Here is a 57,671-nt window from a genome sequence, read left to right as displayed (position 1 = left end):
GGCGGGCGCGTGGCGAGTCGGCAAGCCTAGGTCGCGCGGCGCGGCGGCGCCCCGTTCTCGGGTATCGGTTGCGGCGACCTTGCGGCTTGAGGCCCCCGCTGGCGCCCGCACGCGACGGCGCCCGACTCGACCAAGGCGGCCGGCCCGCCCCGCCCGCCCAAACCGCACTGTCGTCGTAATTGCTTCGGCGAACAGCGTCCGGAGCCTCGGGCGTCAGCCCGGGCGAGGCGCCTACCGAGCCCGATCCGGTTCGCACGCTACCCGCGGGCTGCCGGCCGCGGCTGACGCGGCCGCAGCAGGGGCGACCCTTCCGGGCGGGGTCAGAGCCCCGGCGGGAGCTCTGGCGGGCGGACGCGGCGGTTGCTCTCGGTCAGCGAGCCGAGGAAGGCCTCGATGTCCCGCAGGTCGCGGTCGTTGAGGCCCAGCGGCTTGATCAGCGCCGACTTGGTCGGCGGCGGCACGGAGCCGCCGGCTTCGCGCTTGTCCCGCTCGCTGGGCATGCCCGCGTTGTACAGGCGGAGCACCTCGTCGAGGTCGAACAGGCCGCTGTGCATGTACGGCCGGGTGCGCGCCACGTTGCGGAGCGAAGGCGTGCGGAACGCGCCGACGTCGGCGGCCTCTTCCGTGACGAGGTACCGGCCGAGGTCCTCGCCGGGCCGGCCGTATTGGCTGAGGCCGATCGCGTGGAACTTGTCGTCGGTGAAGAGCGGCCCGCTGTGGCAGTTCATGCAGCGGCCCGCGGTGCGGAACAGGTGCAGGCCGGAGATTTCTTCGTCGGTCATCGCCTTGTGGCGGCCGCCGACGAACGCGTCGAAGCGGGTGCGTGAGCCGACGACGGTCCGCTCGAACGCGGCGAGCGCCTCGGACACCTGCTCGACCCCCGGGCTGTGCGCGCCGAAGACCTCGCCGAAACGGCGCACGTAGTCGGGTATCGACTCGAGGTTCTCGACGAGCACCTCGTCGCCGGAGTGCATCTCGTCGGCGTTGCTGAGCACCGCGACCGCTTGGTCCTCGAGGCTGTCGGCGCGGCCGTCCCAGAAGAGCGTTTCGCGGAAGCGGCTGTTGAGGATCGACGGCGCGTTGCGCTCCAGGCGGCGGCGGTTGTGGCCGAACGACGTGGTCCGGCCGTCGGCCCAGCCGAGGTCCGGGTCGTGGCACGACGCGCACGCGATCTGCCGGCTGCCGGACAGCCGCGGGTCGAAGAACAGCTGCTCGCCGAGCTCCGCTTTCGCACGCTCCAGGTCGGACGGCTTTTCGACCTCGGGCAGCGGGCCCAACTCGTGGTGCTCGACCCCCGGGTCGAGCGTGGGCGCCGGCCACTCGGCGGGGGCGCGCTGGTAGAGCTCGCGGAGCTGGCGCAGTTGTCCGGCGCGCTCGGCCGGCGTGGGCTCGGGGCGCGGCGGGCCGCCGAGGCGCTGCGTCTGCGCCGCCGCGGGCAGGGCGGTCAGCCAGAGCAAGCAAGCGATCGGGAGGGACTTCAGCCGCATCGGTCCGGGCGCCTCGCGGGGGGGACGAGCAACCAAGCGGCCAGGGCGAGCGCCGCGGCCGTGGGTTCGGGCACGGCCAGGGAGGTTCCGGCCGCGGCGCCGTAGGTCTGGGCCCAGCGGTCGTAGTCGAGCGAGTCGACCGTGCGGCTGCCGTCGGCGTCGCCGACGGGGTCGGGGCCGGACTGCCCCTGGTTGTCGCGCCAGAGGGTGTAGTCGGCCGCGTCGACGCGGCCGTCGGAGTTGAAGTCGGCCGACAGCGGGTCGAGCAAGAGGTTGTCGCGCCACACCGTGTAGTCGGCCGCGTTCACGAGGCCGTCGCCTGTGCCGTCGGCCGCGAGGCCCGAGCCGGCCTGGCCGAAGAGCTCGACCCAGACCAGGTAGTCGCCGCGGTCGACGTCGCCGTCGCGGTCGTAGTCGCCCGGCAGGCCGCCGGAGACCGCGTCGAAGGCGGCGATCGCGTCGGCGAGGAACTGGCCCGAGTAGCGCGCCGAGAGGGCCTCCTCGGCCGGCGCGGCGAGGCCGAGGCCGTTGACCCACGCGTCGGCGATGACGGCCAGGTCCACCTCGTCAACGCGGTTCGCGTCGGGCGCGTCGAACAGGTAGCCGGGGTCGATGCTGGCGAAGTCGCCCTGGGCCCAGGTGGCGGGCCCCACGCCGGGGAGCGTGTGGTAGTTGGCGGCCATCGCGTCGAGGTCGGCCAGGTCGAGGGTGAAATCGAAGTTGGCGTCGCCGTCGGGGAACATGGCGAACTGCTGGAGGGTCTTCACGTCGCCCCAGTCGACGACCGCTTGGCCGTTGCTGGTGTGGCGCACGACCGGCAGGCCCTCGTTGTCGACGTCGCGGAAGGCGACCGTGTTGCCGTTCAGGTCGAAGCGCAGCAGCTCGTCGTCGGCCGCCGTGTTGCGCGGCCCCAGCGCGGCGGCGAACAGGCTGAGGTCGTCGGCGTCGAGGTCGTTGTCGCGGTCGAAGTCGCCGGGCTTGAAGTCGAGCAGGCCGATCGGCGCGTTGATCGACGAGTCGACGTAGACCAGCTCGGTCACCTCGAACCCCGGCGCGGTCGACGTGCGGACCGAGATGTTGCTCATGTCGTCGTTGCCGAAGTTCCCCGTGATCTGCTCCTGGAAGAGGTTGTGCTCCCGTTCGCTGGCGACCTTGGAGAACCGGCCTTGGGTGTCGTAGCGGAACAGCATGTCGGTCTGCTGCTCGTACATGTAGAGATTGCCGGCCGGGTCGTCGGCGATCGACACGTAACGCGGCGCGCTCTCGCCGAAGTAGTCGGCGAAGCCGCGGAAGTCGGCCTCGGTGAAGAGCGTCGTCGGCGCGGCGAGCGTGTCGCCGCCCTGGTCGACGTACACGTTCACGCCGCCGGCGTTTCCGGTGTTGTACGACCCCTCGACCACGATCTGGTCGCCCACCGCCGGGTTGCCCGGCGCGTAATCGAACACGCTGGTGGCGACCACCGCCGGCTCGCTGCGGACGGAGAACGCGCCCTCGGGGCCGCCGTCGAACGTGTTGTCGAGGATCCGGGTGATGCCCCCTTCTTGGTTCGCCCAGCGGGTCGGGTCGATGCGGTAGATGCCCCCTTGGGCGCGGTTGCTCGCGTCGACCGCGTAGATCCACTGCCCGTCGCTGGACCAAGCGAACTGCCGGCCGAAGTTGTCGCTGCCGGTGTTGCCGCTCAGGTCGCGGAGGTCTTGCTCGCTGACGACCGGCTGGAAGACGTCGTTCCAGTCGGCCACCTCGGGCGCGCCGATCACCGGGCCGCCGGCGAACGGTCGGGCCGTGGCGTAGTCCGGCAGGGCCGTGGTCGGGCTGGCGGTGGTGCGGAGGTCGTAGCGGTAGAGCTTCTTTGCCAGGTCGGGGCGCGACGTGCTGGTCGGGTCGACGGGGATGCCGACCGCGTCGGCGATGAAAGCGAGCGTGCCCGCCGGGTACTCGACCGTCTGGGCGCCGCCGCCGGCCGTCGGGACCTGGATCGTTAGCGGCGCCGGGTTGAGCAGCAACGCGTTGGCCGACCCGCCGATCTGGCCGCCCCAGTCGGTGTTGGCGTTGCCCGCGGGCAGGTCGTCGGCGCGGTGGAACAGCGCCAGCTCGGGCGTGACGACGCTGTCGGTCCCGAGCCACGCGTCGCCGCTGGGGACCAGGTGGCGGATCCGCTGCTCGCCGCCGAAGCCGATCAGCCAAAAGTCGCCGGACACGCCCAAGCCCGCGCCGCCGAGGAGGCCGGCGTCGGCCGTCGAGCCGTTGAAGTAGAGCTGGAACGCGTCCTGCGCGCGGAGCGGCGACACGCACCACGCGCAAACGATCGCCACGAGGGCCGCGCAGCAGCGGCTGGCGCAGCGGTTCAGGCGGGCGCGGGTCACCAGTCGAAGCACGCTTCGCTCACGTAGTCGACGTGCCCGTCGAAGAACAGCACGTTCCGGCCGCAGCCCTCGTCGCTCATGATGCTGTGCGGGCGCTCGAAGATCTGTTCGCAGTAGTCGCGCAAGCGGCCGGGCCCGATCCGCCGGATCGAGTTGTCCTGGGTGAAGCCCCTCCATCCGCTCAACGGCGGGATATCGACGGTGTTGCACCACATCCACCACGTCTTCTTCATGATGTCGGGTCGAGAGTCGGGCGGGTTGCGTAGCAGGCTCGCCGGCCGCGCCGAGAACGCGTACGAGTTGCCCCAGGCGTCGCCCATCGCCCTCAGGTCGGGGCACACAAAGATCCCCGAGTAAGGCTCAATATAACCATCGTTGACGTACGTGGCTTCTACTCCGAACTTTTCGGGGGCCGCGTAGACGAGGTCCCGCTCGGTCAGGCCTGGCGACCACTTCTTGCCTGGGGAGACCCGCATGTTGTTGCTGCCGTAGATGACGGTGCGTGTCTCCGGTGGGACGTACGGCTCGCCGTCCTCGCCGTCGTCGCTGTCGGGCTGGCCCGTGTCGGGGTTCTTAACCTCTTGCCAGCCGCCGAGGTCGTCGACCGGGTCGGGGAACCGTCGTTTGTGGTCGTCGCGGTACATGTGCGTCAGCAAGCCGAGCTGACGCAAGTGGTTGACGCACTCTGTGTATCGCGCACGGGCGCGGACCATCTGGACCGCCGGCAGGAGCAGGGCGACGAGGATGCCGATGATGGCGATCACCACCAGCAGCTCGACCAGCGTGAAGCCGGGGCGTCGGCCCGCTCGGGGGTAGGCCGACGACCGGATTCCCAGAGGAAGCGGGGGCATCCGGAGCAAAACGCCCTCCTGGAGGGGAAGGGTGGGGGCGAAACGTAGATCAACGGGGCGCCATCCTGTCCTAGCCATCGATATGCGCAGGAACAAGCCGTTTTTGCAATAAAACGCTGGAACCGGGAGAGGGAGTGTGGCTAAACTCGGTGCGACGTGTCCAAAAACAAGGCGGCGTGCGGGTGCGCACCGAGCACTCGTCGTTGGACGCTTCAAGCGGACGACTCACTAGTAAGAAGACATCTCGACTCGCGGAGCCGCTAATGATTCGCTCACTCTGTCTCGCCGCCATGATGGTGGCCCTTTCTGCGCCGGCTTCGCTGGGCGCGATGTACTTTGAGGTCTTTACCGAAGCCGAGGCGGCTGGCAGCCAGGCCAGCCCGTTCCTCGACACGGTCGCCGTGAAGGACGGCGTCGCTTACGCACTGGTGCGTGACATCACGGGCGCCTCGGGCGGCTCGGTCGTCGCTTACGACGGCTCGACCTTCACCGAGATCATGGACTCGGCGGCTTGGCTCGCCGCCGGCGCGACGAGCGACATCGGCGGCTTCCTCGGCGCGTCGGTCGTGGATCGCGGGCTCGGCGACAAGGTCCGCTTCTTGAACTTCTTCGACAACTCGATCTGGGAAGTCGACACGACGACCGGCACGCCGGTGCGGGTCGTGAGCGAGGCGATGATCAACGCGTTCACCGCCGGCGCGGTGAACCTGACCGCTTCGAACGCGATGCTGCCGGACGGGACCGCGATCGCTTACGACGGCACGAGCGACTCGGTGCTGCAGATCACGCCGGGCGGGTTCGTGTTCAACCAGATCTCGTCGGCCGAGCTGAGCTCGCTCACCGGCTCGTCGAACCTTTCCGGCACCGGCTTCACGCTGGTGGGCGCCGACCTGTACTTCGGCAGCAACTCGGGCGACTCGCTCTACAAGTGGAACGTGATCAGCGACACGGGGTCGGTGGTCTTCGACACCGCGGCGCTCGAGGCCTTGTCGGACGACATCGACGGCTCGGCGGGCATCGACGACGTGTTCTTCGCGCCCGACGGGCTCGTCTACTTCTACGAAGACGACGCCGACTACATCTACTCGTTCGACCCGGCCGACCCGACGGGCACGCTGGCGGTGGTGCTCACCGAGGACGAGCTGAACGCCGGCCCGGGATCCGACGGCGTCGCGCAGTTCGCTTGGTGGAACGGCGGCCTGGCGTGGACCGACCAGGGCGATGGCTTCTACAGCCTCGTGCCGGAGCCCACCTCGGCCTTGCTCTTGAGCCTGGCCGCCGCCGCGGGGCTGCGTCGCCGCCGCTGAGCGTCGGCCTGTCAACGGCTACGGGATGACCTCTTTCTAGCGGCTCCCGCCCGGTCCGGGCGGGAGCCGCTCGTTTTGTTTCGCCGCCTGTCCTGGGTTTGCTATGTCGGTTCGCGGGTTCGTTGCGATTGGCCTTGCACAAGTGGCGCTGCTCGGGTGGGCGAGCGCCCAGCCGCTGGTGGAAACGCTCTACCTCGAAGGGCAGCCGTTGCCCGGCGCCGACGCCCTGCCGGGCTACAGCTTCTTCGACCTTGTGCGTAGCAACGGCCAGCTCGACCTGATGGCCGCTCCCAACGGCTCTTTCGTCGGCGCGGTGCGGACGAACCCTTTCGAGGGCAGCGCGAATTCGGCCGCCGGCGTGTACTACCTGTTCGGCTCGACCGACCGCGGACGCAACCCGACGGCCCTGCGCCGCGAGGCGACGATCGCGTCGATCGAGCAGCAGTCCCTCACGCGGCCGACGATCGACAACGCGGGGGGCGTCGCTTACCGCGCGCTGACGGGCAACACCGGGTTGGCCGGCAGCGGCGAGAGCGGCCTGTGGGAGGGGGACACGGTGGTCGCTTACCCGGGCGACCCGATCCCGGCGGGGCCCCTGGCCGGTTCCTTCTTCACGAGCCTGACGTCGCCCCGCCGCACGCCGGAGGGAGTCACGCTCTTCTCGGCGAGCTACAGCGATACCCAAGGGGGCGCGTCGGTCGGCTCGGCCCTGTTGCGCGGGACCGACGCGTTCGACGTGCTGCTGGCCAGCGGCGACACGATCGACGGCCTCGGCGTCGTGCCGAGCGTCGGCGGCGCGATCTCCAACGCGCGGTGGTCGATCGCCGGCGGCAGCTACATCGCCGACGTGCTCCTGACAAGCGACGGCCTGGACGCCGCGCCGGTCGTGAACGGTCAGGCGCTGCTCACCACCAGCGGGCGGCTGATCGCCGACGGCGAGGATATCGCCGAGGAGGACGGCGGCTTGCTGCTGCCGACCGAGGAGGGGGGCACGCGTCCGGAGACCTGGTCCGGGTTCGGGGTGGCCGACGTCAACGAGGCGGGCGACTGGGTGTTCTCGGCGTTCACCGACGCGGTCGGCGGCCCGCGCAACGTGCTCGTTGCGAACGGCGTGCTGCTGCACCGCGAGGGAGACATCGTCGACGGCGTCCAGCTCGACGGCCAGGTGCAAGGCGTCGGCGTCAACGACCTGGGCGACCTGGCGTTCGCTTGGAACGACACGCTGTTCGTCAACGGCAAGAAGGTGGCGGGCGTGGGCACGCTGGTCGACACCGATGGCGATGGCGTAGCCGACGCGCCGATCGACGGCACGGGCCTGTCGCTCGACCGGCTCGAGATCACCAACCTGCCGGCCCTCGGCGGCGGAGCGCCGGTCGTGTACTTCGGCGGCGAGGCCTCCGGCGGGCTCGACACCTTCTTCCGCACCGTGCCGGCGGACACCTCCGGCGGCGACTACAACGGCGACGGCCTGGTGAACGCGGCGGACTACACGGTGTGGCGCGACACGCTTGCCTCGCAGCTGCTGCTGGCGGCCGACGGCGACGAGGACAACGCCGTCGACCCCGACGACTATGTTGTTTGGCAAACTGGCTACGGCGGCGCCGACGCGCAAAGCGCCGCGGCGCCCGAACCGGGCGCCGCGGCTCTTGTGTGGGTGGCTGCTGGTGGCGTCGCCGCGGGTCGCCGCGGCGTCAGACGACCGGCGCCTGGGCCTCGATCTCTTCGACGGCTTCCCAGAACCGGGCGAGGCTGATGTCGTCCTCGCCGCCGAAGTAGAGGTCGGCGCCGCGTCCGCCGAGCAGCCAGTCGGTCGACTCGTCGTCGAAGACCGTCTGGAGGTCGCCCTCGGCGATCAGGAAGGTGTCGCCGTTGAGGCCGTCTTGCGACAGGTCGTCGTCGCCGGTGAGGTTGTCGACCCGCTCGGCGTAGGAGCGGCCGCTGGTCCACTCGGCGAGCAACGCGTCGAGCGCCGCCCGCGAGCCGTCGTGCGAGGTCGTGCCGGAGATCAGCACGTCGTCGCCCGACGCGCCGACGATCATGTCGCCGCCGCTCCCGCCCAGCAGCAGGTCGCGGCCGCCGCGGCCGAGCAACAGGTCGTAGCCGGCGCCGCCCAGCAACACGTCGTCGCCGGAGCCGCCGGTGAGGAAGTCGTCGCCGGCGCCGCCGTCGATGTACGCGCCGACGCCGACCGACTGCGACACGAAGCCGACGTCGTCGCCCGGGCCGAGCAACAGGTCGATCGAGCCGATCGTCTGGTGGAAGGACTGCAGGTCGAAGTGGCCGCCGTTGAGCCGTGACAGCACGTGGTAACCACTGCCGACGCCGAACACCTTGAAGGCGTCGTCGCCGGCGGTGCCGATCCCCAACAGCCGGCCGTCTTGCACCGTGACGCCGGCGATCACCGTCTGCACCGTCTGGCTCGTTTCCCCCGAGTCCTTGTCGACGAGGGTCACCGTCACGTCGTAGAAGCCGGCGGACGGGTAGGCGTAAGTCGCCGTCAGCGTGCCCGCGGCCTGGTCGATCGAAGCGGGCGCGGTGGAGCCGTCGCCCCAGTCGACGGTCGCGGTGTGGGTGTCCAGGACGCCCGGGTCGGCGAAGGCGGCGGTCAGCGTGACCAGTTGGCCGGCTTCCTTTGACTCGGTGAAGATGACCGACGAATCGGTGGCGACGCTCAGCAGCGTCGGCGCGAGGTTGTTGACGGTGAGGTCGAAGGTGGTCTCGGTGAGTCCGCCGTCGCCGTCGTCGGCGGTGATGGTGACCGTGCCGGCAAAGTCGTCCAGCGCGTCGTAGGTCCAAATCCAGCCGCCGAGGCCGTCGTCGGTGATCGAACCGAGCGAAGCGGTGATCGTCAGGAGATCGGCGGGAACGTCGGCGAACGCGCCCGAGGCGGTCAGCAGCGAGCCCTCGTCGCCGACCACCGCGCCGGGCGTGGAGGTGACGGTCGGCGCGAGGTTGTTGACGGTGAGGTCGAAGGTGGTCTCGGCGAGTCCGCCGTCGCTGTCGTCGGCGGTGATGGTGACCGTGCCGGCAAAGTCGTCCGGCGCGTCGTAGGTCCAGGTCCAGCCGCCGAGGCCGTCGTCGGTGATCGAGCCGAGCGAGGCGGTGATCGTCAGGGGATCGGCGGGAACGTCGGCGAACGCGCCGGAGGCCGTCAGCAGCGAGCCCTCGTCGCCGGCGAGTGAGCTGGGCGCCGACACGACGGCCGGGGCGACGTTGTCGACCGTCACGGTGAATCCGCTGACGACGGAGTTCGGCGTGGGCTGGCTATCGGTCAGCCTGACACGCGCCGAGACCAGGCCGTCGTCACCGAAGAGCGAGTCGCTCAGGCCGGTGAGTTCGACCGAGCCGGTCAGACCCCCCATGCCGTCGGGCGTGACGGCGGTGACCGGCACGTCTTCCAGCCCGAGCCAGGTCACCCAGTTTCCGAGCCCGTCGAGCCGCTCGACCGTGAAGAAGTAGTCGTCGGCGGTCGTGGCGTCGGGCACACGCGCCCGCTCGAACACGCCGGCCTGGCCTGCTTGGCCGAACGACGGGGACGCGTTGTCGTTGCCGGCCAGGCCGCCCGAGACATCGACCCGGTCGTCGGCCGCGTCGAGCAGGCCGTCGGAGCCGGCGACGACCAGGACGCGTCCGCCGCCGCCGCCGCCGCTCCGGGAGAGGTCGTTCAGCGAGGTCGACGCGCCGCCCGTGGCGCTGAGTGTGCCGGCGACTTCGACGTCGGTCGCGTGCACCAGGATGCCGCCGCCCGCGCCGCCGCCGCCGGTGTAAGTGCGCAGCGTCCCGAGGAGCGACTCGCCGTCGGCGCCGTCGGCGCGGACGGCGCCGCCGGATTCGATCGTGACGGCGCCCAGGGCGCCCAGTTCGACGCCGCCGCCGCCGCCGCCGCCGTCGAAGGAGATGACGCTGCCCGAGGTCAATTCTTCCCACGCGCCGGCGCCGCCGCCGCCGCCCTGGATGCCCATGCGGAGGTCGCCGTTGGCCTCGCCGCCGAGTTCTGGCGTGGAGCCGTTGGAGCCGCCTGCGCCGCCGAAGCCGCCGCCGCCGGCGACGAAGCTGTCGACACCGGGGCCGGTGTTGAGGTCGAACGTCTGCCCGGCGCCACCGGTCTGGGTGTCGACGCCATCGGCGCCCGCCGCGACCAAGCCATCGCTGGGCAAGACGACATTGCCGGACACGCGCTGGCCGCCGAACCCGCCATCGCCGCCGCCGGGGCCGGCCTGGGCGCCTTGCGCGCTGGCGTCGATCACGCCGCCGACGGTGATGTCGCCGAGCGAGAGGATCGCGAAGGGCCGCTCGCCGGTGGCGGTGATCGTCTGGCCGGCGTCGAGGTCGAAGCTGTCAAACTTGAAGACAGCGATCTCGTAAGCGCCGTTGCCGACGTCGGCCCCGGCGATGTCGCCGGTGTAGGTTTGGCCGTCGAACGTGATCGTCGGCGCCGTGCCAGCGAGCGGATCGCCGGTGTCGATCGTGAACGAGAGCGCCAGTTCCGAAGCCGACGCCGACCCGTCGACGCCGAAGTCGCGGAGCTCCACGCCGCCGAGCGCCACGTAGGCGAAATCCGGATTGCCCGGGTCGAGCCCGATCGGGTCCCCGGGGGCGACCGAAAGCGAGTCGGTGAATTCGAAGGCCAGATCGATCGTGGCCGCCGGGTCCTCGTTGATGGCCTGGTCGAGCGGCGGGGCCGAGAACTGGAGGTCGGCCGCGAGCGGGAGCCGCGGTTCGAGGGCCTCGTGCCGCGGCGACAGGCGGCGGGTTCCGGGCGCGGTGCGACGAGAACGGTTGGCTTTCACAAACGGGGCTCCCATGCGGCGAGCCGGCCGAGGGGCGCGCGCCAGCGCGCCGGCCGGGTGGGGACGGCGACTAGAAGTGGAAAGCGTAGCCAGAGGAGCGCCCGGCTAGCTAGACCGGAATCCGCCGACGCGGAATCTTAACCGAGAGGCTCTAGTCGCCGACCGCGGCGAAGTACACCGGGCGGCCGAAGACCCGCTCGAACAGGTCGACCTTCCGCCGCGCGGCCCACAGGTCGACCTCGGCGTCGCCGTCGGTGCGGACCGCGATCTCCACGGTGGAGGGCGTGACGGTCGCGGCGATGTCGCGGACCTGCTGCTGGTGGGTGCGGTCTAGCGCCAGCGCGACCCGGAGGATCGCGGCCATCTTGGCGACCCGGTCTTGGTCGTGGTCGCTGAGCGTGGCGAAGGGCTTGTGCTTCTGCTTCGGCCGGGCGCCGCGGTGGTAGCGGGCCACGTTGGCCACGATGCGCAGCTCGTCGCGCTCGAAGCCGGGCAGGTCGCTGTTGATGATCAGGTGGTAGCTGTGCTTGTGGTGGCCGTCGAAGTTGATCAGGTAGCCGACGTTGGCTAGCAGCGCAGCGGCCTCCACCAGCGGCTTGTCGGCGGCGTCGAGCCCGAGCGAGCCCTCGGCCGCCTGGGCCATCTGCTCGAGCAGCCGCCCCGCGATCCACGCGACCTGCCGCGCGTGGGGGAGGTCGCAGCCGCAGCGGTCGGCGAACCGCTCGATGGCCACGCGGCGCTGGTCGTCGGTCACGACGCGCGGGCCCTCGAGCGAGTCGCGGACCATCGTCAGGAGCAGCCCGTCGCGCACGCCGCCGGTGTGGATCTGGACCTCGTTCACGTGCAGGTGACGCATCACGCGCTCGATCACCAACAGGCCGGCCACGATGATGTCCGCGCGGCGCGGGTTCAGCCCGGCCACCCTGGTGCGCGCGTCGAGCGACATCCGCGCGAGGTCCGCGACCAGGTGCCGCACGTCGGCGCGGTTCACCCGGTAGCCCCGGACCGAGGCGTCGCGGTCGCCGTCGCGGCCCTCCTTCGCGAGGCGCATCGCCGCCAACGCCGTGAACGTGCCCCCCGCCCCGTAGAGCATGGCGGGCGTGAGCGGGGGCTTCTTGGCGTGGCGGCGGAGCTCTTCGTCGATGTACTCGGCCGCCCTCTCCAGCCGGCTCCCGGAGCACTTGCCCGACAGGCGGCAAGCCTCGGCCACGCGGACCGCCCCCAGCCGCGTCGCGTAGACCTCCTCGACGATGCCGTTGGCGGCCAGCACGACCTCGGTGCTGCCGCCGCCGATGTCGGCCACGGCGATCGCTTTGTCGGCCACGTCGAACGCCCGCGCGACGCTCAGGAACGACAACCGGCCTTCTTCGCGGGCGGAGATGACCTCCACGTCGAGCCCCACCTCGTCGCGGACCCGCTGGCAGAAGGCGCGACCGTTCGACGCGTCGCGCACGGCGCTGGTCGCGATCGCCCGCACCTGCATCACCCCGTGCCCTTCGGCGAGGGTCACGAAGTGCCGCAGCGCCGCGAGCGTGGCCTCGACCGACTCGTCGGACAGCCGCCCCGTCTCGCCGATCGACGCGGCCAGCCGGGTGTTCTCGCGCTCCTCGTCGAGGATCTGGTAGCCGGCGTCCTGCGCGCGAGCGACCACGACCCGCACGCTGTTCGATCCGACGTCGATCGCCGCGAAGCGCGCCGGCGATTCGCCGGTCCGCTCGGTGGGGGCGTCGTGTGTCGGGTCGGCGGTGGTGAGCAAATCAGGGCCTTTGGCTGAGTCGGCGGAGCGGGGGACACCATGCTACCGCGCAGAGCGCATCGATTCTCGACGCCCGCCCCGCAATCGCGCGCCGGTTGTGACGGCTGCGGGGACACGGAGTGCGCCGCGACGGCGGTTGCACGCAGCCGCGGCCCGCCGCCGACCCTTGAGCGATAGGCGGAGAAGGGTCGCACCACATTGCGTCCGCGCACCGGCGGGCCGGCGACCCCCTCAAGGGAGGAGGCTCTAGGGATGGCGAAGACCGGGATCTCACTGGCGGCGCTGCTGTGCGTAGGGGCCTCGGCGGCCTCGGCCGACGACCGCGCCGGCGTGTACGCGCGGGTCGACGCGCTGCTGCTCGGCGCGAACCTCGGCGGCGGCAGCTTCGAACAGGTGTTCGTCGGCGTGCCGTCGGGCACGAACTTCGGCGGCGCCCTCGGCGACGAGCTCGCCGGCGGCGTGCGGTTCGTGCTCGGCGCGGAAGACTGCTCCGGCCTCGGCGTGCGGTTCCAGTACTTCGACTGGGAAAACGACGTCGATTACAACGGCCAGTGGGAAGGCGCGTCCGACTTCCTGTTCTCCGGCGACATGGAGATCGACGTGTACGCGTTCGACGCGGAGGTCACCCAGCGGGGCAGCTTCCACCGCTGGGACCTGCTGGTCGGCGGCGGCCTGCGGGCCGGCGGGCTGAGCATCTTCCAGCCGGGCAACCTGTTCGACGGCCCCGGCACGTTCTACGGCGTGCGCTCCGGCGGCGAATTCGACGGAGTCGGCCCCACGGTCTCGCTAGCGGCCGACCGGCGGCTCGGCGCGTCGGGCCTGTCGGTCGTCGGCCGCGCCCGCGCCTCGCTGCTGTTCGGCGAGCAGGAGCAGATCGAGACCTTCGGCGCGGACCTGGCCGCGGACCGGTTCACGATCGACGACCACGTGCAGGTGATCGAGATGCAGTTTGGCCTCAACTACCGGCAGTCGCTCGGCCCGGCCGACGGAACGTTCGGCGTGTTCTGGGAGGCCCAGCGTTGGGACACCAACACCGGCGACCTCGGCCTGCACGGCCTGTCGCTGCAGACGGGCCTGCTGTACTGACCCCGACGCGTGCGGCGCTACGACTGGAAGAAGTGCCGCGCCGCGACGAGCAGCACCTCGATCACCGCGCCGGCGACCTCCGCTCGCCCGCTGCCGTTCAAGCCGCGAGCGCGTAGCGCAAGGTCGTGCGCCGCCGAAGGGCTCTTCCCCTCGAGCCGCGCCCAAGCCGGCACGGCGCCGGGCGGCGAGGCCGAGCGGAGCTCGGCCAGAGCGAGCATAGCGTCCATCGCGGAGGTTCCCGGCAGGCGTTCGGTTGACGCCTTCGGGGACCCGATTTGGCAGCGCCGAGTTCGCGCCGATATCGGCGAGATTACAAGAGGTTCTGCTTTCAGCGAATTCTCGTGCGCGCTGGACCTATTCGCTGTCGCCGGCAGGCAAGAGCTCAACGTGCGGAGTCTCGGTGATGCTGTGAAGAACGCCGTTCCCGTAGGGCTCCTCGCAATGCACCTGCACGCGGATCTTGCCGTTCGCGTACTTGGGGTTGAGGCGAAGCGACCACTCGAGGAGTTCGGGCTGTCCACCTTTCTCGCGTGCTGCCAGACGCTCGCTCGGCGACTCGATTGCATCCGGAGGAAAAGTCTCAACCCAGCACGTCGTTCCGGGAGGCGCCGTCGCGGTGACAATCAGCGGTTGGGCGACGACCACCGTTGTCGTAACCGATTCGACGCTCGCTTCGGCGCCGGCAGTAGACGGCACACCCTCTACCAACCGAGTGGCCCAAGGGATGTGCCGATGGCCGGGCAGTTGGAATGACGGGGCGGGCAACTCGTCAGACTCCTCCGCCTTCGAGTACGAGAAACGATAGATTCCGCCGCCATCCGCTTCGTTGCACGTGTAGAGCCACCTGCCCCGGTGAGTCCGGCCGTTTAGTTCGAAGACCGCATCAATCACGTACTGTTCAACGCCGTCGGGCCAAGCGATGCCGATTCCCCGCTTCACTCTGTCGGCGATTTGTGGAGGCGCCACCAGGCGTCGCGCACCGCCATCGAACGAGGACTCGAACCGCTGCAAGAAGCGGGCACGCCGCCTGTCTTCACCGACGCTCAGCAGCCGGTAGCCGAAGAGCGCCGCGAGCAACACAACGACGGCGCCAACGAGGATCGGCCTGTCGAGTAGCTTCATCGGTCAATGTGCCGACACGGCGCGCTGAGGCCACGACCTGACGGGCGCATGCAGACCCACACTGGTTCCTGCCGCCTCGGGGCTCACATGTCGTAGTACATGCAGAACTCGTAAGGGTGGGGCCGGAGGTTGATCGGCTTGACCTCGTTCTCGCGCTTGTAGCTGATCCACGTGCTGATGACGTCCTCGGTGAACACGTCGCCGCGGAGGAGGAACTCGTTGTCGGCCTCGAGGGCGTCGAGCGCCTCGCCGAGGGAGCCGGGGGTCTTCGGCACCTGGGCGAGCTCCTCGGGCTCGAGGTCGTAGATGTTCTTGTCGAGCGGGTCGCCGGGGTGGATCTTGTTTTGGATCCCGTCGATGCAGGCCATCGTGAGCGCGCTGAAGGCCAGGTAGCCGTTGCTCGACGGGTCGGGGCAGCGGAACTCGATCCGCTTCGCCTTGGGGCTCGGCGAGTACATCGGGATGCGGCACGCGGCCGAGCGGTTCCGCTGGCTGTAGGCCAGGTTGACGGGGGCCTCGTAGCCGGGGACCAGCCGCTTGTAGCTGTTGGTCGTGGGGTTGGTGAACGCGAGCAGCGCGGGGGCGTGCTTGAGGATGCCGCCGATAGCGAACAGCGCCTCGTCGGACAGGCCCGCGTAGCCCGAGCCGGCGAAGAGCGGCTGGTCGCCCTTCCAGAACGAGATGTGCGTGTGCATGCCGGAGCCGTTGTCGCTGAACAGCGGCTTGGGCATGAACGTCACGGTCTTTCCGTGGCGGAACGCGACGTTCTTGATGATGTACTTGAACAGGCAGAGGTCGTCGCCCATCGACACGAGGTCGTCGAACTTCAGGTCGATCTCGCTCTGGCCCGCGGTGGCGACCTCGTGGTGCTGGCACTCCACGTCGAGGCCGCACTCGATCATCAACTGCATCATCTCGTTGCGGATGTCCATCATCTGGTCCGCGGGCGGGCAGGGGAAATAGCCCTCCTTGTGACGCAGCTTGTGGCCGAGGTTGGGGCCCTCGTCGGTCCCGCGGTTCCACTCGGCCTCGATCGAGTCGATCGCGTAGAACCCGTGCGACGGCGTGTGGTCGAAGCGCACGTCGTCGAAGATGAAGAACTCGGCCTCGGGGCCGATGTAGACCGTGTCCGCGATGCCCGTCGACTTCAGGTAGTTGACCGCCTTGCGCGCGACGTTGCGCGGGTCGCGGGTGTAGTCCTCGCGGGTGATCGGGTCCTGCACGTTGCAGATCATGCAGATCGTCGGCAGCTTGGTGAACGGGTCGACGAACGTCGTCTCGGGGACGGGCAGCAAGAGCATGTCGCTCTCGTTGATCGCTTGCCACCCGCGGATGCTCGAACCGTCGAAGCCGAGCCCGTCCTCGAACACGCCCTCGTCGAGCTTGCCGGCCGGGATCGTGAAGTGCTGCCACACGCCCGGGAAGTCCATGAAACGGAAGTCGACGGCCTTGATGTCCTTCTCGCGGATCATGGCGAGAACTTCTTGTGGGGTCATCTATGGAGTCCCTGGGCTGAGAGGAGGAAAGCTAGAGGACGCTCAACGCGGTCGGACCGCCTCGCCGCTTTGGCGACTCGGCCCCCGCCGGCAAGACGCCCTTTCGAGCCGTTCGTGCGGACGGGTTTCTCGGCCGGTCGGATTGCGGGGGGCGCCGAGCGAGCGTCGCACCCCCTAGGCGGGCCAGCGCAAGGTACCGCTGCGGGAGGAGAGGGGGAAGGGTTTGCTCGCGTCGAGGAGCGGGCAGGTGATTGGCGGCGGTCGGCGCAAGAACTAGGCGCCCGGCGCCCAAGGGGCGCGCGAGCGGGCCCCAATTAACGGCAGAATGGGCCGGTGGTATATTTTTTGCTAGCTGCTGCGGCCCGGTAAAAGTGCGCCGAGATCAGCCGACCTGCTCGGCCTGCGGCCACCGTCCTTCCCCTCTCCCTTGTTCGTGATCGGCGCCGCGGCGAGCGACGCCCGCCCTTCCAAACCGGCCAACAGTTTTCCCCTTCTGGAACCTTCTGGCTGTCGGCCCCGGCGGCGGCGCCCCCCCCCCGTTTCCGAGCCCGATCACGGACCCATCGATTAAGGCGAAGCACAGCGTGAGCATCGAATTCAACACCCCCGCCAACGGAACTTCTACCCGCAATGCGGCCATCGCCGGAGCGCTCGGCTACCGGTCGCCGGGCAACCTGGAGTTCAAGACCTCCACGCCCGAGACGGTGTTCGGCGAAAACGTGTTCAGCAAGTCGGTGATGAAGAAGCGGCTGCCCAAGGGCATCTACAAGTCGCTGATGCAGACGATCGACGCGGGCGAGCGGATCGACCCGACGGTGGCCGACGTGGTCGCGTCGGCGATGAAGGACTGGGCCGTCGAGAAGGGCGCCACGCACTACACGCACGTCTTCTACCCGCTGACGGGCGGCACGGCCGAGAAGCACGACAGCTTCATGGCCCCCACCGGCGACGGCGGCACCCTGGCCGAATTCAGCGGCAAGGAACTTTGCCAGGGCGAGCCCGACGGCTCGAGCTTCCCGACCGGCGGCATCCGCCAGACGCACGAGGCCCGCGGCTACACGATCTGGGACGTCACCAGCCCGGCCTACATCCTCGAGAACTCCAACGGCACCACGCTCTGCATCCCCACGGCCTTCGTGTCGTGGACCGGCGAGGCGCTCGACAAGAAGACCCCCGTGCTGCGCAGCATGCGGGCGCTGGACCAGCAGGCCCAGCGGCTGCTCAAGCTGTTCGGGCACGACGCGAAGGCGTTCGTCGCGTCGACGGCCGGCCCGGAGCAAGAGTACTTCCTGGTCGACAAGGGCTTCTTCTACGCGCGGCCCGACCTGCTGACCGCCGGCCGCACGCTGTTCGGCGCGCCGGCGCCCAAGGGGCAGGAGTTCGACGACCACTACTTCGGGGCCATCCCGGACCGCGTGCTGTCGTTCATGTTCGAGGTGGAGCGCGAGCTGTACCGCCTGGGCGTGCCGATCAAGACGCGGCACAACGAGGTGGCCCCCGGCCAGTACGAGGTCGCGCCGATCTTCGAGACCGCGAACGTGGCCACCGACCACCAGCAGCTCATCATGCTGGTGCTGAAGAAGGTCGCGAAGAAGTACGGCATGGAGTGCCTCACGCACGAGAAGCCGTTCGCCGGCCTCAACGGCAGCGGCAAGCACGTGAACTGGTCGCTGGGCTCCAGCGCGCACGGCAACCTGCTCGACCCGGGCGACACGCCGCACGAGAACGCGCAGTTCCTGGTGTTCTGCGCGGCGGTGATCCGCGCGGTGTACAAGCACCAGGGGTTGCTGCGGGCGGTGGTCGCGTCGGCGGGCAACGACCACCGGCTCGGCGCGAACGAGGCGCCCCCGGCGATCATCTCGATCTTCTTGGGGTCGCAGCTGGCCGACGTGTTCGAGCAGGTCAAGGTCGGCGGCGCCAAGACCTCCCTGCCGAAGGGCAAGCTCGAGGTGGGCGTCGACACGCTGCCGCCGCTCGACAAGGACGCCGGCGACCGCAACCGCACCAGCCCGTTCGCGTTCACCGGCAACCGGTTCGAGTTCCGCGCGGTGGGGTCGAACTTCTCGATCGCCGGGCCGCTGGTGGCGATGAACACGATCGTCGCCGAGTCGATCGACTACTGCGCGACGAAGCTCGAGGAGGCGACCAAGGGCGACTCGTCGAAGCTGCACGGCGCCGTGCAGCAGTTGCTCACGGAGATCATCAACGAGTGCGGCGCGATCATCTTCAACGGCGACGGCTACTCCGAGGAGTGGCACGCGGAGGCCGAGAAGCGTGGCCTGCTCAACCTGAAGACCACGCCGGACGCGCTGGGGCAGATCCTCGACCCGGCGGTCAAGGAGATGTTCGGCAAGTACAGCGTGCTCAGCGAGCGCGAGCTAGAGAGCCGCTACGAGACCTACGTCGAGCAGTACTGCATGACGGTGCGGGTCGAGGCCAACCTCACCAAGAAGATGGCCCGCACGATGATCTTCCCGGCCGCCATCCGCTACCAGAAGGAACTGGCGACCACGTGCGCCAACCTCAAGGCGGTCGGCTACGAGTTCGACACCGACACGCTCGACAAGGTCACCGGGCTGGTCAAGTCGTTGCAGGACTCGATCAACGAGCTGGCCGCGGCGTCGGCCGACGACTGCGACGACATGAAGGTCTGCGTCGAAAAGGTCTTGCCGGCGATGCTCAAGGTCCGCGGCTACGCCGACGAGCTCGAGGCGATCGTCGCCGACGACCTGTGGCCGCTGCCGACCTACCAAGAGATGCTGTTCATCAAGTGACCCCGGGGTCGCCAAGCATCGACTCACGCCCGCGGCCGAGCGACCTTGTCGCTCGGCCGCGTTTCTTGTTTGGTCAGTGGATCTCAGACGGAAAATCGGCAGCGATTGCCGACCGCTCGAGCTGCCCTTGCGCGGAAAAGAACTTCATCCGACCGTCTTTGTCGCAAACCCAGACCTCTTCCGCACCGGCTGCGAAGTAGAGCTGCTGCTTCTCCTCCATCTCCAACCACGAATTGGAAGGGGAGAGCACCTCCACACAAATCTCGGGTGCAGAGGGCAACGGAGTCTGCTCGCCGTGCTTTTCGTAGAACCCCTGAGAATGCCAAGCAACGTCGGGAACTTTAACCCCACGCGTTGTCTGCACAGAGCATTCAACGACAACACGGCCCATCGGGAGCAGGCCGACAAGACCGGCGGATACCTGGCCCTGGAAATAGCCGTGTCGGTAGTTCGCAGGGCTCATCACGATGTTCCCGTAGCGATCCTGTTCGATCTTGAACGGCAGGTCCCGCAGGTAGGGGTTGTCGACGATTTCGGACCAGTCCACGGAGGCGAACTCTCGGCGACGGAGGGAGTTAATCGATTTGCTTCGGAAAGGTCGGCGCAGCCAATGAGCTTGCCACCACGCCGTCGGGTGTGCGGAACTCCATAGCGCCCGTGTCGTCGCAGATCCAAACCTCTTCGGCGCCGGCGTCGAAGTAGAGTTGCGACTTTAGAGTGATCTCGGCCCTCGAGTTCGAAGGCGAGAGCACCTCGACACAGATCGCCGGCGCCGACGCGAACGGGGTGCTCATCCGGTTGGCGGCGATGAACGCGTTGTCGGCCCAAGCCACGTCGGGCGATTTGACCCCTTCGGGCGTGGCGACCGAGCACTCGGTCAACGACTTCCCTTCGGGCTTCAGCTTCCGGAGCAAGTAGGCGATCTCGGCCTGGAGTTCGGCATGGCGGTTTGAAGCGGGGCTCATGACGATATTCCCGTAGCGGTCCTGCTCGATCTTGAACGGCAGGTCCGCGAGGTACGGGTTATCGACGATCTCCGACCAGTCCATCGGCTGGCTCCCGCGGGTTGGGGTTCTTCCCGAGTATACCCTCGCCGCGGGGCCCCGACCCAAGTTGCCCCGCCGGGCGGGGGGCGTCACACTAGAGGGCCGCCGCCCCTCTTGCCCCCCGTATCGCCCGGCCGCTCGTATGAGCCAACGCCAGCTCAGCTTCATGCCGACCAAGGCGACCTTCCAGTTGGGAGAACGCCTGGGGGCGGGCACGGTCGGCGTGGTCTACCGGGCCACCAGCCCCGACCTGCCGCACCCCGTGGCCGTCAAGGTGCTCAACCCGGCGGTCTCCGGCGACCGCGCGATCGTCGACCGCTTCGAGCGCGAGATCGTCGTGATGGAGCGGCTCAGCCACCCGCACATCGTCCGCAACTACGGCGGCGGGCAGATCGACGGGCAGCTCTTCTACGCGATGCAACTGCTCACCCACGGCTCGCTCAAGGAGCGGCTGCAACGCGGCCCGCTCGACTGGCCGCAGGCGTGTGCGTACGCGGTGCAGGTCGCGTCGGCGCTGCAGCACGCTCACAACCACGGGATCGTGCACCGCGACCTGAAGCCGAGCAACCTGTTCTTCGACGGCAAGGGCAACGTGATCCTCGGCGACTTCGGCATCGCCCGCGACATGCACGCCAAGGCGGACATCACCCACCAGGGGATCACCGTCGGCACGTTCAGCTACATGTCGCCGGAGCAGATCACGGCCGACTCCCGCATCGACGGCAAGGCGGACCTCTACTCGCTCGGCTGCGTGATGTTCGAGATGCTCACCGGCCGCCCCCCCTACCAGGGCGCCACGTTCGCGCAGGTCTGGGACCAACACCTCAACGCCGACCCGCCCAGCGTGCGCGCTTTCCAGACCGAGTCGGGCGTGTCGGTCACGTGCCCCGAGTGGCTCGACGAGCTGATCCGCAAGCTGCTCGCCAAACGGGCCGGCGACCGCCCGTTCAACGCCCGCGCGGTCGAGGGCGTGCTGCTGCAGCACCTGCTCGACGAGTTCGGCGAGGAGCAGGCCCGGAAGCTCACGCAGGCCGACCCGCTCATGCGCGTCCCGGTCGGCGAGCCCCCGTCGCGTGGCTGGGTGCTGTGGGTTGTGCTAGCGGCGATCGTTGGCGGGTTGGCGTTTGTCGCTGCGCAGGGCGGCTGACGCGTTCGCCGGCCAAGGGTGCGTCGATCGCCGGCCTTGGGAGGAGCTGAGTGATGCAACCGCAGACAGCAGACACCGACGCGGCCGGCCGGATTTGGCTCGACGAGACCATCACCACCTGGCGGCGGAACAAGGAGCACGCCGACGCGGCGATCGCGCAGCTCGACGAGGCGCAGCTCCGCCGGTCGCTCGACCCGGAGGTGAACTCGGTCGCGGTCGTGATGAAGCACGTGGCCGGCAACCTGCGTTCGCGTTGGGTCGACTTCCTCACCAGCGACGGCGAAAAGCCCGACCGCCGGCGCGATAGCGAGTTCGTCGACGATTACCCCGACCGCGATGCGATGATCGCCGACTGGGAGGACGGCTGGCGGGTGCTCTTCGACGAGCTGGCGAAGCTCCGGCCCGACGACGCGCTCCGCCAGGTCGAGATCCGCGGCGCGAAGCTCCCGGTCCCCGCGGCGATCCTGCGCTCGATCTGCCACTGCTCCTACCACATCGGCCAGGTCGTCCAGACGGCGCGGGTTGTCGCCGGCGACCGGTGGAGCACGCTGACGATCCCGAGGGGGCAGTCGGAGGAATACAACCGGGCACGGTGGGGGCGGGGTTAAGGCGTCCGCCAGTCCTCGACACGCAGGCCGCCGACTCGATGGAAGTGTGAATCGGTTGTCACGAGCGTCAAGTCACGGGCCAATGCGATCGAGGCAATCATGAGGTCGTTCGGACCGATGCGCTCGCCCCTGAGTTCTAACGAATGCCGGATCGCGGCGTAGACCTCAGCGGCGGCGTCATCGAACGGGAACGATTCGCACGCCGAAAGCGCCTTTTCGACGACCTCCACACGCCGGTCTCGCCGCTTGTATTTTCGCGCACCGTGAAGCAGTTCGGCTCGAACGACGGAACAAACAGCGATCTGCTCACGCTTTGAGCCACGCAAGCGGTCCGCGATCGCGATGTCCTGCCCTTTGAAGACGAGTATCCAGGTGCAGGTATCGACCAAGTAACGCATCACCACACCGCCGGCGGGTCCAGCGGCAGTTCTTCAGATGGGTCGAATGGGTCGTCTGACAAGGCGCCGACGATCGAATCGAAGTAACCTGTCGGCCATCCATTGGCGTCTTCTCCGGCAGTCGCCCCGTTCGGCTGGGCGTGCTCGGCGGCCTCAGCGACCGCGTCGCGAACGGTCTGTTCCAGGCGCGCGGCCGCGGCGGCGTCCAGGCGGCTCAGGGCTTCATCGAGTTGTTTGGCGACTGCATGCATGCTGGCGACCGTGTCGTCGGGTGGTGCGAACACCAGGATTATAGCCTGAGCCGTGCGGCCCGCCTAAGCTTCGCTTCACGGGGCAGCACAACTGTCCTAGAATGCTCGGTTCGCCTGAGCCCGCCCCCCCTCCGACGCGCCGCGGCTGCCCCAGCCGCCCCGCCTGTCTATGCCCGCCTCTGACATCGAGATCCGCGGCGCCCGCGAGCACAACTTGCGTGGCGTCGATGTGACGCTGCCGCGCAACCAGCTGATCTGTCTGACCGGCGTGTCCGGCAGCGGCAAGAGCTCGCTCGCGTTCGACACCCTCTTCGCCGAGGGCCAGCGGCGCTACGTCGAGAGCCTGTCGACGTTCGCGCGACAGTTCCTCGGGCAGATGCCCAAGCCGGACGTGGACCATATCTCGGGCCTCAGCCCGTCGATCTCGATTGCGCAAAAGCAGTCCGGCACGAACCCGCGATCGACCGTCGGCACGATCACCGAGATCTACGATTTCTTGCGCGTGCTCTATGCGCGGGTCGGTCAGGGACACTGCCCCAATTGCGGCGAGCCGATCGCCGCGCAGAGCCGCGAGCAGATCCTCGGCCGCATCTTGCTGCTGGAGCCGAAAACCAAGTTCATGGTGCTCGCCCCCGTGGCGCGGCAGCAAAAAGGCGAGCACCGCGACTTGTTCGAGGAGCTGCTCAAGAAGGGCTTCGTGCGCGCGCGGGTCGACGGCGCGGTTTACGAGCTGGCCACCCCGCCGCAACTCGACCGCCAGCGTCGGCACGACATCGAGGTGGTTGTCGACCGTCTGGTGGCCGGCCCCTCGATCCGCGCGCGGCTCAGCGAGGCGGTCGAGACCGCGCTGCGTGTCGGCGGCGGGACGCTCGTCGTCGCGACCGAGGCCGCAACCGAAGCGCCGGCCGAGCCCGACGCGCCCCCCCCGGCGGGCAAGAAGAAGCGGACGCGTGTCGGCGTGAGGCCGGGGGACCTCGTGCTCTCGGCCGATTTCGCCTGCGTGCCCTGCGGCCTGTCGTTCGACCCGCCCACGCCGCAGCTGTTCAGCTTCAACAGCCCGCAGGGCATGTGCCTGACCTGCGACGGCCTCGGCGAGATGTACACGTTCGACCCCGAGGCCCTGGTCGAAGACCCGACCAAGAGCTTCGCCGGCGGGGCGCTGGCTTTCGTCGACCGGTGGCGCGACCTGGGCCGCTGGAAGCGGCACATCTACCAGGGCGTGGCGGACACCATGCAGCGCAAGCTCGGCCTCGCCGAGGGAGTGCTGCTCGAAACGCCCTGGCAAGAGATGGTCGACGAATGGAAGGACCTGTGGCTGTGGGGGACCGGCGAAGAGCACATCACCTTCACCTGGAAGACCGGCCGCGCGACGCAGAAGTACGGCGGCCACTTCGACGGGATCATCCCCGAGCTGCTCGAGAAGTACCGCACGTCGCAGAGCCAGATGCAGATCCGGCAGCTCGAAAAGTACATGCGGGTCATGGACTGCCCGGACTGCGAGGGCCGGCGGCTCAACCCGCAGGCCTCCAGCGTGCGCCTCACCTCGTCCAATGCGCGGTTCGCTGACGGCGCGGCCGAGAAGACCCTGCCGGAGGTGTGCGGCCTCGCGATCGACGACGCGGCGGAGTTCTTCCAGGGGCTGGTGCTCAGCGCGTCGCAGCAGCTGATCGCGAAGGAAGTGCTCAAGGAGGTCCGGGGCCGGCTCGGATTCCTGACCGACGTCGGCCTCGGCTACCTGTCGCTCGACCGCACCGCGCCGACGCTCTCCGGCGGCGAGACCCAACGCATCCGCCTTGCCGGCCAGGTCGGCTGTGGCTTGGTTGGCGTGACCTACGTGCTCGACGAGCCGTCGATCGGCCTGCACCCGCGCGACAACTCCCGCCTGATCGACACCCTCAAGCGCCTGCGTGACCTCGGCAACACGGTGGTCGTCGTCGAGCACGACGAGGACACCATGCGCGCGGCGGACCTGCTGATCGACTTCGGCCCCGGCCCGGGCGTGAAGGGGGGCGAGGTCGTGGCCGTAGGCCCGGCCGACGTGGTCGCCAAGGAAGAGCGCAGCCAGACCGGCGCGTTCCTCGGCGGCCGGCGTGAGATCGCGGTGCCGCGGACGAGGAGGCTTCAGGCGTCGGACCTCGGGCTCCGGGAGGGCGACAGCGGCACAAGCCCCGAAGCCCGAAGCCAGAAGCCCGGGGCGCCGACGCTGCGCATCGTCGGCGCGCGGCACAACAACCTGAAGGGCGTCACGGTCGAGATCCCGCTCGGCGCGTTCGTGTGCGTGACCGGCGTGTCGGGCTCGGGCAAGTCGTCGCTCGTCAACGACATCCTGATGGAGTCGCTCCGCCGCGACCTGATGAAGGGCAAGGGCGAGCCGGGCGAGCACGACCGGATCGAGGGCGTCGAGCACCTGGACAAGGTGATCGCCATCGACCAGTCGCCGATCGGCCGCACGCCGCGCTCCAACCCCGGCACCTACATCAAGGTGTTCGACGACATCCGCGCCCTGTACGCGCAGCTGCCCGAGTCGAAGCGGCGCGGCTACAAGCCCGGGCGGTTCAGCTTCAACGTGGCCGGCGGCCGCTGCGAGGCGTGCGACGGCAACGGCGCCAACAAGCTCGAGATGGACTTCCTGGCCGACGTGTGGGTCACCTGCCAGGTCTGCTCCGGCAAACGCTTCAACCGCGAGACCCTCCAGGTCGAGTACAAGGGCGCGTCGATCGCCGACGCCCTGGAGATGGACATCGTGCAGGCGCTGGCCCACTTCGAAGCGATCCCGCAGATCCACCACAAGCTCACCACGCTGCACGACGTGGGCCTCGACTACCTAAAGCTCGGCCAGCCCTCGCCGACGCTCTCCGGCGGCGAGGCCCAGCGGATCAAGCTCGCCAAGGAGCTCGTTAAGAAATCGACCGGCAAGACGCTCTATGTGCTCGACGAGCCGACCACCGGCCTGCACTTCGCCGACATCGACATGCTGCTAGCGGTGCTGCACAACTTCGTCGATCAGGGCAACACCGTGCTGGTCGTCGAGCACAACCTCGACGTGGTCAAGACGGCCGACTGGGTCGTCGACATCGGCCCCGAGGGGGGCGCCGGCGGGGGCCAGGTGGTCGCCGTCGGGACCCCCGAGCAAGTCTGCCAGCTCTTTGGAGCCGATCCCCCGGCGTCGGTCGTGGGCGAGAAGCGCAAGCGGGCGCAGGACAACGGCGCCGCCGGATCGCCCGTGTTGCGCTCCCACACCGCCGAGGCCTTGGCCCCCTTGCTCAACGGCAAGGCGTCCAACCGATCGACAAAAAAGCCTGCCAGGCGGGCGGCCCGCGAGGTCAAAGCGATCGAGGTGCGCGGCGCCTCGCAGCACAACCTGCGCGCGGTCGACGCGAAGCTGCCGCGCGACCAGATGACCGTGTTCTGTGGCCCCAGCGGCTCCGGCAAGTCGTCGCTCGCGATGGACACGATCTACGCCGAGGGCCAGCGCCGGTACGTGGAGTCGCTCGGCAGCTACGCGCGGCAGTTCGTCGGCCAGTTGCAGAAGCCGGCCGTGGAGCACGTGGAGGGCCTTTCGCCGGCGATCGCGATCGAGCAACGCACCGTGGGCCACACGCCGCGTTCGACGGTCGGCACCGTGACCGAGGTTTACGACTACTTCCGCGTGCTGTTCGCGCGGCTGGGCGACCCCTACTGCCCCGACTGCGAGGCGCCGATCGGCACCCAGACCGCCGACGACGTGACCGACAAGGTCATGGCCGAGCCCGAGGGGACCAAGCTGCAACTGATGGCGCCGCTGGAGCTCGGCGCGGGCGACACGTACGCCGACCTGTTCGCCGGCCTGCTGGCCAGGGGCTACCGCCGCGTTTGGGTCGACGGCCAGACCCACGAGCTCGAGGACCCGCCCAGGATCGACCGCCGGCGGCGCCACGACGTGGCGGTCGTGGCCGACAGGGTGACGGTGCAGGCGTCCAGCCGGCGGCGCATCGCCGAGGCGGTCGAGGCCGCGCTCGGCCTGGGCCACGGCGTGATGATCGCCGTGTACCCCGACCCCGAGAAACCGGAGAACCGCTGGCGGTTCCGCGTGCACAGCCAGCACCTGTCTTGCGAGGCGTGCGGCCGCGCGTTCGACCCCCTCACGCCCCACAACTTCTCGTTCAACAGCTCGCTCGGGTGGTGCCCCGCCTGCGAGGGCCTCGGCACGCAGACCGGCGCGAACCCGGCCGCGCTGTTGCGCGACGAAGAGTTCACGCTCGCCCAGGGGGCGCTGCTGTTGTGGCCCTCGCTGAACAACGACACGGCCAGGGCGATGCTCGCCGCGTTGGCCGAGCAAGCCGACATCCCGCTGGGCGTTCCCTATCGCAAGCTCAGCGCGCGGCAGCGCCGGACCTTGCTGTACGGGACGGGGGAAGCGTGGATCTCTGTCGGCGAGCCCCCGGCCTCAACCGGCGGTGCGAAACAAAAGGCGCCGACCGCTGCGCCGGCCGTCTCGCGATTGAGATTCCAATTCAAAGGGCTGTACCCGGCGCTCGAAGAGGCATCGCGTCTGTCGCCGCGCTTGCGGGCGGCGCTCGAGCACCTGGTCGACGAGATCGAGTGCAGCGAGTGCGGGGGCAGCCGCTTGCGCGACGACGCGTCGGCCGTTCGGTTCCGCGGCCTGACGATCGAGCAGATCGTTCGTTCGCCGCTCGGCGAGCTCCGCGGCACGGTCGCGTCGTGGGAGCTCGACACGCGCGAGAAGAAGATCGCCGGCGAGATCGTCCGCGAGATCAAGAACCGGCTGACGTTCCTCATCGACGTGGGCCTGGAGTACCTCACCCTCGGCCGGCAGGCGCCGAGCCTCTCCGGCGGGGAGTCGCAGCGGATCCGCCTGGCGAGCCAAGTCGGCAGCGGCCTGGTCGGCGTGCTGTACGTGCTCGACGAGCCCACCATCGGCCTGCACCCGCGCGACAACGCGCGGCTGATTGCGGCGCTGCACAAGCTGCGCGACCTGGGCAACACGCTGCTGGTCGTCGAGCACGACAAGGAAGTTGTCGCCGCCGCGGACCGGATCCTGGACTTCGGGCCGGCCGCCGGCGCAGGGGGCGGGCGGGTGGTGGCCGAGGGATCGCCCGAGCAGGTCTCCAAGAAGCGGAAGAGCGTCACGGGCCCCTACCTGTCGGGTAAGAAGTCGATCCCGGTGCCGACCAACCGGAGGCTGTCGATTGCGGAGTGTGGATTGCGGATTGCGGAATCCGGCGGGTCCGACCCGAACCAGAGGCAATCCGCACTCCGCAATCCCAAATCCGCATTCGATTCGCTCCGCGTGGTCGGCGCGCGGCACAACAACCTCAAGAACATCACCGTCGATTTCCCGCTCGGCGCGCTGACGGCCGTGACCGGCGTGTCGGGGTCGGGCAAGTCGTCGCTCGTCAACGAGGTCCTCTACAACCAGCTCGCCCGCACGCTGCACCGCGCGGGCACGACCGCCGGCGCGCACGACCGGATCGAGGGGGTGGAGCACATCAACAAGGTGATCCGCGTCGATCAGTCGGCGCTGGGCAACTCGCCGATGTCCAACCCGGCCACCTACACCGGCGTGTTCGACCTGATCCGCCAGTTGTTCGCCCAGCTCCCCGAGGCGAAGCTCCGCGGCTACCCCGCGCGGCGGTTCAGCTTCAACGTGCCCGGCGGCCGCTGCGAGGAGTGCGAGGGGGCGGGGCAGCGGTGCGTGGAGATGCACTTCTTGCCCGACGTGTGGGTCGAGTGCGAGACCTGCCGCGGCAAGCGCTACAACCCCGAGACGCTCGCCGTGAGGTACCGCGACAGGTCGATCGCCGACGTGCTCGAGATGAGCTGCGCCGACGCGCTCGCCCTCTTCCAGAACATCCCGAAGATCCGCCGCACGCTGCAGACGCTGTGCGACGTGGGCCTCGACTACCCGAGCCTCGGCCAGCCCGCGCCGACCCTCTCCGGCGGCGAGGCGCAGCGTGTCAAGCTGGCCGCCGAGCTGGCCCGTCCCGACACCGGTCAGACGCTCTACCTGCTGGACGAGCCGACCACCGGCCTGCACTTCGACGACCTCGTGAAGCTGCTCGACGTGCTCCACCGATTGGTCGACCTGGGCAACACGGTGGTCGTGATCGAGCACAACCTCGATGTCATCAAGCAGTGCGACTGGGTGATCGACATCGGCCCCGAAGCGGGCAAGCACGGGGGGCTGGTCGTCGGCGCCGGGACCCCGGAAGAGATCGCAGCGTTAGCCTCAGAGAAGCCCACGGCCGGCGAGCCCAAGACGCGGGCCGGGGGCTCGCCGTCGCACACCGCAGAAGCGCTGCGGCCGGTCCTCGCCGCGGGCCCCCACAAGAAGCGCCGGCTCTACCGGCCCGACGACGACTCCCACGACGACGACGTCGACCTCGACGACTTCGGCGCCGACGTGGCCATGCCCTGGGAGTCCGACGGGCGGCGGTGGCACACACGCGACCGCGTCACACGCGACGGGGCGCCGTGCCGCTGGGATGGGAAGATCGTCGAAGAAGTGGAGCGCCGCATCCAAGAGCTCGGCGACTTCGCCCCCACCAACTGGAACAACCGGTCGATCGTCGAGGTCACCGGGCACAAGAAGTCCGACGGCTGGTTCTTCCACGCGCTGACCGGCGAGCGCTGGCTCGTGCGGCTCAAGTTCCGCACGTCCAAGCGAACCTTCAACCGCGACACCCTCTCCGCCGAGCTCGACCTGCCGCCGCTCGACGACCTCGACGACATCGAGGCCTACGGCGCCGGGCCCCGCGTGAAGTGCAAGAACCTCCGCGGCCCCTGGCAAGAGGTGCAGATCGCGGCGCACACGTTGAGAGAGATCGACAAGCCCGAGTTTTGGGCGATGGTCGAGCGGGCCGTCGAGGGGTTCCAGAAGTTCGTCACCCGCGAAGAAAAGAAACCCGAGGACCACATGCCCTGGAAGGTGCTCGGGCAGAAGTGGCACCTGGCGCGCAAGGGCTTCTCGCCCGGCAAGAAGGTGAAGTGGCAGCCGGAGCTGCTCGAGGAGCTGCTCGAGCTGGTCGCCGAAGCGGCGCCCGATGGCGAGTTCCTATGGAACAACAAGGTGCTCGTGCACCGCATGGTCCCGGGGCAGAGCGACCCGTGGGCGACGATCGTCACGAAGCGCGCCGAGAACGTCGAGCTCGCCCTCAACGGCCCCAAGGGCGCGGTGCAGCTCGGGCAGTTCGTTGACCTGGCGGAGGACTGCGAGCTCGACACCCGCCGCGAGGACCGCGACACCGTACGCCTGCGGTTCGACTCCCAAGACGCGCTCTCTCAAAGCGACCTGCCCGACTTCGTGCGGCGCCACCTGGAGGTGAGCGTGGCGGGCGCCGGGGCGTGAGCCGCGCGTCGGGTGGGGCGCCCGATCCGGTCAGGCGCCCCGGTCAGGCGCCGGAGCCGGCTTTGTCGGCCTCGCGCCGCGGGGCCGCTGCGGCTTTTTCTTGTTGGACGGGGCCCTCCGCCGCGCGCTTGATCCCCCGCAGCATGCCGCTGAACACGAAGTGGTGCGCGGGCAGCACCGCGTACCAGTACGCGAGGCCGAACAGCCCCTTGGGCCAGTAGCGGGCGGTCATGCGGAGGTGCGACTCCCGTTCGCCGACCGGATCGATCTCGAACTCGAGCCGCGCCGTGCCGGGCACCTTCATTTCGGCGTGGAGCTTGAGGCTCGTCGGCCTCTCCACCCCAACGACGCGCCAGAAGTCGAGCGCTTCGCCGTACTCGATCTCCTCGGGGTGGCGGCGGCCGCGTCGCAGGCCCGGCCCGCCGACGAGTTGGTCCATCCACCCGCGTAGCCGCCAGAGCGACTCGCCCCAGTACCAACCGTGCCCGCCGCCGACGCGGCAGACCGCGCGGAAGACCTCGTCCGGCGTGGCGTCGATACGGATGTCTCGCTCGTCGCGGAACTCCTTCCCACCCGCCCACGACGGGTCGCCCGGCATCGTGCCGGCCACGGCCCAGTGGGTTGGCACCTGCTCCGAACGCGTGCGGGTCACGGCCCGCCCGATCGCCTCGCGCACGCCGAGCGCGTCGTGCGGCATCAGGCGCTGGGCCGTGTCGTCGGTCACCACAACGCGGTTCCGCAGCCCGTCGGACAGGGGCCGCGCGATCCGGTAGGTGACGGGCGTCACGAGGCTGATCCACGCGGAGCTCAGTCGCGGCGTGAGCACCGGCACGGTCACGATCCACCGCTTGCCGAGCCCCAGCACCTGGGCGGCGGTCTGCATCAGCTCGCGGTAGGTGACCACGTCGGGCCCGCCGATCTCGATCACCCGGCCGGCGGTTTCTGGCGTGGTGAGCGCTTCGCGCAGCCAGTAGAGCACATCGACGATCGCAATCGGCTGGCACTCGGTCGCGACCCAACGAGGCGTGATCATCACCGGCAGCCGGTTGACCAAGTAGCGGAGGATCTCGAACGAGGCCGAGCCCGACCCGATAATGATCGCCGCCCGAAAGGCGGTCACCGGCACGCCGGTTGAACCGAGCACCTCCTCTACCTCGCGCCGCGAGCGGAGGTGCTCGCTGAGGCCGTCCTCCTCGGTGCCAAGGCCGCCCAGGTAGAGGATCCGTCCGACGCCCGCCTCGGCGGCGGCTTGGGCGAAGTTGCTCGCCAGGCGGCGGTCGCGCTCCGCGTAGTCGTCGCCGGCCGACTCCATCGAGTGAACGAGATAATAAGCGGCCTCGCACCCTCGCAGGCACGACGCCAGGTCGCCTGGCTCAGACAGGTCGCTCTTCACCACCTCGACGCCCGGCTCGCTCCGCCAAGGACGGTTGTCGAGCTTCTTCGGCTCGCGGACCAAGCACCTCAGGTGGTAACCCTGCTCCAGGAGCATCGGCGCAAGCCTGCCGCCCACGTAACCGGTGGCGCCGGTCAGCGCGATCGTCTTCGGCGACTGGCTTGTCGCGGGGGGGCTCATGCCGTCGGAAGACTCACAGGGCGCGCTCAGGTAGGAGGGCGTTGCCGGGGAAGGAAGGGCCGCAGGAGCGCGTGCGGCCGGGGCGCCGCGGCGAGGCGGACGGACTCGCCGATATGCAGCTCAGCCGAGAGCCCCAGTCCGGCCACCAGCCCCGTCCCGCGCCCCGCGACGGCAGACAGAGCACGGCGCAGCCGCCACGCGGTCCAGGCAGACCCCACCCGAATGTGGAGAACCGTTCCGTCGCCGACGAATACCACCGGCCGGCCATCGACAACGGCGTCGACGCGGCCGGCGAGCGTCAGTTTGGGGCCGAACCGTTCGCGTTGTCTTGCGTGCGGATCTTCATGGCGCCCTTGAGCCGCCACTGAGCGTGCTCCGCGTCGCCGCCGACGCCACTCGGCACGCTGACCTGAAGGTCGTCGAACTCGTAGGTGATCTCGGCGCCGCGGCCGGTCAGGCGGTCGTAGAGACTAATCGCCAGCTCGGGCCAATTGGTAGTGTGTTCGGCGGTCGCCATGGGAGTGCTCTCAGGTTGGGGTAGGGAGAATTCTGCAAAGACAAAGGGCGTCAAGAGTAGCGTAGGGAGGCCACGGCAAGCGGCAAATCGGCTGGCCCTCGGCGGCGCGGCTTGGTTGCCGGGTTGGCGTGTTGGTCGCCCGCCGCTCGGCGAGCAGCTTGCCGCGCGATGAGCTATCATCTCCCGCGTGTCATCGAACGATGCGTCACCCGCCGGTCTGCTCGCCGCCGATGTCGGAAACACCCGGGTCAAACTCGGCTGGTTTCCCTCAGCGGCGGCGGGGTGCGTGGCCGAAGCGCTCGCTTCCCCGCTTCCAATTTCCGTGCCGCGCCTGCCCGAACCGGCCGCCATTTTCTCTCAGGCGCCTGCGGACCTCGCCGACAGCCTCTTGGCGGAGTGGCTCGACGGGCTGGGCTTCGTCGAGCGGCCCCGTGTGGCGCTGGCCAGCGTGAGCGGGCCCGCGGAACAACTCTTGTCGGATCGGTTGCAACAACAGCGGTTCGCGATCGAGCGGGTAGCCAGCGAAACGGCGCCCATCGCTCTGGGAGTCGACGAGCCCAGCCGGATCGGCGTCGACCGCGTGATGGCCGCCGTCGCGGCGAATCGGCTCCGCCGGGCGGACACGCCCGCGATCGTTGTCGATGTGGGCACGGCCATCACGGTCGACCTCATCTCGGCCACGGGCACGCTCGAAGGGGGCGCGATCTTGCCGGGGCCCACCACCGCGGGAAGAGCCCTGGCCGACACCGCCGACCGCCTGCCGGACGTGCTGTTCGGCGAACTCGACTACGCCCCCGACGCGGTCGGCCGCTCGACCATACCCGCCATCGAGGCCGGCCTCTTCTGGGGCGCGGTGGGCGCGATCCGCGAGCTGATCGCCCGGCAACGGGATCGGCTCACCGCCGCGCCACAAGTTTTTCTCACCGGCGGAGCGGCGCCGTCCGTTGCGAGGCTCATCGGCGGGCCCGACCTGAGCGTTCGCTACGTGCCGCACTTGACGCTCTCGGGCATCGCGGTCGCGGCGGGGCACGACCGCCGATGACCGGGGTGCGTGTGCTCACGCCGAGCGGACGCGCGGCGATCGCTGTCGTCGAAGTCGTCGGGCCCGAAGCGTGCCACCTCGTGGACCGGTGCTTCGCCCCGGCCAGCCGCAGGGCGGTCGCCGACACGGCGATCGACGCGGTGGCGTTCGGGCGGTGGCTGCCCGAGCGTTCCGACCCCTCAGAAGCCGAAGCAGCCGGCGAAGAGATCGTCGTGGTGCGGACCGCGGAGGACCGTGTCGAGGTCCACTGCCACGGCGGCCCTACCGCGTCGGCGGCCATCGTCGGCGACCTCGCCCAAGCCGGCGCGGAGCCGGCCGCCGACGCGCCGCCCAGCACCTTGGGCGAAGAGGCCCACCGCCTGCTTCGTGAGGCGCCGACCGAGCGTGTCGCCGGCGTGCTGCTAGACCAAGCGGCCGGCGCGCTCGTGGGGGCGGTAGAGTCGCTGCTGCGGTGGGTCGAAGCCGGCGACTGGGCCGGCGCACGCGCGGCGATCGACAGGTTGCTCGCGACCGAGCGTATCGGCACGCGCCTGCTAGAGCCTTGGCGGGTGGTGCTGGCGGGCGAGCCGAACGTCGGCAAGAGCAGCCTGATCAACGCGCTGGTCGGTTACCAGCGAGCGATCGTTTACGACCTGCCTGGCACCACCCGCGACGTGGTGACCGCCGCGACCGCGATCCGTGGCTGGCCCGTCACGCTGGCCGACACGGCCGGCATCCGCGACACGCAAGAGCCGCTCGAAGCGGCCGGCGCCACGATGGCGCGGCGCGCCGTCGCGGAGGCGGACGTTGTCGTGCTGGTCGGCGAAGCGGCGCACTACCGCGCGCCCGACGCGGAACTCCGCCGCGATGCGATCGCCGCCGCGGCGGCGGCCAACGCGGTTGTGCTGCGGGTCGCCAACAAGGCCGACCTCTGCCCGCCGTCCGAGGCCGGGCAGGGGGTCATCGCCACGTCGGCCCGCGACGGCTTCGGCATCGCAGCGCTGATCGACGCCGTCGCGCAATCGATCGAGCCAGAGCCGCTGGCGCCCGGAGCGCCGGTTGTCTTCCGCGCGTGGCAGGCGCAGCGGCTGCGGGCGGCCCGTGCGGCCGCTGACCTGCGCGACGCGCGACGCGCCGCGGCGGAGTTGCAAGCGCTGCTGGCGCCCGGTTCGGTCGCAACGATTGGCGAAAGTTGAGGGCCTCGCGGCGCCGAAGCGAGAGAACGGAGCGCCGTTTTCTCGACGCTCCGACGATCCGCCCGTCACGGCCGAGGACTCCTATGCCACGCCTGATCGCTGCCGCCCTGTGCCTGGCCGCCGCGCCGGCCGCGCTCGCCCAGTACCCCGGCGCCGCGGGGCAGCCCGGCCGACCCCAGACCGCCATGGCCGCCCTCGGCCAGACGAACTTGTTGAACCGCCAGCCGATGGCGCGGCAGGCGGCCTACCGGGTCGCCGCACGAAGCGGCGCAGCGCCGGTCGCGCAGGGCAAGCCTTTCTCGGCGGTCAGCTCGTCGCCGACGGTGAGCCCGTACTTGAACCTGTTCCGGAGCGAGGACGACCGGGCCGCGCCGAACTACTACACGTTCGTGCAGCCCCAGATCCAGCAGAACGAGATGGCCCAGCAGCAGCGGATGCAGCTCGACCGCTTGCAGCGGCAGGTCCAACAGGCCTCGTACAACCGCCCGACGGTCCCCTCGACCGGCCCCGCGCGCTACGGCGACACGGGTCGCTGGTACAGCGGGTGGCAGCGGTAGGCCGCGGGCGTCGGCGTCAGAACAGCTCGATGCTTTTGACGGCGGGGCCGGCGACCTCGATCGCCGCCGCCAGGCAACGCCCGGCCGCTTCGATCAGTTGCTCGGGGCAGAACGTCCGCGACACCTGCGTCACGCCCGCGACGCCCACGTTGATCACCGCGCCGGACTCTCGAGCGGCGTCGGTCGCCAGGCCTGACCAGACGCGGTGCGCGTCGTGGCGGTCGAGCCCCGGCATGTGCACGCCGCTGCTTGCGGTGTTAAGCGCGGTCCAGGCGGCGGCGTTCAGGTCGTCGGCCCAGTGCGCCCCGGCGAGCCAGCTCCGCAGCCAAGCGATGCTCGGGCGGCCATCGTCGGCGGCAACCGACACGCACACCAACGCCAGAGACAACGGCCGCCGCTCTTGGCGGCACCGACGAACCGCGAGCTCCGCGTGCCGCGACAGTCGCTGTAGCGCGTCGGAGGGAAACTGCTCGGCGCGATGGGGAGCCCGCGGGCCTTCCGCGCCGGAGTGCGCCGGTCGCGCCGCAACCGGCGGCGGATCGACGAGGAGGAAGTCCCGCACGGCGGCCGACAAGCGTTGTGTCTCGTTGAGCAGGTCTTCGCTCACCCGGTCATCACCGAGATCGGGCTCGGCGGGCGGGGCGTCGTTGAGCAACCCGATAGCGGCCTCGTCCGACGCCGCGGCCAACCGCCGCTGGGCTTCGCCGAGCGTGCGTTCGTAGGCTGCTTGGTCGGGGATTTCCACAGCGAGCGCGTCGGCCATCTGCCGCACGCGGCTCAGGAGCGACGCGAGCAGGTCGTTCACCGACCGGGACGAGAGCCCGCACCAACGGCTGCCCCACCGAAGCAGCGGGTCGAGCGCAAGCAGCTCGCGGTCAACCAAAAGCCGAGCCGCACGCGACGCCAGCCACAGCGACTGGGCCAAGCAGGCGGCGTCGCCCCGGAGGCGATCGAGTGTCGCCGGGTCGCTCGACTGCAGTTCGATCGCGTCGGAGAAGCATTCTGGCAGCCCCCACCGACGCAGCAGCGCCGCCGAGAGCTGCCGGTGATCGAACCCGAGCGCTTCGAGCTCGGCCGGTTCCGCCGCCAGCCGACCCCGATCGGGCCGGCCCGACTGGGTCGCCGCCAACAGCCCGGCGTACGGCTCGCCCAATTGGCCCAGCAGCGCCAGGCGGCCAACGCCCTGCATCAAGCCCGCGACCAAGGCCTCGTCGCCAAGCCGGCCCCAACGCGTTTCGGCGAGCGCTCGGGCGGCGCCGGCGGTTGTCAGCGTGCCGCTCCAGTACCGACGCAGTTCATCTGCGCGGAGGCCCTCGAACAGCTTATCGGGCAGCGCGAAGCCCAGGACCAACAGCTTCAGCGGCCGCACGCCCAGCAACGCGACCGCTTGCGGCAGCGAGGTCACCTTGGCTGGCAACCCATACAAAGAGCTGTTGACCACCCTGAGCAGCTTCGACGCGAGGGCCGGGTCGCTCTGGAGGCACTCGCACAGGGCCTGCGCGTCGACCGTCGGCTCGTCCGTCAGCCGCATCACCTCGAGCGCCACGGTGGGCAGCGAGTAGAGCCGATCCGAGCGGGCGAGGATCGCCTCGAGCGTCGTAGCGGCGGTCGGTGGCATCGGCGGGGGAGCGGGATCGGGGCGGACAAGGCGGCGGGTCCGACAAACCTAGGTCACGCCCCGCGCCAGCGGCGCCGGCGCCGTCCGCACAACCGCTACGGCCTCGCCCGTCGGTTCGTGTTGGGGCCGGCCGGCCGACCCGGTTAGACTGCCGCACCCCAACACAAACCCCTGCCAGAGAGGCTCGCAAGGATGCGACCCCGTGCGGATTACCTCGCCCGACTGCTGCTCGGACTGCTCTGCGCGCCCGCGGGCGCCGGCGCGGCGGCCGGCTCGCTAGACGACGTGCTCGCCGGCGAGGGGTCGCTCCGCGACGTGGACTTCGTCGACGCGAGCCGCGGCGTGGCCGTCGGCGACCGGGGGCTGATCCTCCACACCGACGACGGCGGACGAACCTGGCGGCGCGCGGCGCCCTGCACCGATTCGCGGCTCGACGCGGCGTCGTTCGTCGACGAGCAGCACGTGTGGGCCGTCGGTGGAACGCTGCGCGCTTACACGCACGAGTCGCGCGGCGTGGTCGCCGCGTCGGACAACGGCGGCCGCGATTGGCGTGTCGTGAGCGCGGCTCCGGCGCCCCGCTTGCGCACGCTGAGGATGTTCGACTTGCGACACGGTGTGGCCGCCGGCGACTCGACGCCCGCCGCCCCGTCCGGCGTGTGGGCCACCGACGACGGCGGCCAGACTTGGCGCCCGCTCGCGGGCGAGGCGGCCTCTGATTGGCTCGCAGGCGACTTCCTCCGCGACCCGCTGGGCGAGGCCGCCGGCGTGGTCGCCGGCCTGCGCGGGGCGATCGCCGGCGTGGCCGGCATGCGTACGACACCCTCGGTCGCGTCCGGCGGCCGGCGCGGCGGGTACGCGGTCGCTCTGGGCGATTCGTTGCGCGGCTGGCTCGTTGGCGACGGCGGCATGGTCCGCACCACAGCCGACGGCGGCGTCAGCTGGGCGGCGCCGCCCCGTGACCCGCCGGTCGCGCTCGGCGAGTGGTTCAACTGGCGTGCGGTCGCTTGCCGCGGCGATCGCGTGTGGGTGGCCGGTTCACCGGGCTCGATCTTGCTCCACACCGCCGACAGCGGCCAGACCTGGACGGCCTCGCCGACGGGCGTCACCACGCCGATCACGGCGATCGATTTCGTCGACGAACGGCGCGGCTGGGCCGTGGGGGAGTTCGGCGTGATCCTCGCAACCAGCGACGGGGGGATGTCGTGGACAACCCAGCGCGCCGCGCCACGCCGCGCCGCGTTGATGGTCGTCGCCGCCGGGCCGGAAGACCTCCCCGCCGAGGCGCTGGCTTCGGCCGCGGCCGCGGGCGGCTACCGCACGGCGATCGCCCTGCCGCTGCTCCCCGAGTCGCCCGGCGCCGCGGCGGACGAGGCCTCCCGCGCGGCGCTGGCCGGCGAGCAGCTCGGCGCCGACGCCCTCGCCGCCGGTTGGTCCACCCCGCTTCGCCCCGCCGACCGAACGCTCCGGCGCGACCGGCTCCTCGAGCGGCTCGACCGGCTCACCGACTCGCAGGCCGCGGAGCTGCTCGCCGGCGAGTTGCAGCTCGCGCTGCTGGCCTACCGCCCCGACGTGGTCGTGGTCGCTGGCGATGGGGGCGCCGCGGAGCTGCTCGCCGAGGCCACGCTCACCGCGGCCGATCGGGCCACGAAGACCCCGCCCGCGGCCGCTCGCCTGCCGCCTTGGACCACTCGCCGAGTGGCGCGGATCGCCGCTGCGGCCCCCGCGGGTCTGGAGTCGACGGTCCATCGGCTGCCCACCGGCGACTTCCTGCCGTCGCTGGGGGCCACGCCCTCGGGCTGGCGCCACGACGCGCGGGGCCTGCTCGCGGACGACTACGCCGCCGCGCCGGCCGCGTTCCATTGGTGGACCGTCGCCGGCGACACGCCCCCGTCGGCGGCCAGCGACCTGCTGAGCGGGATCAACCTGGATCGCGGCGGACCCGCCCGCCGCGCCGCGGCTGTGGCCCCGACGGAGCGGCTCGACCAGCTCCGCCGCGTGGCCCAGAAACGCCGCAACATGGAGCGCCTGCTCGCCACCACCGCCGGCGACCCGGCGTGGGCTGGGCAGGTCATGAACCTGACCGGCGGGCTCGACGCGGAATCTGGCGCGCAGCTTTTGAGGCAGCTCGCCGACGGCTACCGCGAAGCGGGCCAACTCGAACAAGCCGCCGAGACGCTCTACCTGCTCGCGCGGAGGTACCCCGAGTCGCCGCTGGCGGACGCGGCCCTTGTTTGGTTGACGCAGCATTACGCGTCGGGCGAACGCCGCCACGCGGCCACCCAGAGCCAGAGCGTCGAGCTGCGGTCGCAGCCGAGCACGCTCCTGAGCGTCGACCCCGCGTCGGTCGCGCCGCCGGCGCCCGACAAGTCGGGGGTCGCCTCGGGCGAAGAGCGGCTGGAGCGTGCGGCCCAGCTGCTGGAGTACCTGCGCCAAGCCCGCCCCGCGTTGCACGCGCGACCGGTCCTCCGCTTCACCGAGGCCGCGGTAGCGCGCGACCGCGGCTTCGCGGCCGACGCCGACCGCATCGCGTTGTTGCTGTCGAAGCGGCAGATCGGCGAGCCTTGGCGCCGGGCGGCCGAGGCCGAGCGGTGGCTCGCCGACCCCGAGGGCCTGCCTCCCGAGAAGCCCCTCGCCGCCTGCCGCTACACGCCCCGGCGGCCGCTGCTCGACGGCGCGCTCGACGAGCCCGCTTGGCGCGGCGCCGAGGCGATCCGTGTCACCGACCCACGCAGCGGCGAACCGGCCGCGACGGTCCGCTTCTTGCGCGACGAGGCGTTCTTGTTCCTCGCCATCGAGGCCCCCGGCGCCGCGCCGCCTGAGGACGATCCCTCCCAGCCGCGCCCGCGCGACGCCGACCTCGCCGAGCGAGACCGCTTGTCGATCCGGATCGACGTGGACCGCGACTACGCGACGGCCTACGAGCTGGCTATCGACAGCCGCGGCTGGACGCACGACGCCCTCTGGGGCGACCCGCACTGGCGGCCGAGCTGGTGGGTCGCCGCCGCGTCGGACGCAGCCTGCTGGCGTGCCGAGGCCGCGATCCCGCTGTCGGAGCTCGTTCCCGCCGACCGCATCGAGCGGGCGGCATGGGCCGTGTCGCTGCGGCGGTTGCGGCCGGCCGAAGCCGCGGCCGGGTGGCCCGCTGGGGAGGCCGCCGACGGCTCGCCGGACGCGTACGGCCTGCTGTTGCTGGATTGAACCGGCACACCGGCTGGTCCGCCGCTGGATCGGGCGGGCCGGGACGGCCGATCAGCCTTCGGAGCCCTTCCACCCGGTTTGCCGAGTCGCTACGCTACGGGGCTCGCGATCCGAACGCGCCCCTGCGCGGGGCCGATCGCCCCGGAGGGCGAGCCGAAGCGCCCCGCACGGAGAGACCCCGATGCCAAAGCAAAAGACCCACAAAGCCAGCAAGAAGCGGTTCCGCCTGACCGCGAGCGGCAAGGCCAAGCACCGCATGAGCGGCACGAGCCACCTCGCCGCGCGGATGAGCCAGAAGCGCAAGCGCCAGCTCCGCGGCACGACCGTGACGACCGACAACAACTCGAAGAAGATCGCCGAAGTGCTGGCGGGAAACAGCTACTGAGTCAGGCGGGAGGCCGGAGACGGGAGGCCGGAGGGTCCAAAGAGCGATTCCCTCCGGTCTCCCGCCTCCGGCCTTCGGCCTCTTCGCCCCAAGCCGATCGGGCGTCAGAACAGCGGGTAAGCCCCCCACCGGGGCGCCGCGGCCTGGATCGCGCAACAACCTGGAGTTCCGACCGATGCGGACCACCGGCGGCGCAGCGCGCCACAAGAAGAACAAGCGGATCCTCAAGCAAGCCAAGGGCAACCGCGGCGGACGCGGCAACCTGCTCCGCACCGTCAAGGAGACGAACCTCCGCTCCGGCGTGTACTCGTTCCGCGACCGCAAGGTCCGCGCGCGCGAGTTCCGCAAGCTGTGGATCACCCGGCTGAACGCCGCCTGCCGCCAGCGCGGCCGCCGCTACAGCGAGTTCATCCACGCGCTCAACACGCTGGGCATCGAGCTCGACCGCAAGTCGCTCTCCGAGATGGCCATCCACGACGAGGCCGCCTTCGACGTGGTCTTCGCCAAGTGCGAGGAGTTCATGAAGGACCAGGACTCGAAGCGCCAGAGCCGCGAAGCCGAAGAGAAGAAGGCCCGCGAAAAGGCCGCAGCGCCTGCCTGAGCCGTGGCCCTCAAGGACTTCCTCGCCGAGCTCGACACGCTCGAGTCCGACGCCCGCGCGGCGCTGGGCTCGGCCGCCGACGCCGGCGCGCTCGAGGCGGCCCGCGTCGAGTACCTCGGCGCGAAAGCGGGCCGCCTCAAGGCGATCCAGAAGGGGATGGGCGCGGTCGACAAGGCCGACAAGCCCGCCGCCGGCCAGCGGCTGAACGCCGTGAAGCAGGCGGTCGAGGCCGCGCTAGAGGACGCGCAAGCGAAGCTCAACTCGGGCGCCGTGAAGTCCGCCGCGCCGGCCATCGACGCCACCCGCCCCGGCCGCCCCGTGCGCCGCGGCCGGCTCCACCCGATCACGCAGACGATCGAGCGGATGAAGGAGATCATGGGCCGGCTCGGCTTCACGGCCGTCGAGGGGCCCGAGATCGAGGACGACTGGCACAACTTCGTCGCGCTGAACATCCCGGAGATCCACCCGGCGCGCGACCCGCTCGACAACTTCTATTTGTCGGTCGCGAGCGGGCAGCAGGCAGAGGGCAGCGGGCAGCAAGAATCTCAAGCGGCGCTGGGGCCCGACGGAAAGCCGTTGCTCTTGCGGAGCCAGACCTCCACGGTGCAGATCCGCACCATGGAAACGACGCCGCCGCCGGTGCGGATCGTTTCGCTAGGGCGCGTGTACCGGCCCGACACGGCCGACGCCACGCACTACCCGATGTTCCACCAGATGGAGGGCCTCTGCGTCGCGCCGGGCGTGACGATGGCCGACCTGAAGGGCGTGCTGCAGATGTTCTGGCAGTCGTACTTCGGGCTGGAAGGCGAAGAGCATGTCGACGTGCGATTCCGGCCGAGCTTCTTCCCGTTCACCGAGCCGAGCGTCGAGTGCGACATCTGGCACGACGGGCGTTGGATGGAGATCGGCGGCGCCGGCATGGTCGACCCGAACGTGCTCCGCGCGGTCGGCTACGACCCGGAAGAAGTCACCGGCTTCGCGTTCGGCCTGGGCATCGAAAGGATCTGCATGCGGCAGCACGGGATCACGGACATCCGGGACCTGTACGCGAACGACGTGCGTTTCTTGGCTCAGTTCTAGAGACTCACCGCGGAGGCGCGGAGGACACGGAGCAGACTGTGGCGACGATCGAACTGACGGCAGACGAGTCACTCGTTCTTTTCGATTTCTTGCCACAATACGCTACCGACCACGAGCCGCTTGAGGTTCGTCACATGGCCGGTCAAATCGTGCTCTGGGACATGTGCTGCCTACTAGTGAAGCAATTGGTCAAGCCCATCGATTCGATTTACCAGTCATTGCTTGAAGCGGCTAGAAAGCAAGTTAGCGGCGAGCACACGGAGTAAAACCTCCGCGTCCTCCGCGCCTCCGCGGTGAATTTATGATCGTCAGCACCGACTGGCTCGCCGATTACGTCAAACTCCCCGAGTCGCTCGACGAGCTGACCGAGCGGCTCACGCTCACGGGGCTCAACCTCGAAGGGGTCGAGCCGATCGGCGGTGACACGGCCGTTGACCTCGAAGTCACCAGCAACCGGCCCGATTGCCTCGGGCACATCGGCGTCGCGCGCGAGGTCGCGGTCCTGTGGGGCCAGGAGCTAAAGAAACCCGAGCCGCGTCCGTCAGGAAGCGACCGAGCGGTTTCTGAGCAAACCGCCGTCGAAATCACCTGCCCGGAGCTCTGCCCTCGCTACACCGCGCGATTGATCCGCGGCGTGAAGATCGGCCCCAGCCCGGAGTGGCTGCAGAAGCGGCTCACTACTCTCGGGATCGCCGTCATCAACAACGTGGTCGACGCGACCAACTACGTGATGATGGAGATCGGCCAGCCGCTGCACGCGTTCGACTTCGCCAAGCTGAAGGGCGGCCGGATCGTCGTCCGCCGGGCGCGGCCGGGCGAGCCGTTCCAGGCGATCAACCACAAGGAGTACACGCTGTCGGGCGACGAGGTCGTCATCGCCGACGCCGAGCGCCCCGTCGCGATGGGGGGCGTCATGGGGGGCGCCGACTCGGAGGTCAGCGACTCGACGGTCGACGTGCTCATCGAGTCGGCCGACTTCGCGCCGCTCGCGATCCGCAGCGCCGCTCGGCGGCACGTGCTGCACAGCCCCAGCAGCTACCGCTTCGAGCGTGGCGTCGACCCCGAGGGGATCGACTGGGCCAGCCGCCGCTGCTGCGAGCTGATCCTCGAAACGGCCGGCGGCGAGCTGCAAGAGGGCGTGGTCGACGTGAAGTCGTCTGCCTGGGTCGAGCCGGCCGACCGCCGCTTCGACCAGGGGCGCGACCACATCAAGCTCCGCTACCCGCAGATTGCGCGCGTGCTGGGCATCGACATCCCCGATGACACGGTCCGTAAGATCCTCACCGACCTCGGCTGCGAGGAGACCCACAACTGCGACCACTGCGTCAAAGTCGTCCCGCCGACTTGGCGGAGCGACCTGACACGCGAGTGCGACCTGATCGAAGAAGTCGCCCGCATCCACGGGTACGACAAGATCCCGACCGAGACCACGCTGCCGATCGTCATGTCGGCCAAGCGAAGAGACGATCATGTCGTCGAGCAGGTCCGTACGCTGCTGGTCGGCGCCGGCTTCGACGAGGCCTACACCCTCAGCGCCGTGGAGCCCGACCTGGCCGACGCGTTCTCCCCCTGGTCGAACCAGCCGGACGTGGCGGGCGAGCTGGCGACCGGCACGGCCGTGCTGCGTCGCGCGAACCGGCTGCGGCAGAGCGTCGTGCCGAGCTTGCTCGCGTGCCGCCGCACGAACGAGACGCTCTCCAACCCGGTCGTCGAGCTGTTCGAGATCGCCAAGGTCTACCTGCCGCGCGAGGGCCAACTGCCGATCGAGAAACGCGTGCTCGCGCTCACCTCCGGCGGCGGTCTGCTCGAGCTCAAGGGCGTGGTCGAAGAACTGGCCCGCGCGATCGCGCCGTCGAAGGAACTCTCGGTCACCGAAGCCCGCGGCGAGCTGCTCGACCCGTCGCGCTGCGCGGGCCTGCTGCTGGGCGGCGCGCCGCTCTGCCTGTTGGGCGAGTTGAGCGAGGCGGGCCGCGACCGCTTCGGCCTCCGCGGACCCGCCAGTGTCGCGGAGCTCGACCTGGAGCTCCTCATCGGCGGCGCCGAGCTGGTCCGCACCACGCGGCCGCTCTCGAGCTACCCGCCCGTCGCGCGGGACCTGAATATCGTTGTCAACGAGTCGGTCCCCTGGGTGTCGATCGAGTCGGTCGCGCGCTCCGCCGGCGGCGAGCTCGTCGAGCAGATCACCTTCGGCGACGACGCGTTCCGCGACCCAAAGCAGCTCGGCCAGGGCAAGAAGAGCGTCGTGTTCGGCGTGCAGCTCCGCTCGATGGAGGGAACGCTGACCGGCGAGCAGGCCGACGAGGTGATCAACCGGATCGTCGCGGCGCTCAAGTCGGAGCTGGGCGGCGAGCTTCGCGCTTAAGCCCTGACTGGGGACCGCCGGGCGCCGCCCCGCGAACGCCCACAGCGCAACCGAAGAAAGCCCGGAGGGCGGCAGCGCGTAGCCCCGGGGCGCCAGCCCCGGGTCGGCGGGCCGCGCGATAGGATGAGCCCCGGAGGGGCGACAGCGAGGTTAGCGTTGCGTTGCTGCCGCCCTCCGGGCTCTGGCGGAATCGATCGATGTTGAACGATGTCGGATTGAAATCGATTGCCGAACTATACGCCGACTCCCTCGAGCGCGGCGGCGATCGACCTGCGCTCGGCTGGCGCCAGGACGCCGGCCTGGAATGGCTTTCGTGGGCGGACATACAGAGGCAGGTCCGAGAGAGCGTGGCTCTTTGGGAACCTTGGCGGGGCATGGATTTCGCGTGGGATGAGAGCAAAGGCAGCTTGCTTCACCCTGTGATCGATGACATCGCGTTCCGCCTAATTGGAGTTACACGCACTCCCGAAGGCTTCGATCGAGGGATCGAGTTCGACGACCTCGCCACCATCGCCGAAACCGCCGGAACGTCTGGCGAGCCGCGCGGCGTGATGCTCACCGAAGAGAACCTCGCCTCGAACGCGATCGCCCTCAGCGAGGCCTCCGGCGGAGATGGCGACGAGCTGCGGCTCTCCTTCCTGCCGATGGAGCACCTCTACGCGCGCACGTGCGACCTCTACACGTGGATCGTGCGCGGGTCGCGGCTCGTGCTGGCCGATAGCCCGAAGACCGTGTTCCGCGACGCGAAGATCGTGCGGCCGACGGTCATCAACGGCGTGCCGTACTTCTTCCAGAAGGCGATCGACCTGGCGGAGGCCAACGGCGAGTCGCTCCGCTCGTTGCTCGGCGGCGAGATCAAGCGCTGCTACTGCGGCGGCGCGCCGCTGTCGCCGGCTGTTGAGCAGCGGTTTTTCGATGAGGGCGTGCCGCTCTTCACGGGCTACGGGCTCACGGAGGCCTCGCCCGTCGTGACCGTCAACACGCCGGCCGCGCACAAGCTCGGCACGGTCGGCCGGGCGTTGCCCGGTGTAGAAGTGCGGATCGCTGAGGATAGCGAGGTCCTCGTCCGCGGGCCGAACGTGATGCTCGGCTATTGGGACGACCCCGCGGCCACCGCCGACACGCTCCGCGACGGCTGGCTGCACACGGGCGACCTGGGCGAGCTCGACGCGGAGGGCTTCCTCACGATCACCGGCCGTAAGAAAGAGTTGATCGTGCTGTCGACCGGCAAGAACGTCGCGCCGTCGCGCGTGGAGGCGCTCTTGTGCGCCTCCCCGTGGATCGAGCAGGCGTGCGTCGTGGGCGACGGCGAAAAGGGCCTCCGCGCGCTAATCGTGCCCAGCCGCGAGCGCTTGCGCGCGGAGGTCCGCAAGCGTCGGTTGTGGGTCTTCTCGAAGCGCGGCGCGCTTGCGCACGCCGCGATCCGAGCGCTTTACCGGCAAGAGATCGACGAGCGTTTGGCCAACGCGGCGCCCCAGGAGCAGGTGCACGCGTTCACGCTCATCGGCCGCGGCTTCGACCGCGAGCGGGGGGAGATGACCGCCAAGCTGAGCCTCCGCCGGGAGACGATCTCTCAGCGGTTCGCGCGAGAGATCGCCGCCGCGCGGTGAGGCCTCAGTCGCGCAGCAGATTGAGGATCTCTTCCGCGGCGAAGCCGAGCGTGAGCCGCTGCGACGGCTCGCCTTGGGCGCGGCGCCAGCGGGAACGGGCGCGGCGGATGTAGTGCTGGCGGGTCTCGTTGAGCAAGCGGCGATCGACCGCGCCGGAGGCCTCGTGAAGCAAGCCGGCCGCCGCGTCGAGCGCGTCGGGGTCGCCCGCCAGGGCGGCGAACACCGCGTCGTCGAGCCGCTCGAGCCGCTCGAGCGAGTCGCGCGGGATCGCGCGGCCGTCGCGGCCGACCACCCGCGCGTTGGGCGAAGCCGCGCCGGGCTCGCGGCGCACGCGGGTGGGCGCGCTAGCGGGCAGCGGGATCGATCGGCGGCGTCGGTCGGCGGTGACCATGGGTCTTAGCTGAGAGAATCGGTGGGGCACGCAGAATCCGTCTAGCCGTTGCGGCAGACACCCGAGAGACAAGAGTAGGTCGCGATCGGGTTCGCGCGGGGCGCGCTGGTCGATTAGAAACCGCTCGGGTGGGGCTCCGCCCGGTTTAAGCGTCTTGGAGGGCGCCGTCGAATTCGTCGGCGACGGCGTTGAGCCGCGCGGCCAGTTCGTTGTTGACGGTCTGCGCCTGGAGCAGCTCCTCGGTGCGTTGTCGCAAAGTCTGTTCCAATGTCCGGACCCGTTCGCGGGAGAGCCGCAGGTCGTGCTCGAGCCGCTTCCGGCGTTCGGCGGCCGCTTCCAGGCGCTCTTCGGCTTCCCGCTGCGCGGCCTTCTCTGCTTCGTCGGCTTCGCTCAGCAGATCGGCGTACTCGTCGATCCGCCGCACGGCCTCCTCGAGCGGGTCGAGCAGGCTCTTGAACTGTTGGCCGTAGGTTTCTTCGAGCTCGCCCCAGCGGGTGACCAGCTCGCACAGCGGCTGCACCTCGGGCGCGTCGGCGTCGGCGCCTGTCATGCGGTCTCCGGAGAGGTTTGGCCAGACGAGAGAGGGTGTGCGAGCCGCTTGCGGCCGGACCCACCCGAAAGGTACGCCAGGAAGGAGCTCCGGGCCGGGGGAATCCCCGAAGCGGGCGCTAGACTCGACGCCGCGCGGCCAGCCTCGGCGGGTTACCCGGCTTGTGAGTCGGCCACCGAGCCGAAAGCCGGCGCAGCGGCCGAACGAGCCGACACGCGCTCTGCGGCGGCGGGGCGCCCCGAATTTGTGGGAGGGGTCTCCAGACCCCGACGACGCGTTGCACGCCGTTTACCGGCTGGACACACCGTGGATCGGGCCTGGCGGGCCCCCACAAGGAGAGGGCGCCTCCCAGAGGTTCGTCGGGCCCTACTGGTGGTGGTTGTCGACGTAGTTCTTGACGACGTCGCGCAGCTCCGGCTGGTCGCACTCGAAGCCCATCTCGTCGGCCTTGTCGAGGGTTTCTTGGCCGCTCATTCCTTGCTTGACCGCGATGTCCATCATCACCATCGCGCCGGCCCGCTTGCCGAGCTTGCAGTGGGCGAACACGGGCTTGGGCAGGTCGTCGAAGCGCTCGCGGAACTCGTCGATCGTCGCGGGGCCCATCGTCTGCATCGAGATCGGGCAGTGTAAGTAGGTGAGGCCGGCCTCTTCGACCAAGTCGCGCTCGGCGAACGGGGAGAGGGGCTGGTCGTCTTCGTTCTCGGTTCGGAAGTTGACGACCGAGCGGAACCCCTCGTCGGCGAGCTTAGCGATCTCTTCCTCGCTGGGCTGCGGCGCGACGGTGATCTCGTCGTTGATCTTCATGCGGCCTGGCATAGCGGGCCTCCTGCTTGGGGAGTGAAACGAGTAGCGTCGCCTTTGAGCTTGCAAACGGCGTACCGGGCCAGGGTCCGATCGACGCCTCCGGCCACGCTTCCTGACGAGGCGGGCAGGGCTGGGCAGGCTGTTGAATCATTAATGGCCTGCGTCGCCGCTGAGCGGCGCGAGCGTCACCGGGCCGCTGAGGCCGAGCGGGCGGACCGGCCAGGCCGACGCGTCGAAGGGGGCATAGTCGATCGTGACCAGGTTGATGTCTTCGAAGATCCGCCACGCGACGCCGCGGCGGTCGAGATCGCGGATCCGGTTCGCGGCGACGCCGGTCACCTCGACCTCGAGCAGGTTGCCCGCGGGCTTCAGCCCCGAGAGGGTCGCCTTGTGGGTCGGCCCGAGGAGGGTCGCCTGTCGCGCGCCGTTGAGGAGCACCCGCGCGCTGCCGTCGACCTCGCCCAGGTCCAGCAGGAAGCGGCTGCCGCCGGCTGGTTTGTCGAATCGGCAAGCGTACACGGCGGTCCCCGCGAACGCGTCGGCGGCCGGGTCGGCCGATTCGGTCCACGGCCGCGGCCGGTCGGTCTCGAACGCCGCGGGGAGCGAGGGTCCCCCTGCGATAAAATCGACCGACCACCCGGTCAGCTCGACCGGCGGGCCCGCCGCGTCGCGGTACGCCCACCCCGGCGCGGGGCTGGCTTCGCGCGCGAAGGTGACTAGCACGGTTTCGCCCGCCTCGAGCTGCAGCCGGACGCGTCGGCGGCCCGCGCCGGCGGGCTCCGCCGCGGCGACGCCGATCGCCCCGGACATCGGCTCCATCAGCACGAGTTGGCCCTCGCCGGCGCGGAGAGTGACGCGTCGGTCGATCGGCTCGCCGGTCTGGTTGGCGATGAGGTAGAGCGGCTGACCCTCGAGCCGCCGACGCAGGAAGTCGAAGCCGGCCTCGCGTAGCTCGGACTCGGCCGAGATGCCCGCCGCCCCGAGCAGCGGGCCCAGGTCACCACCGGTCGGCACGTGGGCGCGGAGTGTCTCTACGGCCGCAGCAAATCGATCTCGCTGGCTTTGCCACGAGGGCCCATCGAGCAGGGCCGCCATGCCCGGTAGGCTGCTCGGCGGATCGCCCCAAACAAGGATCGTCGCGCCCGACGCGGCCAGGTGGGCCAAACGCTCGGCTGTGTCCAGCGGCATCCGCTGGCACTTCGGGACGACGACCGCGGCGTAGCGGGCGCCCGGCGTGGCGATCCGGTCGCCGTCCCACTCGGCCCTCTCGAGCAACCGATCGGAGACATAGTCGAACCCGACGCCAAGCTCCGCGAGCCGCTCGGCCGCTTCGCCAAGCGGGCGGCCCTCCAGCCACTGGTCGGCGTCGTGCACGCGGAGCTCTTGACGCAGGCCATCGGGATTGTGACGCGCATCGGCGATCGGCCAGTAGAGCAGCACGTCCGCGTCGGGCTTGCTCTCCTGCAGCACCGACTGCAGCCGCGTGGTGTACCCGTTCAGCGTGGGCAGGTCTCGCCAGATCGGGTTCTGCGGGTTCAGCTGCGTCGAGGCGTAAAAGAGCCAACCGGGCCATCGGGCGTCGTCCGGCGAGTAGGCCGTGCCGTGGTAGACCACATGGTTCACACCGGCCAGCGCCTGCCGGTCGACGATCTGCTTGACCTGGCCGAGCGTCACGTTGAAGTGCTCGTCGAGCCACGTGGCGGTCTCGGACGACACCAGCCGCTTGCCGGTGACGTTCGCGGCCGAAGCGGCGAATTGCAGCATCCGCGGGTCGGCGTCGCCGCCGTACAGGCGGCCGAAGCTCTCGGTCTCGGGGATGTCGACCGCCGCGTAGAGGTCGAGCCAGTTCGCGGGCGATCCGTGCGACTGGTTGCGGGCGAGCATCCCGAGCCGGTGCGACCAATCGACCCACGCGCCGACGAGGTTCTCCAGCACGAGGTCGTCGAGCGTCAGCCGGTAGTCGTGCTTCACCCGCCCGACTCGGTCCGGATCGCCGACGCCGGCCAGCTCGGGCAAGTAATCTCGGAGCGAATACCCGCGGCGGCGCCGGAACTCGTCGAAGAACTCGGGCTGCCAGTCGCCGGCGTACTCGAACGAATCGTGGAACTGGGCCCGCACGCCCGACAGGTCGCCCGCTCTCGCGGCGAAGCGGTCGAGGAAGTCGGACACCGACCGGCGCGAGAAGGGGTTGATGTTCAGCCCCGCACCGCCCGGGCCGGGCCTTTTGACTCGGTCGCCCGACCAGCGCTGACCGGCCGCGACGACGAGCCATTCCCCCTCGGGCGCGTCCCACTCCAGGCGGCCGTTTTCGATTTTGTCGGTCAGGTCGATCCGCTCGCCCTCGTCCGATCGCGCCGCCGCGGCCTGGGGGGTCACGCCGCGCTGGAACTCGATCGCGACCGGCGCGGGGCCGGTCACACGGGCTTGTTCGAGGACCAGCCGGCGGTTGGCCAGCTCCATCGGCACGCCCGGGCCGCCCATCCGCCAGCCGGAACCCGCGGGCAGATCGACGCCCATGCCGAGCCGCTGAGCCTCGTCGATCGTGTGCCGCAGGGCCGCGCGCCACTCGGGCGACAGGTAGTCGCGGTTGGGGTGGGGCGCGCCCTGCACGCCGTAGATGCAGGTCACCTCGACGCCGCCCAGGCCGACGCGGTGGTACTCCTCGATTAGGCGCGACAGGTTCGCCTGGTCGACCGCCGAGCCGTGCCACCACCAGCGGGTCCACGGGCGCGACTCGGCGGTCGGCTCGGGCCACTCCACGGCGGGGGCCGTGGCGGCGAAGAGGCAAGCCAGCGCGACCGCCGCCGCTGTACGAAGGGGCTTCAGGGCCACGTCCACTCCGGGTCGATCGGTTGCGGGTCCGACGGAGGAGGGTAGATCGGCCTCTGCTGCACGTTGTCGATCATCCGCGGCGCGCCGTCGGGGTCGTTCGTTGTCGCCCAGAGCTCGTAGCCAGGGTTGGCCGCCCGGCGCCGCTACCGGAGGGCGGCGACGACGGGGAGCCGACGCGGGGAACTACCCCGCTAGCCCGTGGTTCGTTGTTCCGATTCTACTGCATCGCCCGCGACCCTAAAGTGCGCCGCTTTTTGCGCCGCCTCGGCGGCCCAAACTCGAAGAACGCTGCTATGGAAGTGCAATCCGGCGACCTGTACGACTACCCGAAGTACTACGACCTCGTGTTCGGCTCCGACTGGAAGGCGGAGCTCGACTTCTTGGAAGGGGGGTTCGCCGAGCACGCGCGGTTGCCGCACGTGCGGCGGTTGCTCGAACCCGCGTGCGGCACGGGGCGGCTGTTGTACCGCTTCGCGAAGATGGGGTACGACGCAGCCGGCAACGACCTGAACGAGAAGGCCGTCGCGTTCTGCAACGCGCGGCTGAAGCGCCACGGGCTGCGCGAGTCGGCCGTGGTGGGCGACATGAGCGACTTCCGCTTGGCGGACTTCAGGCCGGTCGAGGGGGGCCGGGGCGTGAAGCCGTTCGACGCGGCCTTCAACACGATCAACAGCTTCCGTCACCTGCCAAACGAAGCGGCCGCCGAGGCGCACCTGGCCTGCGTGGGCAGCGCGGTCCGCCCCGGCGGGGTCTACGTGCTGGGCCTGCACCTGACGCCCGCGCGTGGCGCGCCGGAGTCGGACGAGGAGTCGTGGTCGGCGCGGCGGGGCGAGCTGTCGGTGGTGTCGCACATGTGGAGCGAGGGGGTCGACCGCCGGCGTCGGGTTGAAACGGTTGGGATGAGTTTTGACGTCTACACGCCCACCCGCTCGTTCCGCTTGGTCAACCGGTCCGGTTTTCGGACTTACACGGCCCGCCAGATGGCCGATCTGATCGACAAGGCGGGGGTCTGGGAGGTCGCCGCCGTGTACGATTTCGCTTACGACCTCGACGCGCCCATCGAGATCGACGGCCGCACCGAGGACGTGGTCTACGTGCTGCGCCGGAAGCCCGCGGTGTAACAACCACGGATCGCAACATCGACACGGGAGGGGCTCGGACGCGGGCGCGTCGCCCGCTCCGCGGCAGGCTCCCCTGTGTCGGAGCGATCCGCGTAACCCATGGTCGCGCCAGCGAGAACCGCAACGCACCAGCACGACGATCGATTGAAGTGAGCGCCACCTTGCCAGCCGCCAGCGACCCTCCCGGAGCGTCCGGCGACACGGCCGACGGGCATGCGGGCGTGCAGGCGTGGAGCGTCTTCTGCGCGTGGGCGGCGGACGAGCTCGGCTTGGTGCTCAAGACCGAGGGCCCCGCTTACCTGCTCGAGGCGCCCCCCGCGGCCGACGACCCGGAGACCCCCCCGCCGCTGCGGCGGAGCTGGTTCCGGCGCCGCGGGGCCGAGGCGGCCCCCGGCGAGGAGGCGCTCCCCGAGCCGCCCCTGGTGACGACCGACGCGCACCGCCTCGTCGACGAGCTGCTGCGCCGGCTGCGCGAGCGGGGCGAGGTCACCCACGCGCGGCCCGAGCGGCAGCCCGAGGCCGTGCACGAGTTGTCGGCGCGGCTGTTCGACGCTTACGAGCTCGACGGCGAGGGCCGCGCGCACCTGGCCGGCTTCCACCTCGACGACACGCCACTGGTGCTGCTGGTGAGCGTCCTCGGCGACGCCACACCGGAAGTCCGGCTGCGTTACTACGACGAGCTCGGCGCGCCGCTCCCCTGGGACGAGGCCACGCCGCTGGGCCTCGACCGCCTGGCGCCGATCGGCGATGCCGCGCCGCGCCTGGACAACGGCCGCCGCGACCGGATGCTCGAGTCGGCCCACCGCGCGGCGCGCGAGGCGGGCGTCGCGCCAATCGACCTGGCGGCGATCGTGTGGGCGAAGCGGGCGTGGGGGCGGATCCGGTTCGACTTCGGCGACCAATCGGTCGACGCGGAGTTCGACGGCTGGGCCCGCACGCTGCGGGCGCCGAAGGTCGTCTGCCCGCTGACGGGCGTCGAGACCTATCACCTGGCGACCGTGCACGGGGGCAAGATCGCCGCGGCGGACCAGATCGCGGTCTGCGCGGTGACCGGCCACCGCCGAGTGCGGTCGGACCTGGAGGCCTGCGCCGCCACCGGCGAGCTGGCCGAGCCGGACGCGCTAGTGGAGTGCCCGGTCACGCTCCAGCGGGTGCTCCCTTCGCAGATCGACCGGTGCCGGCTGTGCGAGCAGCGTGTGAGCCGCCCCGCGTGCCCGGACAACGTGTGCCGCGCGTGCCGCGAAAAGTCGCGGGTGGGCGCGGACGACGAGCGGATCGTGCGGCTGCTCCAAGAGCACCCGGGACTCGCCGGGTGGGGCCACTGGCGGCTCTCGCAGACGCGCGACGTGCTCATCGTCGAGGCGTCGCGGCGGTTGCGGAACGTGCTGCTCGTGCTGCGCCGCGACACGCTCGAGCCGGTCCGCGCGATGGCGTCGCTGCGGGTCGCGTCGAGCTGGCGTCCCCTCTCCCCCGAGCAACAGCAGCGGCTGCTCCGATGACCGACCCCGCGACACGAAGCCTGTTGATCAACGCGCTGTCGGTCGGCACCGGCGGCGGCTACACCGTCGCGCGCGAGGTCGCCCGCCACATCGCGCTGGCGCGGCCGGGTTGGCGGGTCACGGTCGCCGCGATCCGCGACCACAAGCTGCAGTCGGAGTTCGACGCGGAGGCCTGGCCCGACAACGTCGAGCTGCTGTGGACCCCCGCGCGCAACGCCGACCCGCGTGTGCGCGCCCGCTACGAACGGACCGAGCTGGCCGAGGGGATCGGCGAGGCGGGCTACGACGCCGTTCTGCAGCTCAACGGCATGGTCATCCCGGGGCTGAGCGTGCCGACCTTCGCCCACTTCCAAGACCCGTTCCCCTACCGCCCCGAGGCGTGGACCACGTTCAAGGAGCGCGTGGCGGCTTGGCTGAAGCGCCGCGCTCACCGCCGCGCGCTCAAGACAGCCGCCGTGTGCGGGTGGACGAGCCGCTACCTCGAACAGCTGATCACCGCGCGCCTGGGAGTGCGGCCCAAAGAATCGATCGTGTTCTACAACGGCGTGCCGGACGAGTGGGTCGAGCGCGCCAGCGGCGAGCTGCCGGGCTGGTCGAGCCGGCCGATGACGATGGTCACCGTCAGCAACGTGTGGCCCTACAAGCGGCAGTCGCTGGTCATCGAAGCGCTGCCCAAGCTGCGCCACACGCCCGGCCTGGAGGGCCTCGAGTACCACATCCTCGGCGCGGGCCCGGACGACTACTTGCAAGAGCTGCGCGACCTGGCCACGCGGCTCGGCGTGGGCGACGCCGTGCACGTCGAGGGGCGTGTCAGCGACGCGCGGGTCGAAGAGGCCCTGGCCTCTGCGCGGGTGATGCCGCTGATGAGCCTGTGCGAGTCGTTCGGCATCCCGACCATCGAGGCGATGGCCTACGGCACGCCGGTGGTGGTGGCCGACTGCTGCGCGTTGCCGGAGGTCTGCGGCGACGGCGCCCTGGTCACGCCCGTCGACGACGCCGACGCCCTCGCCGACACCCTGCGCCGCGTGCTGACCGACGAGGGGCTCGTCGATCAGCTACGCAGCGCGGGGGCCGCAAGGGTCGCGCGTTTTCGGTGGCGAGAGATCGGCGCGCGGATGGCGGACACGCTCGACCGGGTGATCGGCGGCTGACGCCCACGCGCGTCAACTCTGCGGTTCGGCAGGGCGGCGCTCAGCGACTCGTGCCGCCGGCCCCGGCGCCGCCGGCCGCGCCCGTTCCACCGGAGGCCCCGCTAGTCCCGCCCGCTCCGCCGACGCCACTGGGCGAGGGAGAGCCGGGCCCGGTACCCGGCGCGGCGGGGTTCTGGCCGCCAGCGCCACGCCCGAGGCCGCCCTGGCCGGCCGCGCCGCGGTTCATCTGCCCCGCGTTGAGCGCGCCGCGGTACTGCTGCAAACGCGCCCGCTGCTGCGCCGACAGCGACGCGCCGCGCGACACCGCCGACTGCAACCGGCTGAACTCGTCGCTGCGGAGGCGCTGCATCGCCTGATTGAGTCGCTGGCCTTCGCCCCCGCCGAGAGCCCCCCCCGCGCCCGACAAGCGGTCCAGAGCGTTGAGGCGTCGCTGCTGGGCGGCGCTCAGGCCGCCGCCGCCGCGGGCCGCTTGCAGCCGCAGGTACTCCTGCTGCAGTTGGCTGAGCCGGCTGCCGCGCTCTCCCGACGGCGACGCGCCCGGCACGTTGTTGGCGCCCGAAGCCGTGCCGCCGCCGAACGTGCCGTCGGCCAAACCGTAGCTATCGTCGACATTGCCGGATTGGTCGACCACGCCGCGGCCGCCGGTCGGTTGGTTGGTCCCGAGGTTGCCGGCGCCGGTGCCCAGGGCGCCGTTGGCTGCGCCGACCCCGTACCCGAGGCCGCCGTAGCCCAAGCCGAGGCCGTAAACGCCGCCGAAGCCGCCGCCGTAGACCCTCGTGTCGAGGTCGTAAAAGCGCTGGCGTTCCGCTTCGGAAAGCTCGCCGGAAAGAGCCCTCTCTTGCAAGCGAATCAGCTCTTCTAACTCTTCGGTCTTCGCCGCTCGGATCGGGCCGCGTTGCGTCGCTTTCTCCGCCATCTCCTCGATGCGTGCCTCCTTCTGCCGCTCTTGGCCACGGTCCTGGAGCTCTTGCATCTCCTCGGGCGTGCGTCCGGCAGCGGCGATCGTGGTCTCGATGCGGCGGCCTTGCAGCCGGGCGGCTTGCTCCGAGTCGCGCGGCGCGGACGAGCCCTGTGGCGCGGACGGCCGGCGAGCCTCGTCGCGCGTCGACCGAGCGACGCGGTCGCGGTCCGCTTCGCGCTGCGCGGCGTTGGCTTCACGTTGGGCGATGCGGGGATCGGTCGGCTCAGCTTGGCCCTGCGGGTCTTGTTCTTGCTGGTCGCCGGGGGTCTCGGGGTCGGCGGCGGGTTGCCCGTCGGGCCGCAGCACGACGATCGGGATTTCATCGCCCTCGTAGGTCTCCTCGGCGACCTGCACCACGCCCTCGATGAACGTGGCGTAGTCCGTGTCGGACACGCCGGCGAACTTCATCAAGTAGTCGCCCTTGCGTACGCCTGCTTCCCAAGCCGGGGAGGAGCGGAACACGTCGTCGATGTACGGGTGGTTGCTGTCCTTTTTGCGGAGCGTCATGCCGAGCACGCGGGTCACGTCCTCGGTAAGGGGGCCTTCGCCAGGCGGCTCGGCCGTCGGCGGCGCGAGCGTTTCGGCGCCGAGGGGGGGCCCAGCCGGGCGGGCGGTGGGATCCGCGGGGCCGCTGAGAGGAGGCGTTGGCTTGATCAGGTCGTCGAACCCGCTTGGGGTCGAACCTTCCAGCGGCCGCGGCTGAACGGCGGGCGGCCGATCTGGCTGCTGCGCGAACAACGACGGGCCCGTCGCGAGGAACAGTCCCGCGACCATGGTGAGGACAAGATGCGTCCGTCCGAATGACGGCAAGTGCTTTGCCAGCATGGAATTGCCTCTGTCTGCTGGGGTGGAAGAACCGTCGACCGCAAAAGCCGACGTCCCCCAAGAGACGCACAACGGGCGCCAAGGAGCCCCGCGCGATGGCCCGGCCGACTTTATAGCGGCGGAGCGCTGACTTATCGCCGCAAAGTGAAGTAGCCGGCGATCCCCAACATGGCCGCCACGGCTGCGGCGGCCAGCAACACCGTCTGCAAGATGCGGCTCTGCTGGATCTGTTGATTGAGCGCCTGATCGGCGGGAGATTCCGCCTTGCTGAGGCCTTGCTCGGCGAGCGGCTCGTAGATGAACGTCTGCATCCGCCAGAGGTCGGCCGGGGACATCTGGTCGATCTTCTGCTCGACGAACACCTGCCGCTGCTCGGGGCTGAACGGCTCGGGGGGCGCGGGTTCGTTGGCCGCCATCCATCCCGCGCCGGCCGCGAGCCCGGCCGCCACCACCAGTGCGCCGGTAAGCAGGCCCGCCCCGGCGTTCCAACCGCCGCCGCGCGCGGCCGGATCTTCCTCCGCCGGCGGCAGGCGACGCAGCTCGCCGAGGGTGGGCACGTCGAGCTCGGCGCCGCACGCGCCGCAGTGGGCGCGGCCGCCGGCTTGGCTCGGGCCGATCGGGACCGACGCGCCGCAGCGGCAGGGGAGGAGGTGTCGTGAGCTCAAGGCGAACGGCGGCGGGGGGGCGGTGACGGGTCGGCTCGATCGGCCGCCGGGCTTCGCCCAGCAGGCGAGGCGGGGGGCGCCGAAGTAAGAGCGACCGATTGTCGGGCCTTTCGACGCTGGCGCCAAGCTGCCTGGGGGGCGTGGCAAGGGGCCTTGTTTTCGGCCGCGAACCACTAGACCGCCGGTGAGCGGCAAATAAGATTGCCCGATCGACCGAGCGGCGCTGGGCCGAGCGGGCCCTGGACACCTTCGGCCTGGGCGAGCGCGAGGAGGTCAGCGCGGTGCGGCGCCGGTTGGGATAATACAGCTGAGGCGATGGCTGAGGCGATGTAGCTCAGGGTTGTGCGTCGCTGAGGGCCGCGCCGCCAGAGGCCGCGCTGCGGCGAGTGGGGCCGTCGTCGTTCCGCTAGCAGGCAAAGACTGCCTAGGCGCAAACGATTAGCAAATAGTGCGGCATCTCGCCGGGCGTGCTTAGTCGGGGTAAACTTCCCTACCGAACAACCACGTTGTCATACGGGAGCGAAAACGAAGTCGCGGAGCAGCGAGTGCTCAGGAAGGGCACAGGCGCTTAGGGACGGGCACAGGCTGGCTACACGGCGGTGAACCGCCAGCGGCCGGTCGGGTCGACGCAAGTCGGCCAGGCGAGACAACCCTTCTTGTTCAATAGATCGGCCGCCGGCGAGGCGCTCCCTCGACCCCACCGGCCGTCGCCCCGAACAAGAGACAACCAACCACACAGGCGGCCGGCGGGTTTGGCTGGCGCCGTGATCGGGGAGGTTGCCGCCATTGGACGGTTGAGAGTCGTGACGCGTCGCAGCCGAGCCCCACAGGACGAAGTGTCCTAACTGCCGCGCCGGCCGCCCCCCGCGGGGAGCCGCCTGCTAGAGCAGCACAACAGGGGAAGCTCGTGTGGGGCGCCGCACATGGCAAACCGGTTCCTGACAATTGGCGTCCCGAAGAGCGCCAAATCGCCACCGCGGGTGGCCATAATGCTTACCGAAGTTGTGGCGGCGCGACAACGCGTCGAGCGACACGCTGAGCAGACACGCTGAGCACAAGTTGCGCCGCCCAGCCGCTGGCTGTGGGGCGCCGCAGACGGTGGGGCGCCGCGGGCGTTGGCATTAGGCGGGCGCGGCAGGATAGAGAGAGACCCAGCGGGGGCAGCCGGCGAGCGGAGGAGCTCGCCAGACGCGGCCCCGGCCATCATTTCGAGACACGCGTAGGAGCACCGAGCTTTGTACGACGCTCTGATCGACAACGACCTGGACGATTCCGTTGGCGCTGATCTGGCGGGCGGCCGTCGCGGCCGTGGCGAAGACGACGG

Annotated in this window: 42 protein-coding genes (1 of these 42 only partly in view); 21 read left to right on the top strand and 21 right to left on the bottom strand. The window is 70.2% G+C overall.

The genetic code is table 11. The annotated features are described in order from the left end of the window. Positions 1-320: 320 nt before the first annotated feature. The 3 genes from RIC11_RS04790 to RIC11_RS04780 are packed head-to-tail and all read right to left on the bottom strand — an operon-like array spanning position 321 to position 4,701. Entirely contained in the window at positions 321-1,487 is a 1,167-nt protein-coding gene (locus RIC11_RS04790) for a cytochrome-c peroxidase (protein ID WP_350208883.1), read from the bottom strand. Then, positions 1,478-3,862, bottom strand: coding sequence for a hypothetical protein (locus RIC11_RS04785; protein ID WP_350208881.1), 2,385 nt, complete (start codon positions 3,860-3,862; stop codon positions 1,478-1,480). The genes RIC11_RS04790 and RIC11_RS04785 overlap by 10 nt, the downstream gene beginning before the upstream one ends. After that, positions 3,847-4,701 (bottom strand): type II secretion system protein, encoded by an 855-nt coding sequence (locus tag RIC11_RS04780; protein WP_350209716.1) that lies wholly within the window; start codon positions 4,699-4,701, stop codon positions 3,847-3,849. The genes RIC11_RS04785 and RIC11_RS04780 overlap by 16 nt, the downstream gene beginning before the upstream one ends. 263 nt (positions 4,702-4,964) lie before the next feature. Between RIC11_RS04780 and RIC11_RS04775 the strand changes: the two genes are divergently transcribed. Then, positions 4,965-6,008: a PEP-CTERM sorting domain-containing protein gene (locus tag RIC11_RS04775; RefSeq protein ID WP_350208879.1), complete on the top strand. Its 1,044-nt coding sequence runs from the start codon at positions 4,965-4,967 to the stop codon at positions 6,006-6,008. A gap of 103 nt (positions 6,009-6,111) precedes the next feature. Next, entirely contained in the window at positions 6,112-7,761 is a 1,650-nt protein-coding gene (locus RIC11_RS04770; protein ID WP_350208877.1) for a hypothetical protein, read from the top strand. On the opposite strand, the gene RIC11_RS04765 is transcribed toward RIC11_RS04770, so the two are convergent. After that, positions 7,700-10,798, bottom strand: a complete 3,099-nt coding sequence (locus tag RIC11_RS04765; RefSeq protein WP_350208875.1) for a PKD domain-containing protein — start codon at positions 10,796-10,798, stop codon at positions 7,700-7,702. The two genes, RIC11_RS04770 and RIC11_RS04765, sit on opposite strands and share 62 nt — an antisense overlap. A gap of 151 nt (positions 10,799-10,949) precedes the next feature. After that, on the bottom strand, positions 10,950-12,554 hold the full coding sequence (locus RIC11_RS04760; RefSeq protein ID WP_350208874.1) for a Ppx/GppA phosphatase family protein: 1,605 nt from the start codon (positions 12,552-12,554) through the stop codon (positions 10,950-10,952). Between the two features lie 252 nt (positions 12,555-12,806). Here RIC11_RS04760 and RIC11_RS04755 point away from each other — a divergent pair, with 252 nt between their 5' ends. Then, on the top strand, positions 12,807-13,640 hold the full coding sequence (locus RIC11_RS04755; protein WP_350208872.1) for a hypothetical protein: 834 nt from the start codon (positions 12,807-12,809) through the stop codon (positions 13,638-13,640). A 17-nt stretch (positions 13,641-13,657) separates the two neighbouring features. Here RIC11_RS04755 and RIC11_RS04750 read toward each other — a convergent pair whose 3' ends face one another. The 3 genes from RIC11_RS04750 to glnA all read right to left on the bottom strand — a co-directional run bounded on the left by RIC11_RS04750 (position 13,658) and on the right by glnA (position 16,258). Beyond that, entirely contained in the window at positions 13,658-13,867 is a 210-nt protein-coding gene (locus tag RIC11_RS04750; RefSeq protein WP_350208870.1) for a hypothetical protein, read from the bottom strand. Positions 13,868-13,994: 127 nt separating this feature from the next. Continuing rightward, positions 13,995-14,762 (bottom strand): hypothetical protein, encoded by a 768-nt coding sequence (locus RIC11_RS04745; protein ID WP_350208868.1) that lies wholly within the window; start codon positions 14,760-14,762, stop codon positions 13,995-13,997. 83 nt (positions 14,763-14,845) lie between these two features. Next, entirely contained in the window at positions 14,846-16,258 is a 1,413-nt protein-coding gene (gene glnA, locus RIC11_RS04740) for a type I glutamate--ammonia ligase (protein WP_350208866.1), read from the bottom strand. Between the two features lie 674 nt (positions 16,259-16,932). Here glnA and RIC11_RS04735 point away from each other — a divergent pair. After that, positions 16,933-19,032: a glutamine synthetase III family protein gene (locus tag RIC11_RS04735; protein ID WP_502879377.1), complete on the top strand. Its 2,100-nt coding sequence runs from the start codon at positions 16,933-16,935 to the stop codon at positions 19,030-19,032. Positions 19,033-19,105: 73 nt separating this feature from the next. Here the strand turns inward: RIC11_RS04735 and RIC11_RS04730 are convergent, their stop codons facing one another. Next, the gene (locus tag RIC11_RS04730; RefSeq protein WP_350208862.1) at positions 19,106-19,579 is read right to left on the bottom strand and encodes a Uma2 family endonuclease; all 474 of its coding nucleotides are present in this window, start codon (positions 19,577-19,579) and stop codon (positions 19,106-19,108) included. A gap of 28 nt (positions 19,580-19,607) precedes the next feature. Next, positions 19,608-20,081, bottom strand: a complete 474-nt coding sequence (locus RIC11_RS04725) for a Uma2 family endonuclease (RefSeq protein WP_350208860.1) — start codon at positions 20,079-20,081, stop codon at positions 19,608-19,610. Between the two features lie 139 nt (positions 20,082-20,220). Between RIC11_RS04725 and RIC11_RS04720 the strand changes: the two genes are divergently transcribed. Continuing rightward, positions 20,221-21,225, top strand: a complete 1,005-nt coding sequence (locus tag RIC11_RS04720) for a serine/threonine protein kinase (protein WP_350208858.1) — start codon at positions 20,221-20,223, stop codon at positions 21,223-21,225. Between the two features lie 53 nt (positions 21,226-21,278). Then, positions 21,279-21,833, top strand: a complete 555-nt coding sequence (locus RIC11_RS04715) for a DUF1572 family protein (protein WP_350208856.1) — start codon at positions 21,279-21,281, stop codon at positions 21,831-21,833. Here RIC11_RS04715 and RIC11_RS04710 read toward each other — a convergent pair. Both RIC11_RS04710 and RIC11_RS04705 read right to left on the bottom strand, forming a co-directional pair. Continuing rightward, positions 21,830-22,231 (bottom strand): type II toxin-antitoxin system VapC family toxin, encoded by a 402-nt coding sequence (locus RIC11_RS04710; protein ID WP_350208854.1) that lies wholly within the window; start codon positions 22,229-22,231, stop codon positions 21,830-21,832. The genes RIC11_RS04715 and RIC11_RS04710 overlap by 4 nt on opposite strands. Further along, positions 22,231-22,482 (bottom strand): hypothetical protein, encoded by a 252-nt coding sequence (locus RIC11_RS04705; protein ID WP_350208852.1) that lies wholly within the window; start codon positions 22,480-22,482, stop codon positions 22,231-22,233. The genes RIC11_RS04710 and RIC11_RS04705 overlap by 1 nt, the downstream gene beginning before the upstream one ends. 169 nt (positions 22,483-22,651) lie before the next feature. Between RIC11_RS04705 and uvrA the strand changes: the two genes are divergently transcribed. Continuing rightward, the gene (gene uvrA / locus RIC11_RS04700; RefSeq protein ID WP_350208850.1) at positions 22,652-29,830 is read left to right on the top strand and encodes an excinuclease ABC subunit UvrA; all 7,179 of its coding nucleotides are present in this window, start codon (positions 22,652-22,654) and stop codon (positions 29,828-29,830) included. A 43-nt stretch (positions 29,831-29,873) separates the two neighbouring features. Here uvrA and RIC11_RS04695 read toward each other — a convergent pair whose 3' ends face one another. Then, entirely contained in the window at positions 29,874-31,403 is a 1,530-nt protein-coding gene (locus RIC11_RS04695; RefSeq protein WP_350208848.1) for an SDR family oxidoreductase, read from the bottom strand. A 298-nt stretch (positions 31,404-31,701) separates the two neighbouring features. Continuing rightward, positions 31,702-31,920 (bottom strand): hypothetical protein, encoded by a 219-nt coding sequence (locus RIC11_RS04690; protein ID WP_350208846.1) that lies wholly within the window; start codon positions 31,918-31,920, stop codon positions 31,702-31,704. 187 nt (positions 31,921-32,107) lie between these two features. Here RIC11_RS04690 and RIC11_RS04685 point away from each other — a divergent pair, with 187 nt between their 5' ends. From RIC11_RS04685 to RIC11_RS04675, 3 genes are all read left to right on the top strand, one after another. Beyond that, the gene (locus tag RIC11_RS04685; RefSeq protein WP_350208844.1) at positions 32,108-32,962 is read left to right on the top strand and encodes a type III pantothenate kinase; all 855 of its coding nucleotides are present in this window, start codon (positions 32,108-32,110) and stop codon (positions 32,960-32,962) included. Then, positions 32,959-34,137, top strand: coding sequence for a GTPase (locus RIC11_RS04680; RefSeq protein WP_350208842.1), 1,179 nt, complete (start codon positions 32,959-32,961; stop codon positions 34,135-34,137). Before RIC11_RS04685 ends, RIC11_RS04680 begins: the two co-directional genes overlap by 4 nt. Positions 34,138-34,220: 83 nt before the next feature. Then, positions 34,221-34,694: a hypothetical protein gene (locus tag RIC11_RS04675; protein WP_350208840.1), complete on the top strand. Its 474-nt coding sequence runs from the start codon at positions 34,221-34,223 to the stop codon at positions 34,692-34,694. 16 nt (positions 34,695-34,710) lie between these two features. Here RIC11_RS04675 and RIC11_RS04670 read toward each other — a convergent pair whose 3' ends face one another. Then, complete coding sequence (locus tag RIC11_RS04670) at positions 34,711-36,312, bottom strand: HDOD domain-containing protein (protein WP_350208838.1); 1,602 nt, start codon at positions 36,310-36,312, stop codon at positions 34,711-34,713. Between the two features lie 192 nt (positions 36,313-36,504). Here RIC11_RS04670 and RIC11_RS04665 point away from each other — a divergent pair, with 192 nt between their 5' ends. The 7 genes from RIC11_RS04665 to RIC11_RS04635 all read left to right on the top strand — a co-directional run bounded on the left by RIC11_RS04665 (position 36,505) and on the right by RIC11_RS04635 (position 45,548). Continuing rightward, a complete protein-coding gene (locus tag RIC11_RS04665; protein ID WP_350208837.1) occupies positions 36,505-39,510 on the top strand; it encodes a YCF48-related protein in 3,006 nt (1,001 codons plus the stop codon). Between the two features lie 181 nt (positions 39,511-39,691). Continuing rightward, on the top strand, positions 39,692-39,895 hold the full coding sequence (gene rpmI / locus RIC11_RS04660) for a 50S ribosomal protein L35 (RefSeq protein WP_350208835.1): 204 nt from the start codon (positions 39,692-39,694) through the stop codon (positions 39,893-39,895). A gap of 175 nt (positions 39,896-40,070) precedes the next feature. Beyond that, complete coding sequence (gene rplT, locus RIC11_RS04655) at positions 40,071-40,496, top strand: 50S ribosomal protein L20 (protein WP_350208833.1); 426 nt, start codon at positions 40,071-40,073, stop codon at positions 40,494-40,496. 3 nt (positions 40,497-40,499) lie between these two features. Beyond that, positions 40,500-41,576 (top strand): phenylalanine--tRNA ligase subunit alpha, encoded by a 1,077-nt coding sequence (gene pheS, locus RIC11_RS04650; RefSeq protein ID WP_350208831.1) that lies wholly within the window; start codon positions 40,500-40,502, stop codon positions 41,574-41,576. Positions 41,577-41,614: 38 nt separating this feature from the next. Next, positions 41,615-41,842: a hypothetical protein gene (locus tag RIC11_RS04645; RefSeq protein WP_350208829.1), complete on the top strand. Its 228-nt coding sequence runs from the start codon at positions 41,615-41,617 to the stop codon at positions 41,840-41,842. Positions 41,843-41,877: 35 nt separating this feature from the next. After that, positions 41,878-43,938, top strand: coding sequence for a phenylalanine--tRNA ligase subunit beta (gene pheT, locus RIC11_RS04640; protein WP_350208827.1), 2,061 nt, complete (start codon positions 41,878-41,880; stop codon positions 43,936-43,938). 419 nt (positions 43,939-44,357) lie between these two features. Continuing rightward, entirely contained in the window at positions 44,358-45,548 is a 1,191-nt protein-coding gene (locus tag RIC11_RS04635; protein WP_350208826.1) for an AMP-dependent synthetase/ligase, read from the top strand. A gap of 4 nt (positions 45,549-45,552) precedes the next feature. On the opposite strand, the gene RIC11_RS04630 is transcribed toward RIC11_RS04635, so the two are convergent. The 4 genes from RIC11_RS04630 to RIC11_RS04615 form a co-directional block, all read right to left on the bottom strand. Next, on the bottom strand, positions 45,553-45,939 hold the full coding sequence (locus RIC11_RS04630) for a hypothetical protein (protein ID WP_350208824.1): 387 nt from the start codon (positions 45,937-45,939) through the stop codon (positions 45,553-45,555). A gap of 145 nt (positions 45,940-46,084) precedes the next feature. After that, the gene (locus RIC11_RS04625; protein WP_350208822.1) at positions 46,085-46,489 is read right to left on the bottom strand and encodes a hypothetical protein; all 405 of its coding nucleotides are present in this window, start codon (positions 46,487-46,489) and stop codon (positions 46,085-46,087) included. Positions 46,490-46,855: 366 nt separating this feature from the next. Further along, positions 46,856-47,305 (bottom strand): protein tyrosine phosphatase family protein, encoded by a 450-nt coding sequence (locus tag RIC11_RS04620; RefSeq protein WP_350208821.1) that lies wholly within the window; start codon positions 47,303-47,305, stop codon positions 46,856-46,858. Between the two features lie 138 nt (positions 47,306-47,443). Next, on the bottom strand, positions 47,444-50,125 hold the full coding sequence (locus RIC11_RS04615) for a glycosyl hydrolase (RefSeq protein WP_350208820.1): 2,682 nt from the start codon (positions 50,123-50,125) through the stop codon (positions 47,444-47,446). A 293-nt stretch (positions 50,126-50,418) separates the two neighbouring features. Here RIC11_RS04615 and RIC11_RS04610 point away from each other — a divergent pair, with 293 nt between their 5' ends. The 3 genes from RIC11_RS04610 (at position 50,419) to RIC11_RS04600 (ending at position 53,896) form a co-directional block, all read left to right on the top strand. Then, entirely contained in the window at positions 50,419-51,246 is an 828-nt protein-coding gene (locus tag RIC11_RS04610) for an SAM-dependent methyltransferase (protein WP_350208818.1), read from the top strand. Between the two features lie 149 nt (positions 51,247-51,395). Continuing rightward, a complete protein-coding gene (locus tag RIC11_RS04605; RefSeq protein ID WP_350208816.1) occupies positions 51,396-52,745 on the top strand; it encodes a hypothetical protein in 1,350 nt (449 codons plus the stop codon). Continuing rightward, positions 52,742-53,896, top strand: coding sequence for a glycosyltransferase family 4 protein (locus RIC11_RS04600; protein ID WP_350208815.1), 1,155 nt, complete (start codon positions 52,742-52,744; stop codon positions 53,894-53,896). Before RIC11_RS04605 ends, RIC11_RS04600 begins: the two co-directional genes overlap by 4 nt. Before the next feature lie 40 nt (positions 53,897-53,936). Here RIC11_RS04600 and RIC11_RS04595 read toward each other — a convergent pair whose 3' ends face one another. Next, entirely contained in the window at positions 53,937-55,631 is a 1,695-nt protein-coding gene (locus RIC11_RS04595; RefSeq protein WP_350208813.1) for a hypothetical protein, read from the bottom strand. A 182-nt stretch (positions 55,632-55,813) separates the two neighbouring features. After that, complete coding sequence (locus RIC11_RS04590; protein ID WP_350208811.1) at positions 55,814-56,347, bottom strand: hypothetical protein; 534 nt, start codon at positions 56,345-56,347, stop codon at positions 55,814-55,816. A 1,235-nt stretch (positions 56,348-57,582) separates the two neighbouring features. Here RIC11_RS04590 and RIC11_RS04585 point away from each other — a divergent pair. Further along, positions 57,583-57,671 carry the start of a sigma-70 family RNA polymerase sigma factor gene (locus tag RIC11_RS04585; RefSeq protein ID WP_350208809.1) on the top strand. 1,477 nt of this gene lie beyond the right edge of the window, so only the first 89 of its 1,566 coding nucleotides appear in the window; its start codon is at positions 57,583-57,585; its stop codon lies off the right edge, out of view.

This window comes from Botrimarina sp. (assembly GCF_040219535.1).
GTDB lineage: Bacteria > Planctomycetota > Planctomycetia > Pirellulales > Lacipirellulaceae > Botrimarina.
The sequence above is the reverse complement of the archived record's forward strand: the minus strand, read 5'-3'. Positions and strand labels throughout refer to the sequence as shown.

What these genes read in the sequence shown, in the direction of transcription:
- uvrA (WP_350208850.1), top strand. Translation starts at nt 22,652, where the DNA reads ATGCCCGCCTCTGACATCGAGATCCGCGGCGCCCGCGAGCACAACTTG.
- RIC11_RS04690 (WP_350208846.1), bottom strand. Translation starts at nt 31,920, where the DNA reads ATGGCGACCGCCGAACACACTACCAATTGGCCCGAGCTGGCGATTAGT.
- RIC11_RS04600 (WP_350208815.1), top strand. Translation starts at nt 52,742, where the DNA reads ATGACCGACCCCGCGACACGAAGCCTGTTGATCAACGCGCTGTCGGTC.
- RIC11_RS04610 (WP_350208818.1), top strand. Translation starts at nt 50,419, where the DNA reads ATGGAAGTGCAATCCGGCGACCTGTACGACTACCCGAAGTACTACGAC.
- RIC11_RS04745 (WP_350208868.1), bottom strand. Translation starts at nt 14,762, where the DNA reads ATGAAGCTACTCGACAGGCCGATCCTCGTTGGCGCCGTCGTTGTGTTG.
- RIC11_RS04720 (WP_350208858.1), top strand. Translation starts at nt 20,221, where the DNA reads ATGAGCCAACGCCAGCTCAGCTTCATGCCGACCAAGGCGACCTTCCAG.
- RIC11_RS04695 (WP_350208848.1), bottom strand. Translation starts at nt 31,403, where the DNA reads ATGAGCCCCCCCGCGACAAGCCAGTCGCCGAAGACGATCGCGCTGACC.
- RIC11_RS04675 (WP_350208840.1), top strand. Translation starts at nt 34,221, where the DNA reads ATGCCACGCCTGATCGCTGCCGCCCTGTGCCTGGCCGCCGCGCCGGCC.
- RIC11_RS04755 (WP_350208872.1), top strand. Translation starts at nt 12,807, where the DNA reads ATGGCGAAGACCGGGATCTCACTGGCGGCGCTGCTGTGCGTAGGGGCC.
- RIC11_RS04630 (WP_350208824.1), bottom strand. Translation starts at nt 45,939, where the DNA reads ATGGTCACCGCCGACCGACGCCGCCGATCGATCCCGCTGCCCGCTAGC.
- RIC11_RS04620 (WP_350208821.1), bottom strand. Translation starts at nt 47,305, where the DNA reads ATGCCAGGCCGCATGAAGATCAACGACGAGATCACCGTCGCGCCGCAG.
- glnA (WP_350208866.1), bottom strand. Translation starts at nt 16,258, where the DNA reads ATGACCCCACAAGAAGTTCTCGCCATGATCCGCGAGAAGGACATCAAG.
- RIC11_RS04710 (WP_350208854.1), bottom strand. Translation starts at nt 22,231, where the DNA reads ATGCGTTACTTGGTCGATACCTGCACCTGGATACTCGTCTTCAAAGGG.
- RIC11_RS04775 (WP_350208879.1), top strand. Translation starts at nt 4,965, where the DNA reads ATGATTCGCTCACTCTGTCTCGCCGCCATGATGGTGGCCCTTTCTGCG.
- RIC11_RS04725 (WP_350208860.1), bottom strand. Translation starts at nt 20,081, where the DNA reads ATGGACTGGTCGGAGATCGTCGATAACCCGTACCTCGCGGACCTGCCG.
- pheT (WP_350208827.1), top strand. Translation starts at nt 41,878, where the DNA reads ATGATCGTCAGCACCGACTGGCTCGCCGATTACGTCAAACTCCCCGAG.
- RIC11_RS04770 (WP_350208877.1), top strand. Translation starts at nt 6,112, where the DNA reads ATGTCGGTTCGCGGGTTCGTTGCGATTGGCCTTGCACAAGTGGCGCTG.
- RIC11_RS04750 (WP_350208870.1), bottom strand. Translation starts at nt 13,867, where the DNA reads ATGGACGCTATGCTCGCTCTGGCCGAGCTCCGCTCGGCCTCGCCGCCC.
- rplT (WP_350208833.1), top strand. Translation starts at nt 40,071, where the DNA reads ATGCGGACCACCGGCGGCGCAGCGCGCCACAAGAAGAACAAGCGGATC.
- RIC11_RS04670 (WP_350208838.1), bottom strand. Translation starts at nt 36,312, where the DNA reads ATGCCACCGACCGCCGCTACGACGCTCGAGGCGATCCTCGCCCGCTCG.
- RIC11_RS04665 (WP_350208837.1), top strand. Translation starts at nt 36,505, where the DNA reads ATGCGACCCCGTGCGGATTACCTCGCCCGACTGCTGCTCGGACTGCTC.
- RIC11_RS04715 (WP_350208856.1), top strand. Translation starts at nt 21,279, where the DNA reads ATGCAACCGCAGACAGCAGACACCGACGCGGCCGGCCGGATTTGGCTC.
- RIC11_RS04680 (WP_350208842.1), top strand. Translation starts at nt 32,959, where the DNA reads ATGACCGGGGTGCGTGTGCTCACGCCGAGCGGACGCGCGGCGATCGCT.
- RIC11_RS04595 (WP_350208813.1), bottom strand. Translation starts at nt 55,631, where the DNA reads ATGGTCGCGGGACTGTTCCTCGCGACGGGCCCGTCGTTGTTCGCGCAG.
- RIC11_RS04790 (WP_350208883.1), bottom strand. Translation starts at nt 1,487, where the DNA reads ATGCGGCTGAAGTCCCTCCCGATCGCTTGCTTGCTCTGGCTGACCGCC.
- RIC11_RS04625 (WP_350208822.1), bottom strand. Translation starts at nt 46,489, where the DNA reads ATGACAGGCGCCGACGCCGACGCGCCCGAGGTGCAGCCGCTGTGCGAG.
- RIC11_RS04705 (WP_350208852.1), bottom strand. Translation starts at nt 22,482, where the DNA reads ATGCATGCAGTCGCCAAACAACTCGATGAAGCCCTGAGCCGCCTGGAC.
- rpmI (WP_350208835.1), top strand. Translation starts at nt 39,692, where the DNA reads ATGCCAAAGCAAAAGACCCACAAAGCCAGCAAGAAGCGGTTCCGCCTG.
- RIC11_RS04780 (WP_350209716.1), bottom strand. Translation starts at nt 4,701, where the DNA reads ATGCCCCCGCTTCCTCTGGGAATCCGGTCGTCGGCCTACCCCCGAGCG.